Source organism: Bacillus sp. CPT56D-587-MTF (assembly GCF_058792335.1).
Map to the genome: position 1 here is coordinate 5,105,001 of NZ_JBYTEF010000001.1, position 52,500 is coordinate 5,157,500.

The 52,500-nt window shown below is 36.6% G+C and carries 50 protein-coding genes, 2 tRNA genes, 2 rRNA genes and 2 pseudogenes (2 of these 56 running past the window's edge); 1 reads left to right on the top strand and 55 read right to left on the bottom strand.

The annotated features are described in order from the left end of the window. From lysS to metG, 44 genes and pseudogenes are all read right to left on the bottom strand, one after another. A protein-coding gene (gene lysS / locus AC3WVZ_RS26570; RefSeq protein ID WP_000369668.1) for a lysine--tRNA ligase crosses the window boundary here: on the bottom strand, nucleotides 1–1,284 show its 5' portion. Its footprint begins 216 nt before the window's first position; only the first 1,284 of its 1,500 coding nucleotides appear in the window; it begins with the start codon at nucleotides 1,282–1,284; its stop codon lies beyond the left edge, outside the window. 159 nt (nucleotides 1,285–1,443) lie between these two features. Further along, entirely contained in the window at nucleotides 1,444–2,442 is a 999-nt protein-coding gene (gene dusB, locus AC3WVZ_RS26575) for a tRNA dihydrouridine synthase DusB (RefSeq protein WP_000912251.1), read from the bottom strand. Nucleotides 2,443–2,465: 23 nt separating this feature from the next. Then, the gene (locus AC3WVZ_RS26580) at nucleotides 2,466–2,669 is read right to left on the bottom strand and encodes a helix-turn-helix domain-containing protein (protein WP_000387031.1); all 204 of its coding nucleotides are present in this window, start codon (nucleotides 2,667–2,669) and stop codon (nucleotides 2,466–2,468) included. After that, nucleotides 2,621–3,136, bottom strand: coding sequence for a 2-amino-4-hydroxy-6-hydroxymethyldihydropteridine diphosphokinase (folK, locus tag AC3WVZ_RS26585; protein ID WP_001059450.1), 516 nt, complete (start codon nucleotides 3,134–3,136; stop codon nucleotides 2,621–2,623). Before folK ends, AC3WVZ_RS26580 begins: the two co-directional genes overlap by 49 nt. Next, the gene (folB, locus tag AC3WVZ_RS26590; protein WP_000358062.1) at nucleotides 3,133–3,495 is read right to left on the bottom strand and encodes a dihydroneopterin aldolase; all 363 of its coding nucleotides are present in this window, start codon (nucleotides 3,493–3,495) and stop codon (nucleotides 3,133–3,135) included. The genes folK and folB overlap by 4 nt, the downstream gene beginning before the upstream one ends. Next, nucleotides 3,496–4,356 carry a dihydropteroate synthase gene (gene folP / locus AC3WVZ_RS26595; RefSeq protein WP_002183026.1) on the bottom strand — a complete coding sequence of 287 codons (861 nt, stop codon included), beginning with the start codon at nucleotides 4,354–4,356 and terminating at the stop codon, nucleotides 3,496–3,498. It lies immediately after the preceding gene. Next, on the bottom strand, nucleotides 4,331–5,203 hold the full coding sequence (gene pabC, locus AC3WVZ_RS26600) for an aminodeoxychorismate lyase (RefSeq protein WP_000909884.1): 873 nt from the start codon (nucleotides 5,201–5,203) through the stop codon (nucleotides 4,331–4,333). The genes folP and pabC overlap by 26 nt, the downstream gene beginning before the upstream one ends. After that, a complete protein-coding gene (gene pabA, locus AC3WVZ_RS26605; protein WP_000602293.1) occupies nucleotides 5,197–5,784 on the bottom strand; it encodes an aminodeoxychorismate/anthranilate synthase component II in 588 nt (195 codons plus the stop codon). Before pabA ends, pabC begins: the two co-directional genes overlap by 7 nt. A gap of 5 nt (nucleotides 5,785–5,789) precedes the next feature. Next, a complete protein-coding gene (gene pabB, locus AC3WVZ_RS26610; protein WP_001189726.1) occupies nucleotides 5,790–7,187 on the bottom strand; it encodes an aminodeoxychorismate synthase component I in 1,398 nt (465 codons plus the stop codon). A 222-nt stretch (nucleotides 7,188–7,409) separates the two neighbouring features. Continuing rightward, the gene (cysK, locus tag AC3WVZ_RS26615) at nucleotides 7,410–8,333 is read right to left on the bottom strand and encodes a cysteine synthase A (RefSeq protein ID WP_233935654.1); all 924 of its coding nucleotides are present in this window, start codon (nucleotides 8,331–8,333) and stop codon (nucleotides 7,410–7,412) included. 113 nt (nucleotides 8,334–8,446) lie between these two features. Next, nucleotides 8,447–9,322 (bottom strand): redox-regulated molecular chaperone HslO, encoded by an 876-nt coding sequence (gene hslO, locus AC3WVZ_RS26620; RefSeq protein WP_000656372.1) that lies wholly within the window; start codon nucleotides 9,320–9,322, stop codon nucleotides 8,447–8,449. 6 nt (nucleotides 9,323–9,328) lie between these two features. Further along, nucleotides 9,329–10,117, bottom strand: a complete 789-nt coding sequence (locus AC3WVZ_RS26625) for a type III pantothenate kinase (RefSeq protein ID WP_000578368.1) — start codon at nucleotides 10,115–10,117, stop codon at nucleotides 9,329–9,331. Nucleotides 10,118–10,448: 331 nt separating this feature from the next. Next, nucleotides 10,449–11,818 (bottom strand): annotated as a pseudogene (locus AC3WVZ_RS26630) (IS1182-like element ISBth7 family transposase); the annotation flags it as partial. Nucleotides 11,819–11,947: 129 nt separating this feature from the next. Further along, complete coding sequence (ftsH, locus tag AC3WVZ_RS26635; protein ID WP_001079674.1) at nucleotides 11,948–13,849, bottom strand: ATP-dependent zinc metalloprotease FtsH; 1,902 nt, start codon at nucleotides 13,847–13,849, stop codon at nucleotides 11,948–11,950. An 85-nt stretch (nucleotides 13,850–13,934) separates the two neighbouring features. Further along, nucleotides 13,935–14,477 carry a hypoxanthine phosphoribosyltransferase gene (gene hpt, locus AC3WVZ_RS26640; protein ID WP_000981842.1) on the bottom strand — a complete coding sequence of 181 codons (543 nt, stop codon included), beginning with the start codon at nucleotides 14,475–14,477 and terminating at the stop codon, nucleotides 13,935–13,937. After that, complete coding sequence (tilS, locus tag AC3WVZ_RS26645) at nucleotides 14,474–15,904, bottom strand: tRNA lysidine(34) synthetase TilS (RefSeq protein ID WP_000655463.1); 1,431 nt, start codon at nucleotides 15,902–15,904, stop codon at nucleotides 14,474–14,476. The genes hpt and tilS overlap by 4 nt, the downstream gene beginning before the upstream one ends. 288 nt (nucleotides 15,905–16,192) lie before the next feature. Then, a pseudogene (locus AC3WVZ_RS26650) lies at nucleotides 16,193–17,562 on the bottom strand (IS1182-like element ISBth7 family transposase); the annotation flags it as partial. Nucleotides 17,563–17,724: 162 nt separating this feature from the next. Further along, nucleotides 17,725–20,196, bottom strand: coding sequence for a stage II sporulation protein E (spoIIE, locus tag AC3WVZ_RS26655; protein WP_001123541.1), 2,472 nt, complete (start codon nucleotides 20,194–20,196; stop codon nucleotides 17,725–17,727). A 259-nt stretch (nucleotides 20,197–20,455) separates the two neighbouring features. Further along, nucleotides 20,456–20,527: transfer RNA gene (locus AC3WVZ_RS26660), tRNA-Glu, on the bottom strand. 13 nt (nucleotides 20,528–20,540) lie between these two features. Further along, nucleotides 20,541–20,614 (bottom strand) — tRNA-Met (locus tag AC3WVZ_RS26665). A 159-nt stretch (nucleotides 20,615–20,773) separates the two neighbouring features. Beyond that, nucleotides 20,774–21,259, bottom strand: coding sequence for a S1 domain-containing RNA-binding protein (locus AC3WVZ_RS26670; RefSeq protein ID WP_233935656.1), 486 nt, complete (start codon nucleotides 21,257–21,259; stop codon nucleotides 20,774–20,776). Nucleotides 21,260–21,346: 87 nt separating this feature from the next. Beyond that, nucleotides 21,347–21,706, bottom strand: coding sequence for a cell division protein DivIC (gene divIC / locus AC3WVZ_RS26675; protein WP_001208739.1), 360 nt, complete (start codon nucleotides 21,704–21,706; stop codon nucleotides 21,347–21,349). Continuing rightward, a complete protein-coding gene (yabQ, locus tag AC3WVZ_RS26680; RefSeq protein ID WP_000059772.1) occupies nucleotides 21,703–22,356 on the bottom strand; it encodes a spore cortex biosynthesis protein YabQ in 654 nt (217 codons plus the stop codon). Before yabQ ends, divIC begins: the two co-directional genes overlap by 4 nt. Next, a complete protein-coding gene (yabP, locus tag AC3WVZ_RS26685) occupies nucleotides 22,353–22,661 on the bottom strand; it encodes a sporulation protein YabP (RefSeq protein ID WP_001059104.1) in 309 nt (102 codons plus the stop codon). Before yabP ends, yabQ begins: the two co-directional genes overlap by 4 nt. 58 nt (nucleotides 22,662–22,719) lie before the next feature. Next, nucleotides 22,720–22,995, bottom strand: coding sequence for an RNA-binding S4 domain-containing protein (locus tag AC3WVZ_RS26690; RefSeq protein ID WP_001234876.1), 276 nt, complete (start codon nucleotides 22,993–22,995; stop codon nucleotides 22,720–22,722). Between the two features lie 14 nt (nucleotides 22,996–23,009). Beyond that, a complete protein-coding gene (yabN, locus tag AC3WVZ_RS26695) occupies nucleotides 23,010–24,470 on the bottom strand; it encodes a bifunctional methyltransferase/pyrophosphohydrolase YabN (RefSeq protein WP_233935658.1) in 1,461 nt (486 codons plus the stop codon). Nucleotides 24,471–24,482: 12 nt separating this feature from the next. Next, nucleotides 24,483–26,084 carry a putative polysaccharide biosynthesis protein gene (locus tag AC3WVZ_RS26700; RefSeq protein ID WP_000387586.1) on the bottom strand — a complete coding sequence of 534 codons (1,602 nt, stop codon included), beginning with the start codon at nucleotides 26,082–26,084 and terminating at the stop codon, nucleotides 24,483–24,485. Between the two features lie 230 nt (nucleotides 26,085–26,314). After that, entirely contained in the window at nucleotides 26,315–26,851 is a 537-nt protein-coding gene (spoVT, locus tag AC3WVZ_RS26705; RefSeq protein WP_000648302.1) for a stage V sporulation protein T, read from the bottom strand. A 136-nt stretch (nucleotides 26,852–26,987) separates the two neighbouring features. Next, complete coding sequence (mfd, locus tag AC3WVZ_RS26710; RefSeq protein ID WP_233935660.1) at nucleotides 26,988–30,518, bottom strand: transcription-repair coupling factor; 3,531 nt, start codon at nucleotides 30,516–30,518, stop codon at nucleotides 26,988–26,990. A 105-nt stretch (nucleotides 30,519–30,623) separates the two neighbouring features. Next, entirely contained in the window at nucleotides 30,624–30,848 is a 225-nt protein-coding gene (locus AC3WVZ_RS26715) for an anti-sigma-F factor Fin family protein (RefSeq protein ID WP_000399438.1), read from the bottom strand. 70 nt (nucleotides 30,849–30,918) lie between these two features. After that, nucleotides 30,919–31,479, bottom strand: a complete 561-nt coding sequence (pth, locus tag AC3WVZ_RS26720; protein ID WP_000767702.1) for an aminoacyl-tRNA hydrolase — start codon at nucleotides 31,477–31,479, stop codon at nucleotides 30,919–30,921. Nucleotides 31,480–31,551: 72 nt separating this feature from the next. Then, nucleotides 31,552–32,505 carry a ribose-phosphate diphosphokinase gene (locus tag AC3WVZ_RS26725; protein ID WP_233935672.1) on the bottom strand — a complete coding sequence of 318 codons (954 nt, stop codon included), beginning with the start codon at nucleotides 32,503–32,505 and terminating at the stop codon, nucleotides 31,552–31,554. An 18-nt stretch (nucleotides 32,506–32,523) separates the two neighbouring features. Continuing rightward, nucleotides 32,524–33,903 (bottom strand): bifunctional UDP-N-acetylglucosamine diphosphorylase/glucosamine-1-phosphate N-acetyltransferase GlmU, encoded by a 1,380-nt coding sequence (gene glmU / locus AC3WVZ_RS26730; protein WP_233935674.1) that lies wholly within the window; start codon nucleotides 33,901–33,903, stop codon nucleotides 32,524–32,526. Nucleotides 33,904–34,216: 313 nt separating this feature from the next. After that, nucleotides 34,217–34,510 (bottom strand): septation regulator SpoVG, encoded by a 294-nt coding sequence (spoVG, locus tag AC3WVZ_RS26735; RefSeq protein WP_000454041.1) that lies wholly within the window; start codon nucleotides 34,508–34,510, stop codon nucleotides 34,217–34,219. Between the two features lie 152 nt (nucleotides 34,511–34,662). Beyond that, on the bottom strand, nucleotides 34,663–35,037 hold the full coding sequence (locus AC3WVZ_RS26740) for a RidA family protein (RefSeq protein ID WP_000869815.1): 375 nt from the start codon (nucleotides 35,035–35,037) through the stop codon (nucleotides 34,663–34,665). A 120-nt stretch (nucleotides 35,038–35,157) separates the two neighbouring features. Continuing rightward, the gene (purR, locus tag AC3WVZ_RS26745) at nucleotides 35,158–36,006 is read right to left on the bottom strand and encodes a pur operon repressor (RefSeq protein WP_000702466.1); all 849 of its coding nucleotides are present in this window, start codon (nucleotides 36,004–36,006) and stop codon (nucleotides 35,158–35,160) included. A 54-nt stretch (nucleotides 36,007–36,060) separates the two neighbouring features. Next, the gene (ispE, locus tag AC3WVZ_RS26750; RefSeq protein WP_000772104.1) at nucleotides 36,061–36,930 is read right to left on the bottom strand and encodes a 4-(cytidine 5'-diphospho)-2-C-methyl-D-erythritol kinase; all 870 of its coding nucleotides are present in this window, start codon (nucleotides 36,928–36,930) and stop codon (nucleotides 36,061–36,063) included. Between the two features lie 196 nt (nucleotides 36,931–37,126). Continuing rightward, on the bottom strand, nucleotides 37,127–37,306 hold the full coding sequence (gene sspF / locus AC3WVZ_RS26755) for an acid-soluble spore protein SspF (RefSeq protein WP_002094215.1): 180 nt from the start codon (nucleotides 37,304–37,306) through the stop codon (nucleotides 37,127–37,129). Nucleotides 37,307–37,397: 91 nt separating this feature from the next. Next, the gene (gene veg, locus AC3WVZ_RS26760; RefSeq protein ID WP_000044347.1) at nucleotides 37,398–37,658 is read right to left on the bottom strand and encodes a biofilm formation stimulator Veg; all 261 of its coding nucleotides are present in this window, start codon (nucleotides 37,656–37,658) and stop codon (nucleotides 37,398–37,400) included. Nucleotides 37,659–37,884: 226 nt separating this feature from the next. Further along, the gene (gene yabG / locus AC3WVZ_RS26765) at nucleotides 37,885–38,748 is read right to left on the bottom strand and encodes a sporulation peptidase YabG (RefSeq protein WP_000242868.1); all 864 of its coding nucleotides are present in this window, start codon (nucleotides 38,746–38,748) and stop codon (nucleotides 37,885–37,887) included. Nucleotides 38,749–38,858: 110 nt separating this feature from the next. Then, nucleotides 38,859–39,737, bottom strand: coding sequence for a 16S rRNA (adenine(1518)-N(6)/adenine(1519)-N(6))-dimethyltransferase RsmA (gene rsmA / locus AC3WVZ_RS26770; protein ID WP_000651548.1), 879 nt, complete (start codon nucleotides 39,735–39,737; stop codon nucleotides 38,859–38,861). Further along, nucleotides 39,734–40,291 carry a ribonuclease M5 gene (rnmV, locus tag AC3WVZ_RS26775; protein ID WP_000692835.1) on the bottom strand — a complete coding sequence of 186 codons (558 nt, stop codon included), beginning with the start codon at nucleotides 40,289–40,291 and terminating at the stop codon, nucleotides 39,734–39,736. The genes rsmA and rnmV overlap by 4 nt, the downstream gene beginning before the upstream one ends. Nucleotides 40,292–40,505: 214 nt before the next feature. After that, complete coding sequence (locus AC3WVZ_RS26780) at nucleotides 40,506–41,273, bottom strand: TatD family hydrolase (RefSeq protein ID WP_000895851.1); 768 nt, start codon at nucleotides 41,271–41,273, stop codon at nucleotides 40,506–40,508. A 166-nt stretch (nucleotides 41,274–41,439) separates the two neighbouring features. Beyond that, nucleotides 41,440–43,422: a methionine--tRNA ligase gene (metG, locus tag AC3WVZ_RS26785; protein WP_233935675.1), complete on the bottom strand. Its 1,983-nt coding sequence runs from the start codon at nucleotides 43,420–43,422 to the stop codon at nucleotides 41,440–41,442. A gap of 485 nt (nucleotides 43,423–43,907) precedes the next feature. Here metG and abrB point away from each other — a divergent pair, with 485 nt between their 5' ends. Continuing rightward, a complete protein-coding gene (gene abrB, locus AC3WVZ_RS26790) occupies nucleotides 43,908–44,192 on the top strand; it encodes a transition state genes transcriptional regulator AbrB (protein ID WP_000843036.1) in 285 nt (94 codons plus the stop codon). Nucleotides 44,193–44,212: 20 nt separating this feature from the next. On the opposite strand, the gene rsmI is transcribed toward abrB, so the two are convergent. From rsmI to AC3WVZ_RS26845, 11 genes are all read right to left on the bottom strand, one after another. Continuing rightward, nucleotides 44,213–45,088, bottom strand: a complete 876-nt coding sequence (gene rsmI, locus AC3WVZ_RS26795; RefSeq protein WP_000267821.1) for a 16S rRNA (cytidine(1402)-2'-O)-methyltransferase — start codon at nucleotides 45,086–45,088, stop codon at nucleotides 44,213–44,215. Then, the gene (locus tag AC3WVZ_RS26800; RefSeq protein WP_000414350.1) at nucleotides 45,057–45,347 is read right to left on the bottom strand and encodes a GIY-YIG nuclease family protein; all 291 of its coding nucleotides are present in this window, start codon (nucleotides 45,345–45,347) and stop codon (nucleotides 45,057–45,059) included. The genes rsmI and AC3WVZ_RS26800 overlap by 32 nt, the downstream gene beginning before the upstream one ends. After that, nucleotides 45,334–46,074 carry a tRNA1(Val) (adenine(37)-N6)-methyltransferase gene (locus tag AC3WVZ_RS26805; protein ID WP_001055366.1) on the bottom strand — a complete coding sequence of 247 codons (741 nt, stop codon included), beginning with the start codon at nucleotides 46,072–46,074 and terminating at the stop codon, nucleotides 45,334–45,336. Before AC3WVZ_RS26805 ends, AC3WVZ_RS26800 begins: the two co-directional genes overlap by 14 nt. Before the next feature lie 82 nt (nucleotides 46,075–46,156). After that, nucleotides 46,157–46,507 carry a DNA replication initiation control protein YabA gene (gene yabA, locus AC3WVZ_RS26810; RefSeq protein ID WP_000412063.1) on the bottom strand — a complete coding sequence of 117 codons (351 nt, stop codon included), beginning with the start codon at nucleotides 46,505–46,507 and terminating at the stop codon, nucleotides 46,157–46,159. 14 nt (nucleotides 46,508–46,521) lie between these two features. Continuing rightward, complete coding sequence (locus tag AC3WVZ_RS26815) at nucleotides 46,522–47,349, bottom strand: PSP1 domain-containing protein (RefSeq protein ID WP_000272429.1); 828 nt, start codon at nucleotides 47,347–47,349, stop codon at nucleotides 46,522–46,524. A 5-nt stretch (nucleotides 47,350–47,354) separates the two neighbouring features. Next, the gene (holB, locus tag AC3WVZ_RS26820; RefSeq protein ID WP_000169561.1) at nucleotides 47,355–48,338 is read right to left on the bottom strand and encodes a DNA polymerase III subunit delta'; all 984 of its coding nucleotides are present in this window, start codon (nucleotides 48,336–48,338) and stop codon (nucleotides 47,355–47,357) included. A gap of 35 nt (nucleotides 48,339–48,373) precedes the next feature. Then, nucleotides 48,374–49,000 carry a dTMP kinase gene (gene tmk, locus AC3WVZ_RS26825; RefSeq protein WP_000677216.1) on the bottom strand — a complete coding sequence of 209 codons (627 nt, stop codon included), beginning with the start codon at nucleotides 48,998–49,000 and terminating at the stop codon, nucleotides 48,374–48,376. A 1-nt stretch (nucleotide 49,001) separates the two neighbouring features. After that, a complete protein-coding gene (locus tag AC3WVZ_RS26830; protein ID WP_001075300.1) occupies nucleotides 49,002–50,423 on the bottom strand; it encodes an aminotransferase class I/II-fold pyridoxal phosphate-dependent enzyme in 1,422 nt (473 codons plus the stop codon). 71 nt (nucleotides 50,424–50,494) lie between these two features. Next, complete coding sequence (locus AC3WVZ_RS26835) at nucleotides 50,495–50,674, bottom strand: sigma factor G inhibitor Gin (protein ID WP_000776278.1); 180 nt, start codon at nucleotides 50,672–50,674, stop codon at nucleotides 50,495–50,497. A gap of 190 nt (nucleotides 50,675–50,864) precedes the next feature. Beyond that, nucleotides 50,865–50,980: ribosomal RNA gene (rrf, locus tag AC3WVZ_RS26840) — 5S ribosomal RNA — on the bottom strand. 49 nt (nucleotides 50,981–51,029) lie between these two features. After that, a 23S ribosomal RNA gene (locus tag AC3WVZ_RS26845) occupies nucleotides 51,030–52,500 on the bottom strand; it runs 1,451 nt beyond the window's last position.

The window sequence follows — 52,500 nt, forward strand, 5'->3', positions numbered from 1 at the left end:
ATCGATTGGATCATTTAACTCAGTGAATGCATTTGCATGTTCACGTGCAACGATAAATAATTCGAAACGATCTGTAAATCTTGGATCTTCATCATTCTTTTTCGCAAGCGGTGAGATTTCTACCGGATGACCGTAAATAAATGTTGGTTGGATTAATTTATCTTCTACTTTTTGTTCGAAGAATTCATTTATAATATGACCAACTTCCATTGTATCTTTAATTTCTACATTATGTTCTTTTGCAAGCTCACGCGCTTCTTCTACACTCATCGGATTCCAGAAATCAGCTCCAGAGTATTGCTTAATCGCATCTACCATATGAAGACGTGTCCATTCTGGTTCTAGATTAATTTCATAATCACCATACTGGATTGTTGTTGTACCCAGTACTTTTTTCGCGATATGAGCAACCATATCTTCTGTTAACTTCATAATATCTTTATAATCAGCGTATGCTTCATATAATTCAATCATCGTAAACTCAGGGTTATGACGAGTTGATACACCCTCATTACGGAATACACGGCCGATCTCATATACTTTTTCCAAACCACCCACAATAAGACGCTTTAAATGTAGCTCAATTGCGATACGCATATATAATTCCATATCTAACGCATTATGATGTGTAGTGAAAGGACGCGCAGAAGCTCCACCTGCAATTGCATGCATCATAGGTGTTTCCACTTCAAGATAACCGTTGTCATCTAGGTATCTTCTCATCTCACGAATGATTTTACTACGAGTAACGAACGTTTCACGACTTTCCATACTTGTAATTAAGTCTAAGTAACGTTGACGGTATCGTTGTTCAACATCTTTTAATCCATGGTATTTATCTGGTAATGGACGAAGAGATTTCGTTAATAGCGTAAAGCCTGTTGCTTTTACTGAAAGTTCTCCAACATTTGTTTTGAACACTTTACCTTCAATACCTACTAAATCACCTAAATCTGCTGTTTTAAATAATTCGTACTCGTCATCTCCAACAGCATCTTTACGAACATAAATTTGAACTTGTCCATGTAAATCTTGAACGTGTGCAAATCCAGCTTTCCCTTTTCCGCGTTTTGTCATAATACGACCAGCGATAGAAACAGCGATTTCCTTCTCCTCTAATTCTTCCTTAGAGAACTCTCCATATAGACTCACTAAATCAGTTGTTGAATTTGTGCGTTCAAATCTTTTACCGAACGGGTCAATTCCTTGTTCACGTAAATTATGTAGCTTTTCACGACGAACAATCAATTGGTCGTTTAATTCTTCGTGGTTCATGTTATCCATGATATTGATATCACTCCAGCTCTATTTAATTTTACAATATATACAGTATAGCATTTTCTACTCAACTAGAAAAACTGCCAGCAACTAACTGGCAGCTCTTCTTTCTTTCACGTAATTATAGGAAGTGTATAGAAGAATGTCAATCTCCTATGTCCATTATTAACCAACGTAAATTGTTTGTTGTTTCGCTTCCACTTCTTCTACAAATGTACCTAACACATTCGCAAGGTCTTCCCGTGTGTTACAAGCATTAATACCATTACGTACACTCGCATTACCACGAACACCTTTTAAATACCAAGCTGCATGTTTTCTCATCTCTCTTACAGCGACACTTTCGTTCTTTAAGTCAATAAGACGATCTAGATGTAACATACATACATCAATTTTCTCGCGCACTGTTGGTTCCGGCATTAATTCACCTGTCTCCAAATACTTTACCGTACGATAAATCATCCACGGATCTCCAAGAGCCGCACGACCAATCATAACACCATCTACACCAATTTCATCAAGCATACGCTTTGCATCTTGCGGCGTTGCGACATCACCATTTCCGATAACCGGGATATTTACAGATTGTTTTACTTGTTTAATAATATCCCAATCCGCTTTTCCTTCATACATTTGCACTCGTGTACGTCCGTGAACCGCCACAGCTTGGCCACCAGCACGCTCAACAGCCCTAGCATTTTCTATTGCGAAAATATGTTCTTCATCCCAACCGATACGCATTTTAACTGTAACCGGCTTTTCTACAGCATCTACAACCGCTGCTACCATTTCATATATTTTATTCGGATCTAAAAGCCACCTTGCCCCCGCATCACATTTAACGATTTTCGGCACTGGACAACCCATATTAATATCAATTATGTCTGCTGTCGTATATTTATCTACATATTTCGCAGCATCTACAAGAGTTTCTTTCTCTCCACCAAAAATTTGTAAACTTAATGGCTTTTCTCTCTCGTCGATATATAACATATCTAATGTTCTTTTATTATTAAGTAATATTGCCTTATCACTTACCATTTCAGCACAAACTAAGCCGGCACCAAATTCTTTTACTGTTAAACGGAATGCAGAGTTACACACTCCCGCCATCGGTGCTAGTACAACCGGATTTTTCATCTCGATATTTGCAATCTTTAACAATCAACCTACTCCTTCCTGTACAATCACTTTGGCATTAATTCCTCTATCGAAACATTTAATGCCTTAGCAACTTCTACTACAAAATCTTGAGAAGGCGATCTATTCCCTCTCTCAACCTCACCTAAAACAGATACAGATACCCCTAGTTCTTTAGCAAAACCTTCTTGTGTATAGCCTTTTAGCTTTCGAAAAGCACGAATGCGTCTTCCCCATTTTTCTGCTTCCATACCGTTACTCCCTCTCGCCTTTTCATTTCTTCTACTTGTGAACGTGAAATATTTTGTTTTATGTCTTGATTAATCTCTAACAACGGAACGATAACAAAAGCTCTTTCAAACATCCGCGGATGCGGAACAATAAGATTCTCTGCTTCAATATTCTCTTGATTATAAAGTAAAATGTCAAGGTCGATAGTCCTCGGCCCCCACCTAATTTCCCTTTTTCTTCCTAGGTCATTTTCTACTTTTTGTGTTACTTTCAATAACTCTTGTGGTGATAAATTGGTAGAAATTTTTATAACTAAATTTAAAAAGCAACTTTGGTCAGTATAGCCAACTGGCTCAGTTTCATATACAGATGAAATATCATCAACCTGAATATAAGGATTTTTATTTAAAAACTGAATCGCTTCAGTTAGATACGTATAACGCTCTCCAATATTTGACCCTAATGCAATGTAAGCTATATTGTTCATGGACGTTCTCTCGTAATTTCTACTGCTACAGCACGATAATGACCCGGTATCGGTGGATCCGGCTTAATTACCTTAATTGTACAGCGTGAAATACTTTCATATTGTTTTAATATATCTGCAGCAATATTTTCAGCGATACTCTCCACAAGCTTATACTTTCTATCCTCAACAACTTTTCTACATAATTCGAAAAGCTCTCCATAATTGACCGAATGCTCTAAGTCATCACTTTCCCCTGCACGCTTTAAATCCAACTCCACCGTTAAGTCAACTTTAAATCTCTGACCTAATTTATTCTCCTCTGGGAACACACCATGATAACCATAAAACTCCATATCATGGATATAAATTTTATCCAATTACCTTACCCCCTTACCAATCATCGCATCCATCATTTTAGCCATACGCGCCATTTCTTTCACATCATGGACACGAACAAACTCACAGCCCTTTTCAATACCAAGACAAACGGTAGCTCCTGTCCCCTCAAGGCGTTCCTCCACTGGCAAATCTAATACGTGCCCAATAAAGGACTTTCTCGAAGTACCTAAGAGAACTGGATAACCTAGCACATTTAACTGTTCTAAATTACGCATCGCCTCTAAGTTCTGCTCAGGTGTTTTAGCAAAACCGATACCTGGATCTAAAATAATATTCTCATCTGGCACACCAGCATTTTTAGCAATTTTAATACTGTCATACAAATCAGCAATCATATCCGCCATTAAATTACGATAATTCATATTATCGCGGTTATGCATTAAAATGATGGGTACATCATAATGAGCTGCGACTTCAGCAATTTTTGGCTCCGCCTTCGCTCCCCAAATATCATTAATAATATGAGCACCAGCCTCAATTGCTTGCTTTGCAACTTCAGCTTTATATGTATCGATAGATATAGGCAATTTTACTTCTTTTGAAACTGCTTGAATTATCGGGACAACTCGCTTTATTTCTTCTTCTACTGATACTTTAGCAAAACCTGGGCGAGTAGATTCGCCACCAATATCAATAATATGAGCACCTTGACCTTGCATTTCTTTTGCGTGACGTACCGCAGCATCTACCTCGTTGTAACTCCCACCATCAGAAAACGAATCTGGTGTTACATTTAAAATCCCCATAATTAATGTTTTTTCATTTAAATTCAATGTATATTCGCCGCAGCGCAAATCATAATCCCACTTCAAACTACACATCTCCTCTTCGTAATTCATTTCTGCTCCATAATTTCTCTCTTTGCATTCCATAAAGGTACATTAAACTTTTTGTAACCACTCCTACTTTACCCGGGAAATCCTGCGCTTCTATACGATAAAGCGGAACAATTTCTTGAATGGAGTTTGTTACGAAGACTTCATCCGCTGAAAGTAGCTCATCTTTTGTAAAGAAACCTTCCTTTACTTCTATATTTAATTCTTCAGCACTCTTTATAATAAACGCACGAGTGATACCATTTAAAATCCCTGTCTCTAACGAAGGTGTATATAAAACATCACCTTTCACAAAAAATAGATTCGAAACAATGCCCTCTGCAACATAACCTGCTTCAGTGAGGAAAATACCTTCCTTACTCACAACATTTCCAATTTCACGCTTCCCTAAAATATTATTTAAATAGTGATGAGACTTCAGGCGAAATGTCCCTTCCGGTGTATTTCGCACTTGTTTTAGAATAACACCTTCTTTTTCCACTACATCCCCTGGAGCTGTTAAAGGTTTTATAAAAACAATAACAGAAGGCTCTTCATACATTTCCGTTTGTAATCCTATTTCATCTATACCCGCCGATACATTAAAACGTACATATGCATGCTTCAATTCATTCTTAGCGAGTAAATCTTTCAAAATAAGCATCACATCATTTTTTGTCATTGTCCATTTAATTTGCAATGTATCCAGCGCCTCTATTAAACGGTTATAATGATCATCCAATAAGAAAGGATGACCATTATAAATACGAAACGTTTCAAAAACTCCAAGACCATATAAATAACCATGATCATAAGGAGAAATTCTCGCTTCACTTGCTTCTACATACTGACCATTTACGTAAATTAACATAATGTCGCACTTGGACTGTATTTACGAATGAAATTCTGCAACAGCTCTTTCCCATGAGAAGTCATAATAGATTCTGGATGGAATTGCACACCCTCTATCGGTAATGTCTTATGACGAAGTGCCATAATTTCCCCTTCCTCTGTCCAAGATGTTACCTCTAAGCAATCGGGTAACGTCTCTTTCTTAACAATAAGGGAATGATAGCGCGTCGCAGTAAACGGATTAGGAATATCCGAAAAAATCGTCTTTCCATCATGATGCATAAGCGACGTTTTTCCATGCATTAATCGGTCTGCACGGACAACCTCTCCACCAAACACTTGTGCAATGGATTGATGCCCTAGACAAACACCAAAAATCGGAATCTTTCCAGCAAAGTATTTAATAACTTCCATACTAATCCCAGCTTCATTAGGACTACATGGGCCTGGAGAAATCATTAGAAAATCTGGTTTCATATTCTCAATATCTGAAATAGTCACTTCATCGTTACGTTTAACAACGAGCTCTTGTCCAAGTTCTCCAAGAAACTGCACTAAATTAAATGTAAAAGAATCATAATTATCAATCATTAATATCATTTCTCTCACCTAACCGTTTCTTCACTACGTTCTTTTGCACGCCATAAAGCAATCGCCTTTTTTAACGACTCTTTATATTCATTTTCCGGATTTGAATCAATTACAATTCCCGCCCCTGCTTGTACATGAGCTTTTCCATCTTTAGCAAGAAGTGTTCTAATTACAATATTCAATTCTGTATCTCCAGAATAACCAATCCAACCGATTGAACCTGTATAAATCCCTCTTCGAACAGGTTCTAATTCCTCAATAATTTCCATCGTACGTATTTTTGGGGCACCAGTAATTGTTCCCCCAGGGAATACAGCCTTCACTAAATCAAAAGCATCTTTATCTTCTTCCACCTCACCACGCACATTAGAAACAATATGCATAACATGTGAGTATTTCTCAATTACCATAAATTCATCTACTTCTACAGTGCCATATTTACAAACACGTCCTAAATCATTTCTTTCTAAATCCACAAGCATTACATGCTCTGCTCTTTCTTTTTCGTTCTCAATTAATTCTCTTGCTAATTCTTCATCCTCTTGCTCATCCGCGCCTCTAGATCTCGTTCCAGCAATTGGTCTTGTACTTACTTCAGTTCCTTGTTTCTTAATTAACAACTCTGGCGATCCACTAACGATTTGAAAATCCCCAAGCTCCAGGTAACCCATATATGGAGATGGATTAATTTCACGAAGACTTGTATAAATTTCTAGTGGGTGTGTCTGTAACGTTCTTTCTTGTCTCGTCGACAAGTTTACTTGGAACACATCACCCGCTCCAATATATTCTTGAATACATTCAACTGCCTTCATAAAGCCAGCTTCAGTAAAAGCAACTGCTTCACTTTTCTTTTCAGGACTTTCAAAGGGCACGGTCACTTCAGGCGCTTCTGTCATCCAAAGACTCTTCCACTCATTTAGCCGTTCTTTCGCCTCTTCATATTTATCTACATAATGCGTAATAACCCATAACACTTGTTCTTTTTGATCATAGACAAATACGTCATCAAATAATAAAAAGAAGATGTCAGGTATATCAATATCATCTTCCGCAAGAGAAGGCAGCTTTTCAATATAACGGATACAGTCATAACTGAAATAGCCAATTGCACCACCTTGAAAAGGCGGATACTCTGGGTTATAGTCCGTCTTCCATTGTTCCATATATTCTTGCATTAAATCTAACGGATTCCCTCGTTTTATTGTTTCCTTACCACTTTCACTTATATGTAACATTTCACCCTTCCCTCGGATTACCGCTACTGGGTTCAGCCCTACAATGTTATAACGACCGCCACGGCCGCTTTCTAACAAAATATGTTGCGATTTACCCTGAGAAAGAAATTTATATTGCTTAAAGAAATCTAACTGATATGGAATAGAAAGCGCTAAAGATTTTCTTCGTTGCATATCAACACCCCGTCTTCTTTTATCCCACCCTCTTAGATAAACCAGCTCAAACTACATAAGTTATTTATATAGAGATTGATTATACTCGAAGGCTAGTGAAAATAATTTAATTATACTACCTCTTATTTTACATGAAGTTTTCTAGTCATTCACTCTTTTCCTATTTCCAATCCCAAAAGAAAAAGCACCCTTTTTCAAGGATGCTTTTTCAATCGCGTTTAATTAGGATTCAAATTGATAAAGTGGTGTACTTAAATAACGTTCACCGTTACTCGGGATAATAACAAGTACCTTTTTCCCTTTACCTAACTTTTTCGCAACCTCTGTTGCTGCATAAATAACTGCGCCTGAAGAGATACCAACTAAAATACCTTCCTCTTTAGCCACTCTTCTCGCATATTCAAATGCTTGCTCTGTTTTCACTTGAATAATTTCATCATATACTTCTACATCCAACGTCTCCGGAACAAATCCCGCCCCAATTCCTTGGATTTTATGTGGACCTGGCTTCCCACCAGATAATACTGGTGAATCTGTAGGTTCTACTGCATAAATTTTAATATCTTTATACGCTTCCTTCAGTACTTCACCAGCACCAGTAATCGTTCCACCTGTACCAATACCTGCAATAAACGCATCTAATTGGTCGCCCATTTGTTCAATAATTTCTGGACCTGTTGTTAAACGGTGAATTTCTGGATTCGATTGGTTTTTGAACTGTTGTGGTATAAAGTAGCCATGTTCTTTTGCTAATTCAGTCGCTTTACGAATTGCTCCACCCATTCCTTCAGGCCCTGGAGTCAATACTAATTCCGCACCGTAAGCACGTAATAAATTACGACGCTCAATACTCATTGTTTCTGGCATTACTAAGATTGCATTATATCCTTTAGCAGCCGCTACCATCGCTAAACCAATTCCTGTGTTACCACTTGTCGGCTCAATGATTGTATCGCCCTCTTTTAATAATCCCTTTTTTTCAGCATCTTCAATCATAGCTAATGCGATACGATCTTTAACACTACTCCCCGGATTCATAAATTCTAATTTTAAGTATATATCTGCGCTGTCTGATTCTACGATGCGGTTCAACTTAACGATCGGCGTTTTCCCGATTAATTCTGAAACTGATTGTGCCACTCGCATTCCTGTCACTCCTAACACCGAGTATTTTTATTGGTTTTATCTATATTTAGATTTTGTCAGAAAATTCCCTGTTTGTCAATTCATTTGGAGGATTGCTCCTCTTAATTCCCTTATTACAAATTCTCGATTAAATTTGTAATATCTTCTTTAGAGAACTTGTATCGTTCATTACAGAAATGACAGTGAACTTCTGTCTCTTCCTCTTCTTCACGAACTTGCTCTAACTCTGTTTTACCTAAACTAATTAATACACTCTCAATACGCTCGCGTGAGCATGTGCAATTAAATTGAACATCCATTGTTTCTAATACTTTTACTTTATCTTCTCCAAGAACTGCATATAGTAGCTCTTCCGGGGAAAGACCTTGTTCAATCAACGTTGATACAGGTGGAATCTTTTGTAAACGGTCTTCAATAAATGAAATCGTTTCATCTTGCGCACCCGGCATAATTTGAAGGATGAATCCACCTGCCGCTAATATGCTATCATCTCCATTTACAAGAACACCAACACCTACGGAAGAAGGCGTTTGTTCAGAAACTGCAAAATAATACGTAAAGTCTTCTCCTAATTCTCCTGAAACGATTGGAGATTGACCAATAAACGGCTCACGCATTCCAATATCTTTAATTACAGTTACAAACCCCTCTGTACCTACTGCTTGATATACACGTAACTTCCCTTGTTCTGTTCCTTCAAAATCAACATGCGGATTCGTTACATAACCACGTACATCTCCATTTGCATGAGCATCTACTAAGATAGGGCCAATTGGACCATTACCTTCTACCTTAATCGTTAACTTTTGCTCACCCTTTAACATTGCGCCCATCATTGTACCCGCAGTCAAAGAACGCCCTAGTGCCGCTGAAGCTGTTCTCCATGTATCATGACGTCTTTGCGCCTCACTTACTGTATTTGTTGTACGCACACTATACGCACGCACTTCTCCATCAAATGCTAACGCTTTTACTAAATAATCTTTCATACGTATTTATTCACCTTTCTCATGCTGTAAATTTGCATTACGTTCATATAACATATACAAACCTTTTAACGTTAAAAACGGATCTACAATATCAATTACATTCGATTCTTCGGAAATTAATTTTGCCAATCCACCTGTTGCAATAACTTTAGGTTCTTGTCTAGCTTCTTCTTTCATACGCTTAACAATACCTTCCACTTGTCCAACATAACCATAAAGAATACCAGATTGCATCGCACTTACTGTATTTTTCCCAACAACACTGCTTGGTTTTGTAATTTCGATACGAGGAAGTTTTGCTGCTCTGCTATATAAAGCCTCTGCTGAAATCATAATTCCTGGCGTAATAACTCCACCCATATAATGTTTTTCTTCGTTAATATAACAATATGTAGTAGCCGTACCAAAATCAACAATAATGAGCGGACTTCCATATAAGTGGATTCCTGCTACTGCATTTACAATTCGGTCTGCGCCTACTTCACGCGGATTTTCATATTTAATATTTAGTCCTGTTTTTATCCCAGGCCCTACTACAAGCGGTTTAATTTTAAAATATTTTTCACACATGCGCTCTAAAGCAAACATAATTGGTGGTACGACTGAAGACACAATAATACCTTTCACATCTTCAAACGAAAGACCCTCATGCTCAAGCAATTGCTTTACAAGCATTCCATATTCATCTTCTGTCTTATGACGATCTGTTTCCATGCGCCAATGCTGACGAAGTTCCCCCTCTTCAAACACACCTAGTACAGCATTTGTGTTCCCTACATCCAATACAAAAATCATATTCTCACCACTTATCTTATTTAATCTATATTTGTGCAGTATGTATAAAACTTATAAAAACATCATATCACACATACTTATATAATCAGCTTTCCTATCCTCATCATTTTACAAAAAGATTGCTCTCTATTTCAATTTTTAATACTAGTTTTACTTAAATTACTTTATCCACTAAGTTCTCAATAGTAATTAACAAAGATTTTAACAAACAAAAAAGGAGTGACGATAGTCACTCCTTCCAGAGTGTTGGGAAACCCTTTAGGGTTCCCAACACTCTGGAATCTTTTTTGATTTTAGCGAATAAAAACAACATAAAATAATAGAATTTTAAAAAATAGCCCTCCACCTGACCCTTTTTGGTCAGGTGGAGGGCTATTTTTTTCATGTTTTGACAAGCTGCGGTGAGATAAGCTTGCATTTGGACAGACTTCAGCCCTCGAAACCGGGCATAGCGGTAGCCATGTAGTTCTTTGGCGTCTGCAAAGCTTCGCTCTATAGTGGAACAGCGTACTTTATACAACCTTTTCCCTGTAGCTGTTAGCTTGTTTTTTCTAGCAATATCCTTATATTTCTCCCACACATGATGAGTGATAACTTTTTGTTTTTGTTTCTTTGAAAAGCACACCTCACGTAACGGACAAACAGCGCAGTCTTCTGGATTCGATTTGTATTGACGGTATCCTTCACGATCAGTTGTTACATATTCTAGAATACATCCCATCGGACAAGCGAAAACATTCATTTCTTCTACATATTTAAATTGGCTTTTCGGTACTTCTTTATTCCGTTTTCCAAATCGGCGATACCCCATCACCATAAATATATTCCGTTCTGATAGTTTCTTACAGATATATCCTGTAAAATAGCCAGCATCAAGGGCAACAGCTTCTACTTTGAAGTCGAATTTATCAATCTGAGCTTGGAGGCGTGCTAAATACGGCTCGGAATCTGCCATATTTCCAGCCGTTACATAGGTATCTGTAATAATATTGTACTTCGCATCAGTCGTACGATGATCCAAGAAATGAAAACCATTTGGTTTTCCATCTCTCATTAAAAATCCACTATCTGGATCCGTTGTACTTATACGAGTTTTTTTGGTAGGGGTATCACTTTCCTTTCTAGGTTTTAATTCTTTTTTCCATGTACCTCACGATCTTCGATTACCGCAGCTTCTAGCTCGTCTATATAAAACTTTGCTTTTTCTTTTTTATATTTATGTACAAATTTATTTTTATTGGCATTGGCCTTAATATGTGTAGAATCTGTCATCAGTGCACGTCCTCCTACCATCCGGTGCTCCGTCGCTTGTCTCACAATCTCATCAAAAATTTCTTCGAAAATATTTGTATGAATAAAACGAGTACGACGATTCCAACTGATTGTAGAGTGATCCGGAATAGTATCCGATAGAGAAAACCCTAAAAACCAACGGTAGGCAATATTCGTTTTAATTTCCTTTTCCAATTGACGCTCAGAACGAATACCGTAAAAATATCCAATAAACATCATCTTAAATAAAACAATAGGATGAATGGACGGGCGTCCATTGTTTTCACAGTAATAAGGGCGTAACTTCTCTTCAATAAAATCAAAACTAATTGTCGCTTCAATTGCACGAAGGAAATGATCTTGTGGAACCAACTCTTCTACAGAAACAGATACACGCTCATCACGATGATTTTTTAAAGCACCCATCATAAAAAATCTCTCCTTTTCCTCTTTTTTATCAGTGTTGACACATAAAAAGAGGTTCAGACACAAAAACAGGCTGTGGAGAAGACTTTCTCCACAGCCTGAAAGGAGTGACGATAGTCACTCCTTCACTTCTTACTTATCTTCTTTATCTTCATCGTCTTTCTTCATGTTGATGTTTACTTTCACATCATCTGAAGATGTTGGACGTTCTGGCAATCTGCCGTAATCACATAAATGATTGATTTGCTCTGCATCTAACGTTTCTACTTCAAGTAACGTTTGTGCGATAATATCTAGTTTATCACGGTTTTCAGTAAGAATTTGTTTTGCACGAGCATAACATTCTTTCATAATTGATTGCATTTCCATATCGATTTCATGTGCAATCGCATCACTATAGTTTTGTTCTGAGTGGAAGTCTCTTCCTAAGAACACTTGACCACCTTGCGAGCTACCAAATTGCATCGGTCCAAGTTTGTCACTCATACCAAATTCCGTAACCATACGTCTTGCAATACCAGTCGCACGTTGGAAGTCATTATGAGCACCTGTACTCACTTCACCAAATACAATCTCCTCAGCTACTCGGCCACCAAGTAAACCAGTGATTTTATCAAGTAACTCTGGTTTCGTCATGAAGTAACGATCTTCTTTCGGAAGCATTACCGCATATCCACCAGCCTGACCACGAGGGACAATTGTTACTTTATGAACGACATCTGCTTCATCAAGAACAACACCAATTACAGTATGACCTGCTTCATGGAAAGCAACGATATTACGTTCTTTTTCAGAGATAACACGACTTTTCTTAGCTGGACCTGCAATAACACGATCCGTCGCTTCATCGATATCACTCATATCAATTTTCTTCTTATCTTGACGTGCAGCTACTAAAGCAGCTTCGTTTAATAAGTTTTCAAGATCCGCACCAGAGAATCCTGGTGTACGAGTCGCAATTGCTCTTAAATTAATATGCTCATCAAGTGGTTTATTACGCGCATGTACTTTCAGTACAGCTTCACGGCCATTTACATCTGGACGATCTACTGTAATTTGACGGTCAAAACGACCTGGACGTAATAACGCTGGGTCAAGAATGTCTGGACGGTTTGTCGCAGCAACGATAATAATACCTTCGTTTGCACCGAATCCATCCATTTCAACAAGTAATTGGTTCAATGTTTGCTCACGCTCATCATGACCACCACCAAGACCTGCGCCACGTTGACGACCTACTGCATCAATTTCATCAATGAAAATGATACAAGGAGCATTTTTCTTTGCATTTTCAAATAAATCACGTACACGTGATGCACCGACACCGACAAACATCTCTACGAAGTCAGAACCACTGATAGAGAAGAATGGAACGCCAGCCTCACCTGCAACAGCACGTGCTAATAAAGTTTTACCTGTACCTGGAGGTCCAACTAATAGGACACCCTTTGGAATACGAGCACCAACTTCAGAGAACTTACGAGGGTCTTTCAAGAATTCAACTACCTCAACAAGTTCTTGTTTCTCTTCATCCGCACCAGCAACATCTCTGAAACGAACTTTTTTCTTTTCATCATTATATAACTTCGCCTTACTTTTCCCGAAGTTCATAACACGGCTACCGCCGCCTTGAGCTTGGTTTAATAAGAAGAAGAATAAAATGAAGATGATGACAAATGGAATGATTGAAGTAAAGAATGTTACCCAAGCACTTGTTTCTTCTGCTGGTTGATACTTAACTTCAGCACCTTTCGCTTTATCATTAATTTTCTTTTGTAATTCCTCAGTATTTGGTGCATAAGTAACAAATTGTTCTCCTTGGCTAGAGTTATTAAATTGTCCTTTTACCTCAAATACACCATTTTTCGGTTGAAGTTGCACATTACGCACTTCACCGCTTTCTAGTTTAGTAATGAATTTGTCGTAGCTAACTGATGTCGTTTTTTGTGTCGAACCATTAAAATAGCTCACGATTCCAATTACTACTAAGAATATCAGTAAATAAAAGATGGTATTACGGAAGATACGATTCATTCCTAACCTCCTCTCACGGCATAAACACTATAGTAAATCGTAACATAGAAAAACTTTCCTATACAATTGTGAAGCCTATATTTAATTAATTTGAGTAAACGCTTGGTTTTAATACGCCTACATAAGGAAGATTACGGTATTGCTCTTTATAATCTAATCCATATCCTACTACAAATTCATGTGGAACAGTAAATCCAACATAATCCGCTTTCAGATCAACCTTACGGCCTGTTGGCTTATCTAATAATGTAACAATTTTTACAGACTTCGCTTTACGATATTTGAATAAGTCTACTAAGTAGCTTAGTGTAAGACCACTATCAATAATATCTTCGACGATTAAAATATCGCGACCTTCTACAGAAGTATCAAGATCTTTTAAAATTTTCACTTCGCCTGTTGAAACTGTAGAGTGACCGTAACTAGATACAGCCATAAAATCCATTTCAAGATATGTATCTGTTCTCTTTAATAAATCTGCCATGAATGGCATTGCGCCTTTTAATACACCAATTGCAAGAGGTACTGTGTTTTTATAATCCTCTGCAATAATTGCACCTAGTTCGCGCACCTTTTCTTGTATTTGCTCTTCAGAAATTAATACTTTTTCGATATCTTGATTCATCATTTCATTATCCTCCCGGAAGACTCCTTGCTTTTGTAGTGAATAATCATATATTTATCCTTCTTTGCCATCTCTTTCGAAATTGCAAATGCAGATCGTTTCAACAAGGGTACCCAAATAATAGTCCCACTTGCATCACAAACGACCGGCCATTCTTCTCTTTTTTCTTTCGGTACTTTCGCTTCGATAAAAATAGCTTTTATCTTTTTCGTGCCATTCATACCTTGTATTGACATGCGATCTCCATTTTCTCTAGAACGAATACGAAGTGGATATGATATATCATTATACTTAGCAACAAATACTGTTTCATTCATGTTACTTGGTATATCTTCGCTCACCTCTGTTACAAATTCATCCCCGTTCAATAGCGTAATGGTCCCGGGTACTAATAAATCTTGTGAAAAAGGAGAGACAATTTCTTGTTTAAATCTAAAGCTACACTCCTCGTATGAACGAACAATTTTCAAATCACCCGGAAAATCAAGTGAACCTGAAGGTTGTGTCCGCTTAAAAAACTCAATCAACTTGTCAATATGTATAGAAGAAAGAGAAGATGGAATCTTATATTCATAAAGATAGTTTAATATTAGTTGAATCCCTCTTCTTTGTAAAGGCATAGACATGGATTCAAAGGCAGGAATTGATAAGCTAATTTGTTTATCACTTTTTTTTGTAATTACTTTATTCATTTTCTCAAAAGCTAATTCCTGCAAATAAGCCTCATCCTCTTGCATCTGCACGCTAAATTTTTGGAATTTCTCATGCATTTGTGGATTTTCTTCTTTCAAATGAGGAAGGACATATTTACGTAATCGATTCCTTGTATATACTTCCTTTTTATTACTCGGATCTATACGTGGCATTAAATTTAGCTTATTACAGTAATCAACAATTTCTTCCTTCGTTACGCCAAGTAACGGCCTAATTAAATATCCATTATGAAAAGGACGCTTCACTGCAATTCCTGCATATCCTTTCGGAGTACTCCCTCTTACAAGACGCATTAAAATTGTCTCGACTTGATCATCTCCATGATGTCCAAGAGCAACATATCTCGCATCATATTTCTTCATTATTCTTTCCAAAAATGCATATCTGCATTCTCTCGCAGCAACCTGTGCATTCATTCCGTATTGCTGTTGATATTGTGATACATTAATCCTTATCGTTTCACAAATAATTCCCAGTTCTTCACAAAGGCCCTGCACAAACTGTAAATCCTCATAAGATTCATCACCTCTAAACATATGATCCACATGAGCAACTACAATTTCCAACTGTTTTTCCGCTCTTTTTTCTAATAAATAATATAAAAGCGCTAACGAGTCAGGACCACCAGAAACTCCCACAACAATTGTTGAATCATTCTTTAATACATCATGCTGCTTTACAAAGTCATCTACTTTTTCAACAAATGTATCTTTCAACTTCGCAATCACCTTTCATTAAACAAGAACAGCAACCTTAGTCACCTTGTCTACAATGGTACAACTTTTACAAACATTGTGCAAAAAAAAGATATACAAAAATTACATTTTTATCTTACATCCTCCGTGTATATTCACAAAATTAATAACATTACCTTTTCCCACAAAAAAACCTAGGTATTCACCTAGGTTTTTACAGAGTGTTGGGAAACCCTTTAGGGTTCCCAACACTCTGGAATCTTTTTTGATTTTAGCGAATAAAAACAACATAAAATAATAGAATTTTAAAAAATAGCCCTCCACCTGACCCTTTTTGGTCAGGTGGAGGGCTATTTTTTTCATGTTTTGACAAGCTGCGGTGAGATAAGCTTGCATTTGGACAGACTTCAGCCCTCGAAACCGGGCATAGCGGTAGCCATGTAGTTCTTTGGCGTCTGCAAAGCTTCGCTCTATAGTGGAACAGCGTACTTTATACAACCTTTTCCCTGTAGCTGTTAGCTTGTTTTTTCTAGCAATATCCTTATATTTCTCCCACACATGATGAGTGATAACTTTTTGTTTTTGTTTCTTTGAAAAGCACACCTCACGTAACGGACAAACAGCGCAGTCTTCTGGATTCGATTTGTATTGACGGTATCCTTCACGATCAGTTGTTACATATTCTAGAATACATCCCATCGGACAAGCGAAAACATTCATTTCTTCTACATATTTAAATTGGCTTTTCGGTACTTCTTTATTCCGTTTTCCAAATCGGCGATACCCCATCACCATAAATATATTCCGTTCTGATAGTTTCTTACAGATATATCCTGTAAAATAGCCAGCATCAAGGGCAACAGCTTCTACTTTGAAGTCGAATTTATCAATCTGAGCTTGGAGGCGTGCTAAATACGGCTCGGAATCTGCCATATTTCCAGCCGTTACATAGGTATCTGTAATAATATTGTACTTCGCATCAGTCGTACGATGATCCAAGAAATGAAAACCATTTGGTTTTCCATCTCTCATTAAAAATCCACTATCTGGATCCGTTGTACTTATACGAGTTTTTTTGGTAGGGGTATCACTTTCCTTTCTAGGTTTTAATTCTTTTTTCCATGTACCTCACGATCTTCGATTACCGCAGCTTCTAGCTCGTCTATATAAAACTTTGCTTTTTCTTTTTTATATTTATGTACAAATTTATTTTTATTGGCATTGGCCTTAATATGTGTAGAATCTGTCATCAGTGCACGTCCTCCTACCATCCGGTGCTCCGTCGCTTGTCTCACAATCTCATCAAAAATTTCTTCGAAAATATTTGTATGAATAAAACGAGTACGACGATTCCAACTGATTGTAGAGTGATCCGGAATAGTATCCGATAGAGAAAACCCTAAAAACCAACGGTAGGCAATATTCGTTTTAATTTCCTTTTCCAATTGACGCTCAGAACGAATACCGTAAAAATATCCAATAAACATCATCTTAAATAAAACAATAGGATGAATGGACGGGCGTCCATTGTTTTCACAGTAATAAGGGCGTAACTTCTCTTCAATAAAATCAAAACTAATTGTCGCTTCAATTGCACGAAGGAAATGATCTTGTGGAACCAACTCTTCTACAGAAACAGATACACGCTCATCACGATGATTTTTTAAAGCACCCATCATAAAAAATCTCTCCTTTTCCTCTTTTTTATCAGTGTTGACACATAAAAAGAGGTTCAGACACAAAAACAGGCTGTGGAGAAGACTTTCTCCACAGCCTGAAAAAACCTAGGTATTCACCTAGGTTTTTAAAATCAAATTATAGATAAACATTCCACTTATATTTTACTGCGCCTGCATTCCTACAATCGGAATCGTAGCCCACTTCGGCATATTTTTCTTCACTTTTGCCACTACAATAGTCATATCATCATTTATATAACCATCACAAGAGCGAATCACTTCTTCCATAATGATATCAGCAATTTCTTGCGGGTCTTCGGTTTGCAATTCTTTAATTTTTCGTTTCATCCACAATTCATGATTCTCCACATGCTGTGCTCCTTCAAAAATCCCATCACTCATCATAATAAGAATATCGCCCGTTTTTAATTGTTCACCCACCACATCAACTTCAACATCTTCGATGATTCCCATCGGCAAATTACTTGCTTCAATTTTCAAAATATTATTTGCGCGTTTAACAAAACTCGGCGTTGATCCAATCTTTAAAAACCTTGCACTCGCATCCCGCAAATCTACCATAGCTAAATCTAATGTCGTAAACATTTCTTCTGTCGTTCTCAAAGAAAGAATTGAATTGATAGACTTAATTGCTATTTCTTCATCAATGCCTGATTGGAGTATTTTTTGTAATAATTTCACCGTTTCCTTACTTTCCATATGAGCTCTTTGTCCATTACCCATACCATCACTAATCGCAAGTGCATATTTACCAACACTTAAATCCATCATCGCATAAGAGTCACCCGAAACAAATCCACCGCCTTTTGCAGCTGTAGCCAATCCTGTATCAAGAGAATACGTCTTCGCCGAACCAAATGATATTAAACTATGGCCATTTGGATAAGAAGACTTTTCTTCATGTTTAACGACAATATTTTCTTTAAGGATATCTGAAAGCATCGGTGCAACTAACTTTTCACACTCACCATGTTCATTAGATGCAACTGGAATTAACATTTCAATATCAATACTTCCTCTATCTAAACAATAAATATCAACATGCTCTACTTCGACACCAAAATCTCGGAACGCTTGCATAATCTGTTCTTCCTGCACTTGATGATTTTCACGCTCTCGTTGTATCTCCTTAGCAAAATCCTCCATAACCTTTGATACACCTAATAGTTGCTCCGCTACTATTCTACGATTTTCCTTCATTTGTTTTCGTAATTTTTGTCCCTCATAGAAGTGATCTAATTCACCGGCTACTAAATCCGTCACTTTTTTCCCTCTCACACAATGCTTGTCCCACTCACGAACTAATTTACGATTATGCTGCAGGGTTCCTTCTTCCGTTTCATTCATTATTTGTTTCATATAATCGTACGTTTTATCAAAATTCACTACCCAGCATTGATCCTTTTTAAAGCATGTTTGACATGTTTTCGCAGTAATTGTACTCAAAAACAAATCTGCTTCTGTCTCTTTATCTTCTTCCTCTACATACCCATATACAGAAAAGCTATTAGATAAAGCAGCAAATACATTTGCAAATTGGTTGATTTTATTTGCTGTAACATCACGCATCCTTCTTAAATATTGTTGTTGATCTTGCGAATGCTCTTGTGTACCTGGCATAAATTTAGCAATACGATCCAAAACAAGCTTCGGTGTTAATAAGAAGATAACAATCGCTACACCTGACTCAATTAAAGTTGTTACAATATTTGTCTGTTTGTCTACATATAATGTAATTAAGCTTGTCCCAATTAATAAACCTAAACTAACACCTAAACGCTTTCCTTCTTTTAACAATCCACCAAGCAATCCAGAAAAAGCAAGAAGGCTAAGCTGAGACAAGCTAGACACATTTGCTAAACTTAATATTAGTCCTGTTACAACCCCCACTGTAGACCCTGTGGCAGCACCCGCAATAAATGCAAATACTAGCACTAAATACCTTGTAAAAATATGTTGAATAGAAGCATCATATACAAACCAATCTGTTGTACCCGTTAAAACAGATGCTAGTAATATAATCAAACAAACAATTTCTTCCGTCTCTAATGCCTGTTGTTTTCCTTTCCTTTCCACTAAAAGTGGGACACTTTGTAAAAATATCATAGTTAATACAAAACTAAGCCCAGCCTCAATGGTACTAACGAGTAAATCGTACATGGTGACAGTTTGTTGTGCAAAATATACAACAACTAAGTGTGCGGTTAATGCGGAGATAAATACTTGAAATGGAACAAGTCCAACAGTTTTACGTGTAAATCGACTAAAGAAGATATTATAAATGAAGAAGGTAAAGATAGATGCAAAGGTAAAAAACAAATTATCTATCGATACTGAAAGAGCTCCTCCCATTAGAGCTAAAAATGCTAGCGGCATCTTATCCCGCTTCATAACATAAACAGCAGCAAAAAATGGCAGTGCAAACGGTAAAATATTTGTTAATATATATGCTCGTCCCAAAAGAAAACCAATAACAACAATAATAAATCCCCATCTAAAGAAAACTTGCTCAAATTTCATTCGCAACTTACTCGTCCACTTTATTCCATCAAGCTGACTCTCATTCATTGCCAATGCACTTGTATTCATAGTATTCCTTCCTGCTTTAGGCATATTTTTAACACCACCTGCATAGTTTAATTACTGTCATTATAAAAGATGATTGTTGGTTTTTTTGTCAAAACAACAGTTTTCACTTTTATAATCGTTCGACTTTTTATTCGAAATAACTCTACAGATATACAGGGTATGTAAGTTATTTTCGAAATTTTAATTAAACATTCAGAAAATATAGGGTGATTTTGTAGAAGTGTTGTATATCTTAATTTATTTAACAAAAAAAGATCATGCAAATTTGCATGATCTTTTTAGATGACCCGTACGGGATTCGAACCCGTGTTACCGCCGTGAAAGGGCGGTGTCTTAACCACTTGACCAACGGGCCGTTAAATTAAATATAGCGGCGGAGGGGATCGAACCCCCGACCTCACGGGTATGAACCGTACGCTCTAGCCAGCTGAGCTACACCGCCATGTCGTCTTATTTAACGGACAATTAGTATCTTACATCAGATACTAATTAAAGTCAACACATCTCAAAAACTTTTTTGAAAATATTTTTTACATATAAAAAAGCACCCTGAGACATTACTCTGGGTACCTCTCTATATGTTAAAAACTAAACGTCCTTATTATCCGCGACGCGCGCCACGGCCACCACGTTTAGACTCTGTGTTACGCTTTAAAGAAGTTAAACGATCTTCGCTATCTTTTAAGAAGCGTGCCATCTTTTGCTCAAATGTTTCTTTCGGAGCTCGGTCGTTACCGCCACCGCGATTATCTCTGTTGAAAGAGCGATTATTACGTTGTGGACGTCCAGAACGTTGTTGATCACCACCGCGTTGGTATTCACCACGTGGACAATCTCCTTCTGTTTTTTCACGTTCTTTCGCTTTTTTGATAGATAAACCAATCTTTCCATCTTTTTCAACATTAATAACTTTTACTTCTACTTGGTCGCCCACTTTTAAGTGATCGTTAATATCTTTTACATAGTTATCAGCAACTTCACTAATATGAACAAGACCCGTTAAGCCCTCTGGCAGCTCCACAAAAGCCCCAAAATTTGTAATACCTGTTACTTTACCCTGTAACTTGCTGCCTACCTCGATTGACATAAAAAAAATGCTCCTCCTTAGTGGTTAAAAAGTCAAATTTTACTTTATTATATATAATCCTAAAATATAGTGTCAATAAGACATACTCTACTTAGAAACAGGAAAAATTATCTCCCCTTTACCAGAGAAGAAATAATCCCTTCTAGCAATCTTTAATACGTACTCTTCATCATTTAACTTTTGAACTTCGTCTTTTAGACTTTTTTCTTTATTCGTTAATGAATCCAGTTCTTTTTTCATGTCCTTAACTTTTGCTTCTTTTGCTTTAATGGAACTGTTTTGTTGATAAAACGTTACACTAATACTCGCAATAATTGTAAAAGTAAAGACAAGAAAAACCGCTAAACGGCGATAAAGTCGCTTCCTGTTCTCATCCGTTTGTATTATATGCTCTTTAACAGGATTTGGACTCTGTTTTTCGATTGTTCTTTGTCTCAGTTCCCTCATTTCCGAGGTCCCCCTAACTTCTTTTTTATATGCTCCCATAGTTGGAAGATATGTCCCTTCAATTTTGCTATATATTGCAGGAACCCTATATGTTTCACTATAAAAAGTTTAACACGATTAGGGAGAAGTTTCCATATGAGCGAAGCAATAAATCGAACAGGCCAGAAAAAAACTTTCCATATGAAAAGTAATATCCAAATCACCATTTTCCATAACACATGTCCAATTGAAAGCAGTATACGAAATAAGAATAATATAAATGCAATAAATAGCTGCGCTATAATAATAACAGGTTTTATCATGAGTAGCTGTATAATTCGAACAAAAAAATATGTTGTTTGCATAAAAATATAGATGAGAAAATTTAACAGCTTCATGTATAGTGCCTTCAATAAGCTTTGATATGCCGCAAAACCACATAATAATGCCAAAAACACATATATACGTAGCTCAGCTTCATTTACGAGAAGCAATACATAAAAGACGAATAATGCTTGGACAATCCAAAATAATATATCATGTATAAATACAAGCCAACGTTTACGTTCTTGGCGCTTTAAAAAACGTTGATATGTATCTAAAGACGCTCCAATCCAAGCACCCATCCCAATCATTGAAAGCATTGTATACAACTGAATTGTTAAGCTCATTTAAACAACTTACTAAAGAAACCTTTAGTTTTTTCCCCTTGATTTTCATCAATATACAGCATCTCATTAACTTTCCCTTTAATCGACACAATACCTTTTTCCACATCTAAATTTTTCATTTGTAAATTTTGACCACGAATCGTTAAAAAACCCATTACGGTCTCTAGTAAAAACTCTTCGCTATCAAAACTCTCTACCTGCTTCACACCGGTAATATCGATTATACGCCTGCCACGCATAATAATGTCATGCTCTACAGAAACATTTTGTTGATTAGAAGACGTAGGTGAGTAACCATTATTCACGTAAATCCCCCCATAGGTTTTTACTAGCTAATAGTAATGTATGAGGGGATACATGATTTTAGAACAAGCCTTCTTCCGCTTTTACTTTTTCTTCACGAACTAAGCTATACATATTTGCTGCATCTTCTTTTTTAGTTGTTTCTTTTAATTCATTTATTTTCACAGTCACTATTTTTTGACCAAAACGAATTGTTAATTCATCAGCTACTTTCACATCAGAACTCGCTTTTGCCACTTGACCATTAATAGATATTCTTCCTTGATCAGCTACTTCTTTCGCTAATGTTCTTCTTTTAATTAAACGTGATACTTTTAAAAACTTATCTAGACGCATATCAAATCCCCCTATTAACGCTCTGTTTGTTTCGCTTCTTCCCATAAAACATCTAACTGTTCTAATGATAAATCTTTCATCTCTTTATTCATTTCAGCTACTTTTGCCTCCATGTATAAAAAACGACCAGTAAATTTCTCGTTAGTTGAACGTAACGCCTCTTCTGGATCTATTTTGTAATGACGAGCTATATTAACAAATGCAAATAGTAAATCACCAAACTCACCCAGCATCTTTTCCTCATCCATATTTGTAACCTCTTGTTGGAACTCTTGCCATTCTTCCAAAGCTTTCTCTATCATCGGTTGCACATCAACCCAATCAAATCCAACCTTACCAGCTTTCTTCTGAATTTCATAGGCGCGTAGTAACTGCGGCAAACTTTTTGGAACGCCATTTAAAACAGATTCTTTCACGAATCCTTTTTCTTGTTTTTTAATTTCTTCCCAATTTGCAATCACTTCATCAGCGCTGTTTACATCCGTATTTCCAAACACATGCGGATGGCGACGAACCATTTTCTCAGATAGAGTTCGAATGATCTCATCTATAGAGAACCAACCTTCATCTTCTCCGATTTGAGCATGAAGCATAACTTGTAATAATATATCACCTAATTCTTCTACTAAGTGATCATCATCCTCTTCATCGATTGCTTCCAACACTTCATAAGCTTCCTCAATTAAATATTTTTTTAATGATTGATGTGTTTGCTTTTTATCCCACGGACAACCATTTGGACCACGAAGTTCCGCAATAATTTCTCTAAGAACATCAAACTGTTGATACAAGGACGCACGCTCCTGAACTGGCGGCACGTACACACTCGTTAAATTATTCAATTCCGTTTCATGATCTAACATGTACAACGGTACCTTCTTTACTTGTTCAAATGAAGTTCCTGCAGCTGTTACGATATACACTTCATAATCATCTGGTAACATCTCCATTAATGTTAATTTCACATCAGATGCAACGAATGCATCATATACTTGGCAAAAGATTAAATGTTGACGCAGTTCTAATTGCCCTCTTTCAAATGATGTAGCATCAAGTAATTGGAATCCTTCAATCGGATCAATCTTTAGACTTGCAAACATAGGATCAAGGAAACTTTGTCCACCCTCAATTCGCACTTCAACATTTGAAACTTCTCCTTTTTCTAACAGTAGCTGAACTGTTCTTTCTGCTACAAGTGGATGCCCGGGAACAGCATAGATAATTTCTGTACCTTCAGCTTGTTCTAGCAATTTATTCGCAATTGTTTCATATACAATTTCAAACGTATCATGCGCTTCATATACAGCATCAAAAGACGTATATTGTACGCCTTCTTTCTCCAAATCTTCTATAACTGGATGTTCCTTCGTTCTAACAAACAGATGGTCTGCTTCTTTTATTTTTCGATATACACCCATCGTTAGCTGATCTAATTCACCAGCTCCTAAACCTAAAATAGTAATGATTCCACTCACAACCAGTCACCTCTATCCACTCTTCTTCAATGAACCTTCTTTTTTCTCTTGTTTCATAACGGTTCCTAATTCTTTTTTTGTAAATACACGTAATTTCAAAATAAAAAACATATATGTCAATCCGCCGATGGCTACACCTAACAACGCTTCAAGCGTCGCGCTCCCTCTATGTTCCGTATTAATTACTAATCCAGACATCTGTAACACACGTGTGAACATCATTAATACAAACCCCATACAGATACCACTAATTACTATCCCTAACATATTTCGCTTATTGATAAGTGACCCTGATACAGCTCTCGTAAGCAACAAACTATTTAATCCAGAGATTATAATTAACGCACATAAAGTCGCAAAAGCTGCACCTTTCACACCAAAATAAGGCATGAATATATAATTTAACGCTAACTTTAAGCAACCTCCAAATACAACAAATAACGCTGGCTTAAACGTTTGCCCTAATCCTTGTAAAATAGAAGCTGTCGTAATTGACAATGAACTAAATAAAATAGATAACGATAAAATAGATAAAACATCTGATCCATCACTGTTTTCAAACAACATAATATTGGTAGGTTGAATAATACAAGTTAGTCCAATAGCTGCTGCAAGTCCAATAACAAATGTTATTTTCATTGCTAACTTTACCTTTTCTTGAATAAAGGAAAGATCTCCTCTTTCCTTCGCCGCTGTAATAATCGGAATAAGTGACAACGAGAAAGAAGTCGTCACAACAGTACCTAATTGCATTAGCGGAATACTTCTATCATAAACACCCTTTAATACCTTTGCATTTTCAGCCTGTTCTCCCGCACCAATAAGTAAGCTGTAAAAGGACACTGAATCAGCCATCTGTATAAAAATAAGCACTAAATTACTAACACAAATCGCTAACCCCTGCCAAAAAAGGATTTTAACTATCTTCCTTTTACCCTTAATTCTCGCTGCACTTTTGAAGAATATAGAACGAAAATCTTGACGCATATACAATATAAGTACAATAATCCCAATAAGTCCACCCGCAATTGAGCCTAACATAGCCCCTGCACCAACTGTATATAAATCAAATCCGTGAGCAATTAGGAATAGCGATAAAAATACAATAATAGAAACTCGAATTGTTTGTTCTATTACTTGCGAAACAGCCGTTGGCATCATATTATTGAATCCTTGAAAATACCCTCTTGCTACAGACAAAAATGGCATCAATAAGAATGAAAATGAAATAACACGTAGTAACTTATCTAAGTGTATATCGCCCATAGCTACCGCAATTGTTTCGGCCCCAAAAAACAGTGTAAAGAAGCCTATAAAACCAATCCCTAATAAGAACCAAAAAGATACACAAATAATTTCTTCTGCTTCTTTTTGTTTTCCCCGCTCTAGTCGTTCTGCAACCATTTTCGAAATGATAACAGGAAATCCATAAGTAGCTAAAATTAAACAAAATCCATAAAACGGGTAAATTTGTTGGTAAATATAAAACCCAATATCCCCCGCTATATTTTGATATGGAATACGGTAAAAAGCGCTTAATACTTTTGTAACGAAACTTGCAATCGTTAATATAATAGCCCCACGCCAAAAGGCTTGATACTTCTTCGCTTCCATACAAGAAAACTCCTTTTTCTATTCTCACCTCTCGTATTATATCATAAAGAAAAGAACAAACTCCCTTACCAACACGGGTAATAATGAGTTCCTAAATGTTAAAAATATTCAACGAAAAAAGGTAGCAAAGTGCTACCTTCATTCAATATACATATATCTCCAAATAATTGATTTCTCAAAAAGAAAGATCATAATTAGGAAAGATTGCTACTTCTAAAATCAATATACCCTTACTGTTCCATTTGTTTCGCTAAGAAACTGGCAGCAGTATTAACCGCTTTATGCTCGATCTCGCTTATAATGGCTTCTTTTGAAAAAATAATGACGGCTCCAATCGGATCTCCGTTTGCAACAATCGGTCCAACTGTATAAGAATGAACCTTTTCTGTTACACCATCAATAATGGAAATATCACTTTCATCCGTCATAATAACAGACTTTCGTTCTTCCATCGTTTTTTCAATTAGATCGCCAACACTTTTATTTAAGTATTCTTTTTTCGATACGCCTGATACTGCGATGATAGAATCTCGATCACACACAAGCACATTATGTCCTAAGCTGTCATATAAAGCATCAGCATATTCTTTCGCAAAATCACCTAGCTCACTAATTGGAGAATATTTCTTTAAAATTACCTCTCCATCGCGATCAACAAATATTTCTAGTGGGTCTCCTTCTCGAATACGTAAAGTTCTACGAATTTCCTTCGGGATTACTACCCTGCCTAAATCATCAATTCGACGTACGATTCCAGTTGCTTTCATTCTAATGCTGCCTCACTTTCTACTGATGATCAAAGTGGTGAATTTACCTGTTCATGTAAAAATCACCAACTGTTAGACATAGTATTTTACACATTAGTTCTTCTATGCACGTCGAATTGTATTTTTTTATCTTATTTTAGGCATTTATTACTTCTTTTTTTACATCTGGTAAGCCTTTTAATAAATTTTCAGCAATTGTTAACCACTTCGATGTCTCTAAGCCATTTGTTTTCATAACAATTTTCAATTGTGATCCTTCCATTCCTAAACCGATCATACGTCCAAAACTATTTCCGAGCATGAATAATTTTCCACCATCAATATTTTGACTTGCTTGTTCAGAAAATAGGAATGTTACTTCAAATTTATTCTGCTTAATTAATTCAATTTGTTCTTTCATTGCCAACACTTTAATATTTGCAATTTGTAATAAATAACCAACTTCTTGTGGATAATCGCCAAATCTATCGATCATTTCTTCCTGCAATTCTTCAATATCCTCAATTGCAGAAACACCTCTAAATTGTTTATACATCATAATTTTTTGCTTACTATCTGAAATATAAGCATCTGGTAAATATGCATCTACCTCTAAGTCAATTTCAACATTAACTATATTTTCAGCCCCATCTGTTCCTCTACGCTGTTCAATTGCATCTTTTAACATTTGCGAATATAGATCAAATCCGACAGAATCAATAAATCCATGCTGTTCTGCCCCTAACAAATTACCTGCTCCACGAATAGATAAATCTCTCATCGCAATTTTGAAACCAGATCCAAGTTCCGTGAACTCTTTAATTGCTTGTAGACGCTTCTCTGCAACCTCTGACAGCACTTTGTCACGTTTATATGCAAAGTATGCATACGCAACACGATTAGAACGTCCAACACGCCCACGAAGCTGATACAACTGTGATAATCCCATACGATCTGCATCAAATACAATTAACGTATTTACATTCGGAATATCTACACCCGTCTCAATAATTGTTGTACTTACAAGAACATCATGCTGTCCTTCTAAAAATGATAGCATAACAGACTCTAATTCGCTTTCGTTCATTTTCCCATGTGCGTACGTTACGCGGGCATCTGGAACTAACATCGAAATTTCATCTGCTTTTCTTTCAATATCCTCTACACGGTTATATAGGAAGTAAACTTGACCACCTCTTGCAAGCTCTCGCTCTATTGCCTCTCGCATTAACGCTGGATTATACTCTACTACATACGTTTGGACTGGGAAACGATTTTCTGGTGGTGTCTCAATAACAGATAAGTCGCGCACACCAAGCATAGACATATGAAGCGTCCGCGGAATCGGAGTTGCCGTTAATGTTAATACGTCAACATTTGCCTTCAATTGTTTAATTTTTTCTTTATGTGTTACACCAAATCTTTGTTCTTCATCAATAATAAGAAGCCCTAAATCTTTATACGTAACATCTTTAGATAAAATACGATGTGTTCCGATTACGATATCTACTGTTCCATCCTTTAAGCCCTTAATTGTTTCATTTTGTTGTTTTCTCGTACGGAATCTACTTAATAAGCCTATATTGATCGGATAATCTTGAAAACGCTCTCGAATTGTTTCATAGTGTTGCTGCGCAAGAATCGTTGTCGGTACTAAAATTGCAACTTGTTTTTCATCCATAATTGCCTTAAATGCCGCACGAATAGCCACTTCAGTCTTTCCATACCCTACGTCACCACAAAGGAGCCTATCCATCGGGCGTCCGCGTTCCATATCTTTTTTAATCTCGTCAATAGAACGTAACTGATCCTCTGTCTCTTGATATGGGAAAGAGGATTCGAACTCTTGTTGTTCTGCGGTATCTGGCGTATATGCATAGCCTTTTGAAGCTTCGCGCTCAGCATATAGTTTAATTAGGTCATCCGCAATGTCTTGTACAGATTTTTCAACTTTCGTTTTAACCTTTTTCCAATCATTACCGCCTAATTTATAAACTTTCGGATCCTTACCTTCAGATCCTACATATTTTTGGACTTGATCAATTTGTTCAATTGGAACGTATAGCTTATCATTACCTTGATATTTAATATTTAAATAATCTTTGTGAACACCATTAATCTCTAATGTCTCAATACCTAAAAATTTACCTATACCATGATTTACGTGAACTACATAATCTCCAACTTTTAATTCCGAATAACTTTTAATACGTTCAGCATTCGATAACTTTTGTTTACGTTGTGATTTTTTAACTTTCTTATGAAAAAGCTCCTTTTCAGTAATGACAACAAGCTTTTGCATCGGCATTTCAAATCCTGCATGTAAATCACCTACAGCAATTTGTAACCTTCCAGGCAATAAGATATCTGTACCTTCTACAATATCTGCCTCAATATCATAATCACTTAAAATATGTTGTAATTTTTTCACACGTTCATCATCTGTTCCAAGTACAACAGTCGTAAAATGCCCTTCATTCCATCTATCAATTTCTGTTTTTAACAAATTCATCTGTCCATGGAAATCTTGCATTGTTTTACATGTTACATTAACAATATTTTGCGGATGTGTGTGTGCGATATGACGCAAGAATAACGTTAAATATACAAAACTTCTTTTTTTATGATGAAGAAACCCCTCGAATGGGTGAGAGAAAGATAAATCTTGAATAATTGTTCCTTCACCAAGAAGTGATATATACCATTCCGCCTCTTCTGTTTCAAGATGCGATGCTGTTTCTTGAATACGGGAAATCTCGTCTAAAATTACAACACCGTCTTCTGGTAAATAATCTATCAGACTAGCAGGTTCTTTATAGAAAATAGATAAGTATTTAAACATCTGTTCTATACTTTGCCCGTTTTTCAACATCTCAATTTCATGACTTACCGTCTCAAGCACTGTAGTCTTTAGTTTATCATCAGAAAGTTTTTGCATCGCCTTAGTTAAACCTTCTTCAAGATGCTGAATTCCTGATTTTAATTCTTCCTGTGAAAATAAAAACTCTGTTGCCGGACCAAACCTAACGCTTTCTTTTTTACCTTGAGAACGCTGTTCATCCACATCAAATAATCGAATAGAATCGACTTCTGTATCAAAGAATTCAATACGAAATGGTAGTTCTTCAGTTAAAGGATAAATATCTAATATTCCCCCACGCAAACTGAACTCCCCTGGAGCTTCTACCATCGACTTACGTTCATAGCCAATATGATGTAAAGTATGCAAGAGCGCATCTAAATCAATCTCTTGCCCTAGATTGATTTCAACTTGCTTTTGCTTCCACAATTCTTTTATTGGTAAAAATCTACGCAATCCTGCCACTGGCGCTACAATGATTCCATTCTCTCCCGCAGCCAAGCGATTTAACACTTCTATACGTTGCGCCTTCAATTCTGGACTTGCAACCCCAATTTCCGATGCTATCAGTTCATTCACTGGATATAGCCACACATCTTTTTCACCAAGTAACGCCACTAAATCTTCATGTACTTTTTGTGCTTGGTATAAGTTATGTGTCACGATTAATTGTGATTTTTTTGTTTTTTTATATAAAGCCGCCATTAATAACGAACGAGAAGACGTTGCCATCCCTGATATAAGTTGTTCTTTTAACCCATCTTCTAATCCATTAATAACCGATTGTATCTCTTCATTTTTATAAAATTGCTCTAATAAACCTATCATTTTTAAAACTCCTCTCAACATAAAGAGCAAGTCATTCTATTTTATGCAAATATTTTGGAAAAGGAAAACAGAAAAATGCTTTGGACATGCCAAAGCGACAACATTTTATTGCAGAAATTTTTCATACTCATAATACTCAGGATAAGATGCGAGCGTTTCTTGACACGATTCACAAATCGTTTTTATATATATATTTCCATTCTCATGAAAATGAATCATTTCTACTACTTCTTGCTCTGTTAGTTGAAATAAAACGTCGCTATATACTTTTTCTGCGTTAATGGAGCCTACATTACCTCCGCAGTGTCTGCAATAATAATACCCTTCCATACTAGCCTCCTAAAAATTCAATTACTACTAGTATGGGTAAAACAAAAGAGAAATATTCCCAATCTCATTTTTAACTATTGAAAGTATTCATGATTTGGAGAAAAGGCTTATTTAGCCACTCTTCACATGCATCCGCTGCTTTTTCAATAGAATGGTTAACATCCGGAATCTCTTCAGATGTAAAGCGTCCTAATACATAATCGACTACCTTCATTCCATTTTTCGGGCGATCGATTCCCATACGGATACGTTGAAATTCTTGTGTTCCTAGGTGCGAAATCGTTGACTTTACACCATTATGTCCACCAGCACTACCTTTCATGCGAAGACGCAATTTACCTACAGGAATGTCCAAATCGTCGTACATAACAACGAAGTCCTCAACATCAATTTTATAATAATCCATGAGTGGACGAATACTTTCCCCAGATAAGTTCATGTATGTTAGCGGCTTTAATAAGATTACCTTTTCTCCATTAACAAACCCTGCACCAAATACACCTTTAAATTTTTGTTCATTCAAAGAAATGTTCCAACGCTTCGCAAGTTCATCAATGGCCATAAATCCAATATTATGCCTTGTTAATTCATATTCTCTACCTGGGTTCCCAAGTCCTACTATCAATTTCATTCTTGTACCACTACTTTCTTTTTTCGATACGAAAAGACGTAACCAATTTTGGTTACGTCTCATTCTATCCAATTAATTGAATAATACACTCACAGATTCTTCTTCGTATACACGAATGATTGCTTCTCCGATTAATGGAGCAACTGACAGTTCATGTACTTTGTCGATTTTCTTCTCTTCTGGTAATACGATAGAGTTCGTTACAACTAACTCTTTAATATTTGAATTTTGAATACGCTCAATTGCTGGACCAGATAATACTGGGTGTGTACAGCAAGCATATACTTCAGAAGCACCGTTCTCAACAAGAGCGTTTGCTGCTAATGTAATTGTACCAGCTGTATCAATGATGTCATCAATTAAAATCGCTGTTTTACCTTCAATATTACCGATAATGTTCATTACCTCTGATACGTTCGGGCGAGGACGACGCTTATCAATAATAGCGATTGGCGCTTTTAGACGATCTGCCATTTTTCTTGCACGAGTTACACCACCATGGTCAGGAGACACGATTACGATATCTTTAAGACCTTTTGTTTCAAAGTAATCTGAAAGAATCGGTACACCCATTAAGTGGTCGATTGGGATATCAAAGAACCCTTGAATTTGTGGAGCATGTAAATCTAGAGTGATTACACGAGTTGCACCTGCTGTTTCAAGCAAGTTTGCTACAAGTTTCGATGTAATTGGTTCACGAGAACGCGCTTTACGGTCTTGACGCGCATAACCATAGTAAGGAATAACAATATTAATTGTTTTCGCAGATGCACGTTTTAATGCATCAATCATAATAAGTAATTCCATGATATGTTCGTTTACTGGGAAGCTTGTAGATTGAATAATGAATACATCGCAACCACGGATACTTTCTTCAATGTTAATTTGAACTTCTCCATCACTAAAACGATCAACAGAACATTTTCCTAGCCCTACTCCAATATGCTTTGCAATCTGCTCAGCAAGTTCCTCATTAGAGTTTAAAGAGAATACTTTCAAATTAGAATTTAGATATTGAGTCGACATCTAGATTAACCCTCCACATTATGATTTTTTCTTATTCAGCAATTGATCAACATAGTCTTCTTTGTTAACTTGACGTGCACGTGCTACCGATAATGCTTTTGATGGAACATTCTCTGTAATTGTAGAGCCTGCTGCCACATAAGCACCATCTTCAACTGTTACTGGAGCAACAAGGTTTGAATTACATCCAATAAATACCCCATTACCAATCACAGTTTTGAATTTATTCTTACCGTCATAGTTCACCGTAATTGAACCACAACCAAGATTCACGTCTTCTCCAACTTGTGCATCCCCGATATAACTCAAGTGTGAAGCTTTACTTCTATTACCAAAGACAGTTTTTTTGATTTCCACGAAGTTTCCAACGCGTACTTCGTCTCCAATAACTGAATCTGGGCGAATATGTGCAAATGGACCAACCGATACTTCTGTACCAAGCTTACTATCATGTACAGTAGATTGTCGAATTGTCGTACGATCTCCAATTTCACTATCGCGAATTACTGTATGCGGTCCAATTTCACAATCAGAGCCAATTACAGTGTTCCCCTCAATAATTGTTCCTGGATGAAGAACTGTATCACTACCGATAACTGCATCAGCAGAAATATAAGTGTTACTTGGATCAATAATTGTAACACCGTTTACCATGTTCTTTCGGTTGATACGGTTTTTCATAATAATTTCCGCTTGCGATAGAGCGACTCTGTCGTTAACACCTAACGTTTCGTCGAACTGCTCTGTTTGATAAGCTGATACGATATGACCTTCATTTTTTAAAATCTCAATAACATCTGGAAGGTAATATTCACCTTGCACGTTATCATTTGAAACTTTAGAAAGTGAAGCAAATAAAGCCTTATTATCAAAACAATACGTACCTGTATTGATTTCTTTAATAGCTAATTCTTTCTCATTTGCATCTTTATGCTCAACAATCTTTTCAACATGACCATTCTCATTACGAACAATACGGCCATATCCAGCAGGCTCTTCTATGTATGCTGTTAGCACCGTCGCCATTGCTCCTGCTTCTTTATGTTGCTGAAGTAATGCTTCCATTGTTTCAGCAGTTATTAGAGGAGTATCACCACAAATAACTAAAGTTGTTCCTTCTTCATTTGCAAGTACACTTGCAGCTTGATCTACAGCATGTGCTGTACCAAGTTGTTCTGCTTGTAATGCAAATTCACTTATGTTCCCTAGCTGTTCTTGTACCATTTCAGCACCATGTCCAACAACCGTTACAAGTTTCTGCAATCCTAATTGAGATACTTGATCGACTACGTGTTGTACCATAGGTTTTCCACATACAGGATGCAGCACTTTGTATAGCTTAGACTTCATACGTGTGCCTTTACCTGCAGCTAGAATCACTGCAAATCTGTTTGACATATAGACCCTCCATCGCAACCTATTTATCCATTAAAGATATTATCCTAAATCATCATATATTTCAAGAAACACATTTTAACTATTAAATTTTACCATAATTCTTATAAGATGTTTTACTCTTTAGTATCTTTTTTAAGAAATAAGCTATACTATTTAAAATGATTTTGAAAAAATTAGTAGTTTCTTCTTTTTATGTTAATAAATTATGCAGTTTCCAAATATAAAGCAAAAAAAAACAAACCCCTGTAAATGCTTACAGGAGTTTGCTACAAAATTATAAGGCTTTTTGTCAAAAGCCCTTTTCATTCGAATTTTACGAAGCACCCGCTTCTTCAAACTCAACCTCTTCTAACTCGCCTAAACGATGATACTCTGTTAAAACCGCATCTTGAATTTTAGAGCGTGTACCAGAATTAATTGGATGTGCAATGTCACGGAACTCTCCATCTGGAGTACGTTTACTTGGCATTGCTACAAATAATCCATTATTACCATCAATTACACGAATATCATGAACAACAAATTCATGGTCTAGAGTAATAGAGGCAATTGCTCTCATGCGGCCTTCTGTGTTTACGCGGCGTAATCTTACGTCAGTCACTTCCATCTTGTGTTCACCACCCTTTTCTAAATAAGCGATATATTTGTATAAATTCCACAAATTTTCTATTTTCCCTTTAATTTTTTAAAAATTTTTAAGATAAAAATTTTTAAAGTAGTTGAATATAGAGATTAGTGGAGGTTATCGCTTACAAAAGGTTACTTAACTAGGGCGATTACTTCAATTTCAACGGAAACATCTTTCGGTAATTTTGCTACTTGCACACAAGATCGAGCTGGTTTATGAGTAGAGAAATAAGAGCTATACACTTCATTCACAGCATTAAAATCATCCATGTCCTTTAAAAATACTGTTGTTTTTACGACTGTATCAAATGAAGCACCTGCTTCCTCTAATACCGCTTGTAAATTTTGAAATACTTGTTCTGTTTGTACTGTTACATCTCCTGTTACAAGCTCCCCATTTGCCGTCAATGGAATTTGTCCTGAGCTATAGAACATGTTATTTACAATAATCCCCTGTGAATAAGGTCCAATTGCTTGTGGTGCCTTGCTTGTTTGAACAACTTTCATACTTTTCACCCTTTTATTATTTATTTTACTCTTTAAAAATAGTGTACGAAAGGCAGTTTGTCCATCTATTTTATAATCTATAAATAAAATAAAAAAAGATAGAGCTATCTGCTCTATCTTTTATTCCGCCTCTACAAGCCCTTCATCAAATGGCGCAAGAGAATAATTCCCTTTTTCCACTTGAATCGTTTTTTCTTTCACATCAACTTCCGATAGACGAATTAATGATACAAAATTATTAATTAGTCGTTCTTCAATATCTGTGGATTCTACTAATACACCAATACCAACAACATTAGCCTTGAACTCTTCTAACATACTCATCATACCTTGAATTGTTCCGCCAGCTTTCATGAAGTCATCAATAATTAAAACATTCGACCCTTCTGGAAGACTGCGTTTTGCTAACGTCATTGTTTGAATTCGTTTAGAAGAACCCGACACATAGTTAATACTAACAGTCGGACCTTCTGTTACCTTATTATCTTTCCTTGCAATTACAACTGGTACATCTAAGTAATTTGCCACTGCATAAGCAAGTGGAATCCCCTTCGTTGCCACCGTCATAACTGCATCAATTGGTTGCCTAGCAAAAACAGAAGCAAACAAACGACCTGCGCCATTAATATGGCGAGGATTACTCAATAAATCTGTCATGTATAAGTAACCGCCAGGCAAAATACGATCTGGGTTTTCAAATAAGCCACAAAGCTCATCAATAATTAGATCTGCCTCTTCTTCACTTATATACGGTATATATTTCACTCCTCCTGCTGCTCCTGGTATCGTTTGCAATGTGCCGACCCCTTGTTGTTCAAACGTTTGCTTAATAATAACTAAATCTTCACTAATGGAAGACTTAGCCGATTGATACCTTTCAGCAAAAAAAGTGAGAGATACTAGCTGACGAGGGTTTTGTAGCAAGTAATAAGTCATATCGACTAATCTTGTACTTCTTCTAATTTTCATACTCTCACCTCAAATCACGAATATTCTAAACAAATCATAACGTATTATACGTCTTTATTCAAGCGTTTCTCGCTCTCCTAATAAACGTACCGCATAGACTTGTTCACAAAATCCTTTTAATCCGTTATAAATGCGATGCATTCGTGAATCGTGGTGTACAAGTCCAAATACAGTTGGACCACTTCCACTCATTAATACAGCATCCGCTCCAAATCGCTTCATCTGTGATTTAATACGGGCAACTTCAGGATGCATTCCAAATGTTACATCTTCTAAAACGTTACCAACAGTATCACAAATTCCTTTATAATCACCAGAATTTATGACATCAACCATTTTATCTACATTCGGATGTGTAACTCGATTTAACTTTAAATTTCCATACACATCAGCAGTAGATACACCTATATGTGGTTTCGCTAAAATAACCCAACAAGAAGGCGGAGTCTTTATATGCTCAATTTTCTCTCCTCTTCCAGTGGCAATTGCTGTGCCTCCGTATACACAGAACGATACATCTGATCCAATTTCTGCGCCAAGCTCTGCTAACTCATCAATTGTAAGCCCTAAATTCCATAATTTATTAAGACCACGTAATGTCGCTGCTGCATCACTACTTCCACCTGCTAATCCAGCTGCTACTGGAATCGTTTTTTCAATAGTAATAGATACACCTTTTTTTACATTAAACTTCTCTTTTAATAATTTCGCTGCCTGATAAGCTAAATTTCGTTGGTCGTCTGGGACATACCGATTATGGGATAAAATTTCAATACGGTCTTCTGCTAATTCCGTTAGTTCTAGACGATCTGCTAAATCAATGGTTGTCATAATCATTTTCACTTCATGATATCCGTCTTGTCTTTTTCCCAGTACATCTAACGACAGATTAATCTTTGCTGGTGCTTTCACTAGTAGCTTCAATCTATTCACCCACTCTATGTACTCAATCTTTTATCGTTTATTTTACCATAAATTTATAGTAAGACGATGACACTTCCCTAATTATAACGAAAAGCATTCAGAATGAAACTACTTATGTAAAATGATGGCACCTTTTAGAGTACAAAAAGCCGAGGAATGTCTCCTCGGCTACCGTAGCATAGAAAGTATCTTACAACTACTGGTTTCGTTTCATTAATTGCTGTTCTGCAATTTCTATAGCACGTTTCACCATGTTACCAGCATCTTTCGCACGAATTCCGCCCCATCCTTCTTTCTGAACAACATCATAAAAGCCAAGCTCTTTTGCTAGCTCTTCTTTAAATTGGTTTGACATGACACCTCTTCGTCTACTCAATGCAGAGTCCCTCCTTATTTTGCTACGGTATAGTTAGTATGCAAAATAATATAGCTTTTCATTTATGGGAATATATGTAATGATATACGGATTATAAAATGACCTCATTATGAGGGTCTCCATAAAATGTTAACTCTACTGTCTCTGTTAAAACATCTGCATAACTATAAGATACACGTTGCAACGCATCTTCTTGTTGATCTAATTGTACAACAAAAACGGAACGGTATGTTTCTGCTAGTACACCTGATTGCTCCACAGTTTTTCTTCTTCCACTATTTGCTTTTAACATAAGTCGCTGTCCAAGATGGTGATCTAATTCGCTTTTAATTTCATCTAAACGTTTTGACATATACTTCGCTACACCTCGCTGTAATTTAGATTGAACACTTAAAGCACGATATATCTATCCTAATTATTAACCGCGATTCACAGCTAATATCATCCTGCGTTTGAATAGATAGAAGAAATACTATATTGTAAAAGTATCATTACGTAGTCTGCACGTTCTTACCTCTTTTTATCCAAATTCATTTAAATCCTTCCATACAAAAAAGCAAGATACATATGTATCCTGCTTACTCTTCGTAATGTTGAAAAGGTAATCCCGTTCGTAAAATCCCTCTCGTTTCAATTCCACCTAGTCCCTTTTCACCAGTAATTGTATTACGTACGACATCCCATACATTGACTCTCTCCATAAATGAAGTAAAACTAATTTTACCAACTACATATACAGGATCTAGTGCATGAATATTAATTCTAGATGGTGAACTAGCGAAATTGGCCCCTGCACGAATTAGTGCCTCAAAATGTGATTGACATGCCCCAGCAAAAATAACAAGTTGATCCAATGATGGATATTTTTTTCGCACTTCACGAACAGCCTGTACAAAATGTCTTGAATGCCTATATGCCGCTAAATCTCCCTTCACTCCTTTTGATTTTGTATATGCATCATGCCCTGTAATAACGAGAATGTCTGGGCGAAAGTGATCTATTAAGTCTACTACTTTTTCATGCATCTCCGTTTCTTTACAATGAATACCTTGAACAGGAACGCCAATTTTATTATATAAATCTAAGCACTTGCGCAAATATAAAGGGTCTCCATCTATATGCAATACACGTCCCGGCATTTGAAAATAATTCACCTCACTTGTGTATCCACCAGTTGAAGTATGTTCATGCCTTTGTTTCATCAGTACATAATCTTGTTGAAACAAACGATACGTGCGCTCCATTGTTTCTTTCTCACGCTTCACCCTTTTTTTATGTTCTCTTTGATCTATACTAATTAAATCTTCAAGTGGCGCATCCGCCACCAGTCTAATTTCCTCTCCAAACAATATAGCTATCTCGCCTTTTATTTCTATAATACGAAAAAGAATATCCCTCTTATGAGAATATCGTTCCACTAATTCTCCAACATGTAAAACCATTCTCCTACCTCCAAACTCATTAGGCCATCTTACCTGTTTTTAAAGTATGAATTTAAAGAGAGAAAGGTGACAAAAGGGACAGTTCAACTTGAACTGTCCCTTTCATATTCTTATGATAATTTATGAAGAACTAATGCATTACTTAATGTTGCAAACTCTTCAATAGATAGCGTTTCGCCTCTTCGCTTTGGATCAATTCCTACTTCTGTTAAAATTCGATCCAATAATTCCTTATCTTTCGGGAAACCATTTAAATTATTTGATAAATTATTCATCAAAGTTTTACGGCGCTGTGCGAAACTTGCTCGTACTACTTCAAAGAAGAATGTTTCATCTGTCACCTCTACAACCGGTTTCGGACGCTTTAGAAGGCGAATAATTGCAGAATCAACATTTGGCTGTGGTACAAACACTGTACGCGGTACAGTCATAACTGTTTCAACTTCTGTATAATACTGAATAGCAATCGATAAAGAACCATACTCTTTCGTTCCAGGTTTAGCAGCTAAACGATCTCCAACTTCTTTTTGCATCATAACAACAAATCCACGAACTGGTAACTTTTCTTCAAGCAATTTAAATAAAATTGGCGTTGTAATATAGTATGGTAAGTTAGCTACTACCATTACATCTTGCCCTTCTTCAAATTGCTCATTAAATACTTCATGTACATCTGCTTTTAGTACGTCTTTATTAATAACTGTAACGTTACCATATGGCGCTAACGTCTCATCTAAAATTGGTAATAGTCTTTGATCAATTTCAAAAGCCACTACTTTTTTAGCACGCTTTGCTAATTGCTCTGTTAATGCACCAATACCTGGTCCAATTTCAATTGCACCACTTTCTGAACCAATTTCTGCATGATCGACAATACGATTTAATACATTTGTATCAATTAAAAAGTTTTGTCCTAAACTTTTTTTGAATGAAAATCCATACTTTTCAACAATGTCTTTTGTACGATTTGGCGTTGCGATATCCTTCATTTTTTTTCCTCCTGTATTACTTGCTTATAAGCTTCTGCAAATGATTCCTTTGAAACTTGAAACATCTGTAATCGTTTATGTAACTGTTTTGCATTTGTATAACCAATCTTTAATAGCTTACCCATTCTTTCTCTGCGGCTCTTTGCCATTTCTCCGCCCACTAAGCCTGCATCGACTAAATCACTCCAACTAATTTCACTTGTGTAAGCTTCCATTTCTTCATGTATATTCTCTAGAGCGCGGCGAATCGACTCATTAGAAGCGTGTTCGATCCCAACACCCTTTTTCCTTTTAGCAAGCGCTTCTTCCTTCGGTAAAAAGGCATGCTTACAGCCAGGAACCTTGTCAGAAATAATTTTTCGAATACGCTCTCCAGGATAATCCGGATCTGTGAAAATAATAACGCCCCTTTTTTGCTGCGCTAATTTAACTTGCTCAATAACATGATCACCGATTGCTGAACCGTTCGTTTCAATTGTATCCGCATCAACAGCACGCTTAATCGCAACTGTATCATCTTTACCTTCTACAACGATAATCTCTTTTATTTTCATGCTTGCCTCCACACTCATTTCGTCTCTACTTAGTAAAACAAAAAAATGACGACTTTTCCATTATTATTTTCCCCATTCTTATATTTTAAAAAATAGAATAGAAAAATCTTTGTTCTCTGTCCTTATTGTAACACTTCATCATTCACATTTATTTTCTTCATCACTTCTACTAGTTTTTCTCAAAATAAAAAAGAACAGGTTTCCCCATTCTTTTTTATTCAACACCAAATAAAACTTTTGCATTTTTAGTTGTCATTTCTGCTACTTCCTCATAAGAAATTCCTTTTAAATTCGCAATTTCTTCTGCCACGAGTTTTACATAACTCGGTTCATTTCGTTTCCCTCGAAATGGATGCGGTGTTAAATACGGACAATCCGTCTCTATTAACAATTTCTCTAATGGAATCTCCGTAGCAACCTCTTTCGGCTTCTTAGCGTTTTTAAATGTAACTGGTCCACCTAACGAAATTAAAAAGTTCATATCAACACATCGCTCTGCTACCTCTACACTGCCGCTAAAGCAATGCATAATGCCTCCTACTTCAGCTGCATTCTCTTCTTCTAGAATATCAACAATATCTTGAGTCGCATCGCGGTTATGTATAATAATCGGCAATTTTACTTTTTTCGCTAATGCAATTTGTTTACGGAATACTTCTTTCTGTATTTCTTTTGGAGACTTATCCCAGTGATAATCTAAGCCCATTTCTCCAAGTGCAACGACTTTAGGATGAGAAGCAAGTTCTTCTAACCAAGCTAAATGTTCTTCTGTCATGTCGATCGCATCAACTGGGTGCCACCCAACCGCAGCGTAAATAAAATCATAGGCTTCAGCTAATTCCATCGCCTTTTTTATCGTTACTTCATCAAAACCAACAACAACTGTATAAGTAACTCCCGCTTCTTTCATTCGGGCAATAACCTCTTGCAAATCTCCTTCGAATTGCTCTGCATTCAAATGTGAATGTGTATCAAACAACATAATACATAACTCCTTTTATATTGAAATCAAGTTTATTCTACAAAAATAAGTTCTTTAATAACTTAACGATAACAATACTACAATCTTAATGCAAAAATAGAGAGTGTAAAAAGAAAAAAGACGCTTCACACATGTTACACGTGAAACATCTCTTTTCTTGTCTTAATTACTTGATTTTTGTACCATTTGGTAGATTTTGGTCAATTGATGCTAATGACAATACGCCATTCTCTTCACCCGCTAAAATCATACCTTGCGATAATTCACCGCGTAATTTTACAGGTTTTAAGTTTGTTACACAAATAACCTTTTTACCTTTTAAGTCTTCCGGCGAATAGAATTTTGCAATTCCAGAAACAACTTGACGCTTTTCTGTACCTAAGTCTAGTTGAATTTTTAACAGCTTGTCTGCTTTTTTCACAGGTTCAGCAGATAGTACTTCAGCTACGCGTAATTCTACTTTAAAGAAATCATCAATTGTAATTTCTTCTGCCTTCGGTTCTTCTTCTTTTTGCTCTTCTACTTTAGGAGCAGAGCTTTTCATTTGTTCTTTAATGTACTCTACTTCCACTTCCATTTCTAAACGAGGGAAAATTGGGTTTCCTTTTTCTACTTTTGTTCCAGCTGGAATGCAGCCAATTGTAGATAGACTTTCCCAAGATTTATGAGCTTCATCAGTAAGGCCAAGCTGAGCAAACATCTTGCTTGGTGCTACTGTTAAGAATGGCATAAGCATAATACCTGTTTGACGAAGTACTTCTGCTAAATGAGCCATTACAGAGGCTAACTTTTCACGATCATTCTCATCTTTTGCTAATACCCATGGTTGTGTTTCATCAATATATTTATTCGTACGACTAACTAGTTGCCAAATAGATCCTAACGCTACAGAGAACTCCATATTCTCCATTGCTTCTTCTACTTTTTTCAAAGTATCTTGTGCAAACGCTACTAACGTTTCATCAAATTCCGTCACATTTGCTTTAAATGCAGGGATTTCTCCGTTAAAGTACTTATCAATCATAGCTACTGTACGATTTAATAAATTACCTAAGTCATTTGCTAAGTCGAAATTAATACGCTCCACAAATCCTTCTGGTGTAAATACGCCATCAGATCCAAATGGAACTTCACGAAGTAGGTAATAACGTAATGCATCTAATCCGTAACGATCGATTAATGTAACTGGATCTACTACGTTTCCTTTTGACTTACTCATCTTTCCATCCTTCATTAAAATCCAGCCATGAGCAAAGACTTTCTTCGGAAGAGGTAAATCTAATGCCATTAAAATTATCGGCCAATAAATTGTATGGAAACGAACAATTTCTTTCCCAACTAAATGCACATCTGCAGGCCAGAATTTTTTATATTTCTCTTCATTTGCTGTTCCATAACCTAACGCCGTAATATAGTTAGATAATGCGTCAACCCATACGTAAATAACGTGTTTTGGGTTACCAGGAACACGAACTCCCCAGTCAAATGAAGTACGAGAAACTGCTAAATCTTCTAATCCCGGTTTAATAAAATTATTAATCATTTCATTTTTACGAGACTCCGGCTGAATGAAATGTGGATTATCTTCATAGAACTTTAATAGTCTGTCGACATATTTACCCATTCTAAAGAAATAAGATTCTTCACGAACAAGTTCTACATCATGACCACTATCTGGGCTTTTTCCTCCAACTACTTTGTCGCCTTCCATAATTGGATCTACTAATTGATGCTCTGTATAGAACGTCTCATCTTGTACAGAATACCAACCTTCATATTCATCAAGATAAATGTCACCTTGATCTACTAATTGTTTAAAGATTTTTTCGACAACATCTTTATGACGATCTTCAGTTGTACGAATAAAATCATCATAAGAAATATCCATCTTCTCCCAAAGCTCTTTAATTCCTGCAACAATGTTATCAACATATGCCTGTGGCGTAATATTTAACTCTTCTGCTTTCTTTTGGATCTTCTGTCCATGTTCATCAGTTCCTGTTAAATAATGCACATTATAACCTTGCATACGCTTATATCGTGCCATCGCATCTCCTGCTACTGTCGTATAAGCATGTCCAATGTGTAATTTTCCACTTGGATAATAAATTGGGGTAGTAATATAAAAGGACTTGTTTTCCTCTGTCATTGTTTTGGACCTCCCGAATAACCTCATATGTATTTATAAACAGTATATCAAAAACTCATATATAAAGTGAAACTTTAATCAGTAGGGTTTTTGTTCCTCCCCACTAATTATTAGCCCACGTTAATTGGGCTTTTACGAGCAGCCCAAATCTAACTTATCTTCTTTACGCCAACCTAATTTTCAATTTAGTTCTTAATGCTCAATATCTTTATCATCTATTGCTCATATTTCAAAAAAATATACAATATCCACTTTTAATTTATTATTTTTTCAGAAAATAATGTAAATAATTGTGGAATTTCCTCTCAATCTATTATATATAAGAAATAAGAAATCTATAAATCTTTTTAAAAAATATAGAATTTAAGAATTGACGGAAATGTAAATGATTGGTATCATATGTCCATAGGGTATTTTGTCGAAAAATGACGAATCTAAAAATAGACTCGAAACTTATAAACTATTTATTTAGGAGGAAAAAAATTATGAAATCTACTGGTATTGTTCGTAAAGTTGATGAATTAGGTCGTGTAGTAATTCCAATCGAATTACGCCGTACTTTAGGTATTGCAGAAAAGGACGCTCTTGAAATCTATGTTGATGACGAAAAAATCATCTTAAAGAAATATAAACCAAACATGACTTGCCAAGTAACTGGTGAAGTATCTGACGGTAACCTTTCTTTAGCTGAAGGTAAAATCATCTTAAGCAAAGAAGGCGCTGAGCAAATCTTAAACGAACTTCAAGATTATATCGAAACAGCAAAATAAGCTTCTCAATTATGAGAAGCTTATTTTTTATCGACATGATAGATTTGATATACATCTCTTTTCGACAAATCTCGATCTTTAGCGACTGTTTTAATCGCTTCTTTTGAATTCATACTTTTTTCATTTATATAATATTCAATATGATCATATACCGAAAGAGATTCCCACCATTGTTCTTCTGGAGCAGGTTCTTCTGTTGAACCAGCTACTAAAATACAAAACTCACCACGTACTTCATTTTGCTTCGTCCACTCAATTGCTTCTTCGATTGTTCCTCGAATAAATTCCTCAAATTTTTTCGTTAACTCTCGACATAATACAATCTCTCTATTTCCCAACACTTCCTGCATCGAAATTAAAGTATCATCTAAACGATGAGGTGCTTCATAAAACATCATTGTAGTTTGTACATAACGAAGCTTTTCTAACTCCATCTTCCGTTCCTTTTTGTTTCTCTGCAAGAAACCATAGAAATAAAACTGCTTTGTTTCAAGACCGGATGCAATTAATGCTGTAAGGGCTGCATTTGCTCCAGGAAGCGGAATTACATGATATTGCTCAGCTACTGCCTCAACGACAATATCGTAACCTGGATCAGAAATACACGGCATACCAGCGTCACTAACAAGTGCTACATTCTTTCCATCCTCTAATTTCTCTAATAGTTTCTTCCCACTTACTTCTTTATTGTGCTCATGATAACTCGTGACAGGTGTTTCAATTTCAAAATAATTACAAAGTTTTTTCGTTTGTCTCGTATCTTCAGCAGCAATTAAATCAACTTCTTTTAAAATTCGGATTGCACGAAATGTCATATCTTCTAGATTTCCAATAGGAGTTGGTACTAAATATAAAACTCCCTTTTCATTTTGTTGAAAGCTTTTTTGTTGCCACATAGCGTTCTCCTTTTTGCATATATGCCTCTTTTTGTTTTCTCGTTAATTGCTTAAAGTAATACTCCGCTTGCATAGCTGTACGCTTATCATCGTGGGTCTCTACATATTTTAAAACGACAGGAAGCCTGACGCGTGTATACTTAGCCCCTTTGCCGCTATTATGAGTCTGAATTCTCTTTTCTATATGGTTTGTATATCCAGCATAATAACTTCCATCAGAGCACTCTACCACATAAAAAAAGTGCTTATTCTTCTCCATATAAAATTGAACGTAGCTCCTTTGTATATTCGTTATTGTTCTCATATACAACGAGAGGCGGTAAAATTTTCAAATCTGCATTTCCATCCTTAATTCCTTCAATTAACAATGTATTTGCTTCTTTTCCAACCTTAGGATAAACAAATTGCACACGCTTTGGTTCAATTTTATATTTACGCATTAATGTGACAATGTCTAGTAATCGCCCTGGACGATGTACAAACGCTACTTTCCCACCTTGTTTTACTAACTGACTACTTGCAGATACAACATCTTCTAATGTACACATAATTTCATGACGAGCTATCGCTAAATGTTCATTCATATTTTTCTCTGAAGTTTGAGGTGTTTGAAAATATGGTGGATTACATGTAACAACATCATATTGATGACGTCCAAGTTTCTCTGGCATATCTTTCAAATCTCCATGTATGAGGTGAATTCTTTCTTCCAACCCATTGTATTGAACACTTCTTACTCCCATATCATATAAGCGTTCTTGAATTTCCACACCAGTAATATTTCCTTTTGTTCTTGTACTTAATAGAAGGGGAACAACCGCATTACCTGTACACAAATCAAGTAAATTCCCCTTTTGAATTGGTACCCATGCAAAATCTGCAAGTAAAACGGCATCTAAAGAAAAATTAAATACTGATGGGCTTTGTATAATCTTCATGTCTTGTGCTAATAAGTAATCTAAACGTTCATCTTCATATAAATTCATATACTGCTCCTTTTCTTACCCTTAACCTACCCTATTTCATGTATAAAAAATTACCTTTCCAATTATAATTGGAAAGGTAATTTCACTTTTTATTTAAGAATGAAAGACAGAACAAACAATCTCCCTCTTTACGTACACTTCCATAATGTAGATTGCAAATATGAAAACCTTCTTGATACAGTCTCGCTAAATTGTCATAGCCTTCACCAATATCTGTTTTCGGCTTCACTTCTTTACGTTTTTGAGTTTTTTGTTTTTCTTTATTCTGCACTTCTTCAAAACGGTGTCGCAAATTGTTATTTTCCATTTTTATATGCTGGTTTTCTTCCAACAACTCTGCAAGATGCTGTTTTAACTCTCCCAACTGTTTATATAAATGTCCAATTTGCTCTTCCATACTAGAAACCGATTCAAAAATATCTTTTTTCTCCACAAGCACCCACCTCATTAATCTGTGGTTTGACTCGAAACGACCCCTTTATTCACTAACTCATCTAACGTATATTCTACTATCCGTTCCTTGTCTACTAGTTCCACTTGAATTAATCTTTCTAAAATATTTAATCCGATAACACGGCCAGTACCATGCGGGGTTTGTATACGTTGATCTAAATCAGGAAGTTGTTCCTTTGCTGCCTCATATTCATCATTCTCATATTTTAAGCAACACATTAAGCGACCACATAAACCAGAGATTTTTGCAGGATTTAATGATAAATTTTGATCCTTTGCCATTTTAATGGATACAGGTTCAAAATCCCCTAAAAAAGTAGAACAACAAAGCATACGACCACATGGACCAATACCACCTAGCATCTTCGCTTCATCACGAACACCAATTTGTCTTAGTTCAATTCTTGTTCTAAAAATTGCGGCTAAGTCCTTCACTAGTTCGCGGAAATCGATCCGACCATCCGCAGTAAAATAGAAAATAATCTTATTACGATCGAATGTATACTCTACATCTACAAGTTTCATATCAAGATTATGCTCTACTACCTTTTGTTGACAGACTTGATATGCTTCTTTGGCAGCATGTTTGTTCTCTTCAACAATGGTACGATCATTTTCATTTGCAATACGAATAACCTTTTTTAGCGGTAATACAACGTCGTTTTCATCAACTTGTTTTTTGGTAATAACTACTTTTCCGTATTCAATACCTCTTACCGTTTCTACAATGACAAACTCATTTTCAGAGATATCGAACTGGTTTGGATCAAAGTAATATACCTTTCCGGCCTTCTTAAAGCGAACACCTACTACATCATACAAAACGGTCATCCCTCCTGCAACCGCAACACTAACTGTTCGAACACAAGCTGCGCATTTACATTAGCGTTGATTCTATTTTTTGCCTCTAATATATTAAAGAGAGCTGATACAATGCGCTTCTGAGCATAGGAAAACGATTCAAACATCTCTTTCTGCTCATGAAAAACAAGACGATCTTCTTCTCCAAGTTGAACATATAATAAATCCTTATAAATAAGGAGTAACATATCTAAACCTTGCTGTAATTGTTCTTTCTCTCCAAAGTGTTTTCCCCATTTTTCTTGTACAAAAAAAATAGAGGTTTTATCTTTTTCGAGCGCTTCACATAATTTTATCACTAAAGCTCGTGCTTGTGCAAACCATTCATCACTACATAAAGCTAAAGCTTCATCAAAACTATTTGTAAGTTGAGCAGCAAGTGTCGATAAAGATGCTGTAATCCCTTCATCCTGTAATCTTCTAATTAAAGATTCCGTAGGTAACGGTCTAAACGTAACAACTTGGCAGCGAGATAAAATCGTATTTAAAATTTGATGACTTTGTTCAGTAAGTAAAATAGCAGTTGTATCACTACTTGGTTCTTCTAAAAATTTCAAAAGTGTATTTGCCGCATTTGCTGTCATACGATCTGCGTGCTCAATAATATATATTTTTTTATTTGCCTCTAATCCTGTTTTGGAAAACTCTTCTTGTAAATCATGAATTTGCTGCTTCTTAATAGATAATCCGTCTGGTTTTACAATATGTAAGTTAGGGTGGTTACCTGAATCAATTCGCTTACAGTTTGTACATACATGGCAGGGCTCTACTCCATTCCGCTCAGAACAGAGGAAACTCTTTGCCATTTGAATTGCTGTCGCAAACTTTCCTGTCCCTTTCCCTCCCTCTAACAAGTAAGCGTGGGATATACGCTCTTTTGCAATGCTATTCATCAACATTTTTACACCGATGGGTTGTATAGCAGAAAGCTGCTCCCACGTCTTCGTCATAATGCATACCTCACTTATTTCATTCTTTCCTTCTATTATAACAATTTATCTTCTATAATCTGAACAACTTCTTCTATAAGTTTTTCCATCGGTTGATCAGCATTTACCAATACAATACGATCCGAGAAACGTTCTACGACTTGTAAATACCCTTCGCGCACACGTTTATGGAAAGAGATATCTTCCATATCTAGTCGATTTACTTCACGTCCTGCATCTTTTTCAATCCGAGCCAAACCAACCTCAGGCTCAATGTCTAGATAAATTGTTAAACTAGGCATACAGTCCTCTGTTGCGAAACGATTTATTTCAAATATCTTATCCATACCCAATCCTCTTGCATAGCCTTGGTATGCTAAAGAGCTATCTATAAAACGATCACATAACACGAGGTAGTCCTCATTAAGTGCTGGCATAACTTTTTCTACTAAATGTTGTCTGCGCGCAGCAGCATAAAGAAGCGCTTCTGTACGTGCTTCCATCATCGTATATTCTTGTTTATGTAAAATCGTCCTAATGTCCTCAGAAATTGCAATACCGCCTGGTTCCCTTGTCGCCATTACCTTCTGTGCTTTTTGTTCAAAATATGGCAATAAGCTTTTAATTAACGTTGTTTTACCTGAACCTTCTGGGCCCTCAATTGTTACAAATAATCCCTTCATCCTAAAACCTACTTTCTATATCATACACTTTCATATATTTCGTATTACCTTGAAAACGAGCTCCTGCTCTTTCTAAATACATAATTTGCTCTTTATGCTCTGAAGTAATTCTCTCTCCATACATAATTAATGGAATTCCAGGTGGATACGGAATCACCATTTCCGCCGCTATCATTCCAACAGCCTCTTCTATAGATACTATCTTTGTTTCATATCCGTCTAGTTGTTTATACGTATACGGTAAAAGAGAGAATTCACCATTATAAGTATAACGAATAGATTCCCTCTTGTCTTTCACCTCATAATGTTGCAATGCTACTCGGATCATCTCTATAACCTTCATATATCCCTCATTTACTTGTAAGGGTAAAATAAATAGGACATTGTACGGATCAGCCATCTCTGTATATATACCGACCTTTTCAAATACAGACTGTAATTCGTACCCTGATAACTGACAACGAGTTTGTACGGTGACCTTTAACTCATCTTGCAACGGATATTCTAAAATGGCGATTTGGGGAATAGAACGTAATTGTTCCTTAAATCTTCGTAAAAACTCAACAATTTCACTGTGACCTTCTTCTTTTATACGCGCCATTGTAAAGCGTGCTATATCCAAGGAAGCCATAATTGGATACGATGGACTACTAGATTGTAGCATACTTAAATAAGTAGTAACCTTATCTTCGTCTACTAAATGACTATTTATATGTAAATAGGAACCCATTGTCATTGCGGGTAATGTTTTATGTGCAGAATGAACTACAATATCTGCACCATATGTTAATGCTGACTTCGGAAATGGTTCTCCCAAACATAGATGTGCCCCATGTGCCTCATCTACCAAAACAGGGATTTTATGTGCATGTGCAAAAGCGATGCTTGCCTCTAAATCCATCCCCATACCATAATAATTAGGATGCGTTAAAATAAGTGCTTTCGCATTTGGATACTTTCCAATTGCGTTCTTAATAATTTCATTACGAACTCCCACTGGTACGTTATAAGCTTCATCAATCCATGGATCTAAAAAAATGGGATTTGCTCCCGCAAGTTTTAAACCATTAATAATTGATTTATGACAATTTCTTTGTACAAGAACAATATCATGTTCCCCGCAACAAGACAAAATCATTGCTAAGTTCCCGACTGTTGAACCATTAATTAAAAAATAACTTCTCTTTGTATTATAAACTTCAGCCAATAATTGTTGTGCCTCATCTATACATTCAAACGGACTATGCAAATCATCTAGTCCTGCTAATTCAGTTACATCAATAGATAGAATACCTTTAAACTCTCTTATTGCCTCCTGAGGGAAGTTTAAACCATTCTTATGACCAGGAACATGAAAGGATAACGGCCCTCTTTCTTTAAACTCTATTAACGCCTCATATAAAGGCATACGATTTTGATTCATCTACATCTCTTCCTTATTATTCATTCTCTATCTATTATACAGAACAAAAAAAATAATAGGCATATGCCTATTTAAAAATATGATACTTCTAATTTTCGAAGCTGCTTTAAATAATATATATATTTCGGATCATCTGTCTCTGTATTCACCATATCCTTTTCACATTCATGGCATATTAAATTATTATAAACATATATACCTTCTTTTCTTTTTGTCTCACAAACAATACAAACTTCACTTTGTAATTTCATAATCTTCCCTCCCTATTTAAGTGAACCTATTTTATACTTCTAATCCTTAACAATTTACAGAAAAATATACACCCATCTTTTATATAATATGATTAACTCTTGGGCAACGTGTTTGTATTTCCATTACTTCTTTCCCATTCTTTTTAACAATATAAAAAAAACACAAGTCAAATGACTTGTGTTTTTAGTTGCTTGGCGACGTCCTACTCTCACAGGGACAAGGTCCCAACTACCATCGGCGCTAGAGAGCTTAACTTCCGTGTTCGGTATGGGAACGGGTGTGACCTCTCTGCCATCATCACCAAACTATGAAGGCATATTCCTTCAAAACTAGATAACATTTGCTACATATTATATGGTTAAGTCCTCGATCTATTAGTATTCGTCAGCTCCACATGTCACCATGCTTCCACCTCGAACCTATCAACCTGATCATCTTTCAGGGATCTTACTAGCTTACGCTATGGGAAATCTCATCTTGAGGGGGGCTTCATGCTTAGATGCTTTCAGCACTTATCCCTTCCGCACATAGCTACCCAGCTATGCCCTTGGCAGAACAACTGGTACACCAGCGGTGCGTCCATCCCGGTCCTCTCGTACTAAGGACAGCTCCTCTCAAATTTCCTACGCCCACGACGGATAGGGACCGAACTGTCTCACGACGTTCTGAACCCAGCTCGCGTACCGCTTTAATGGGCGAACAGCCCAACCCTTGGGACCGACTACAGCCCCAGGATGCGATGAGCCGACATCGAGGTGCCAAACCTCCCCGTCGATGTGGACTCTTGGGGGAGATAAGCCTGTTATCCCCGGGGTAGCTTTTATCCGTTGAGCGATGGCCCTTCCATGCGGAACCACCGGATCACTAAGCCCGACTTTCGTCCCTGCTCGACTTGTAGGTCTCGCAGTCAAGCTCCCTTATGCCTTTGCACTCTACGAATGATTTCCAACCATTCTGAGGGAACCTTTGGGCGCCTCCGTTACACTTTAGGAGGCGACCGCCCCAGTCAAACTGCCCACCTGACACTGTCTCCCGGGTCGATAAGACCCGTAGGTTAGAATTTCAATACAGTCAGGGCGGTATCCCACCAGCGCCTCCACCGAAGCTAGCGCTCCGGTTTCAATGGCTCCCGCCTATCCTGTACAAACTGTACCAAAATTCAATATCAGGCTACAGTAAAGCTCCACGGGGTCTTTCCGTCCTGTCGCGGGTAACCTGCATCTTCACAGGTACTATAATTTCACCGAGTCTCTGGTTGAGACAGTGCCCAAATCGTTACACCTTTCGTGCGGGTCGGAACTTACCCGACAAGGAATTTCGCTACCTTAGGACCGTTATAGTTACGGCCGCCGTTTACTGGGGCTTCAGTTCAGAGCTTCGCTTACGCTAACCCCTCTCCTTAACCTTCCAGCACCGGGCAGGTGTCACCCCCTATACTTCGCCTTACGGCTTCGCAGAGAGCTGTGTTTTTGCTAAACAGTCGCTTGGGCCTATTCACTGCGGCTTTCCGTTAAGAAAGCACCCCTTCTCCCGAAGTTACGGGGTCATTTTGCCGAGTTCCTTAACCAGAGTTCTCTCGCACACCTTAGGATTCTCTCCTCGCCTACCTGTGTCGGTTTGCGGTACAGGCACCTTTTATCTCGCTAGAAGCTTTTCTTGGCAGCGGGGAATCAAAGACTTCGCTCCATAAGGAGCTTCCCCATCACAGCTCAGCCTTTACGATAAGCGGATTTGCCTACTTATCAGCCTAACTGCTTGGACGTGCACAACCAATCGCACGCTTCTTCTATCCTTCTGCGTCCCTCCATTGCTCAAACGATAAAGA

Excerpts from the sequence above, each read along its gene's own strand:
- AC3WVZ_RS26805 (WP_001055366.1), bottom strand. The coding sequence starts at position 46,074 with ATGAATTTATATGAAGATGAACGTTTAGATTACTTATTAGCACAAGAC.
- folK (WP_001059450.1), bottom strand. The coding sequence starts at position 3,136 with ATGAACAATATAGCTTACATTGCATTAGGGTCAAATATTGGAGAGCGT.
- spoVG (WP_000454041.1), bottom strand. The coding sequence starts at position 34,510 with ATGGAAGTGACTGACGTAAGATTACGCCGCGTAAACACAGAAGGCCGC.
- AC3WVZ_RS26670 (WP_233935656.1), bottom strand. The coding sequence starts at position 21,259 with ATGTCAATCGAGGTAGGCAGCAAGTTACAGGGTAAAGTAACAGGTATT.
- AC3WVZ_RS26740 (WP_000869815.1), bottom strand. The coding sequence starts at position 35,037 with ATGAAAGTTGTTCAAACAAGCAAGGCACCACAAGCAATTGGACCTTAT.
- glmU (WP_233935674.1), bottom strand. The coding sequence starts at position 33,903 with ATGTCAAACAGATTTGCAGTGATTCTAGCTGCAGGTAAAGGCACACGT.
- AC3WVZ_RS26690 (WP_001234876.1), bottom strand. The coding sequence starts at position 22,995 with ATGCGTCTAGATAAGTTTTTAAAAGTATCACGTTTAATTAAAAGAAGA.
- metG (WP_233935675.1), bottom strand. The coding sequence starts at position 43,422 with ATGACAGAGGAAAACAAGTCCTTTTATATTACTACCCCAATTTATTAT.
- folP (WP_002183026.1), bottom strand. The coding sequence starts at position 4,356 with ATGAATTACGAAGAGGAGATGTGTAGTTTGAAGTGGGATTATGATTTG.
- pabC (WP_000909884.1), bottom strand. The coding sequence starts at position 5,203 with ATGTTAATTTACGTAAATGGTCAGTATGTAGAAGCAAGTGAAGCGAGA.
- yabQ (WP_000059772.1), bottom strand. The coding sequence starts at position 22,356 with ATGAGCTTAACAATTCAGTTGTATACAATGCTTTCAATGATTGGGATG.
- AC3WVZ_RS26580 (WP_000387031.1), bottom strand. The coding sequence starts at position 2,669 with ATGGAAGCAGAAAAATGGGGAAGACGCATTCGTGCTTTTCGAAAGCTA.
- rnmV (WP_000692835.1), bottom strand. The coding sequence starts at position 40,291 with ATGAAAATAAAAGAGATTATCGTTGTAGAAGGTAAAGATGATACAGTT.
- abrB (WP_000843036.1), top strand. The coding sequence starts at position 43,908 with ATGAAATCTACTGGTATTGTTCGTAAAGTTGATGAATTAGGTCGTGTA.
- holB (WP_000169561.1), bottom strand. The coding sequence starts at position 48,338 with ATGACGAAGACGTGGGAGCAGCTTTCTGCTATACAACCCATCGGTGTA.
- AC3WVZ_RS26830 (WP_001075300.1), bottom strand. The coding sequence starts at position 50,423 with ATGAATCAAAATCGTATGCCTTTATATGAGGCGTTAATAGAGTTTAAA.
- AC3WVZ_RS26715 (WP_000399438.1), bottom strand. The coding sequence starts at position 30,848 with ATGGAAGGGTATTATTATTGCAGACACTGCGGAGGTAATGTAGGCTCC.
- ftsH (WP_001079674.1), bottom strand. The coding sequence starts at position 13,849 with ATGAATCGTATCTTCCGTAATACCATCTTTTATTTACTGATATTCTTA.
- pabA (WP_000602293.1), bottom strand. The coding sequence starts at position 5,784 with ATGATATTAATGATTGATAATTATGATTCTTTTACATTTAATTTAGTG.
- yabG (WP_000242868.1), bottom strand. The coding sequence starts at position 38,748 with ATGGTTTTACATGTTGGAGAATTAGTGGAACGATATTCTCATAAGAGG.
- divIC (WP_001208739.1), bottom strand. The coding sequence starts at position 21,706 with ATGAGGGAACTGAGACAAAGAACAATCGAAAAACAGAGTCCAAATCCT.
- AC3WVZ_RS26725 (WP_233935672.1), bottom strand. The coding sequence starts at position 32,505 with ATGTCGACTCAATATCTAAATTCTAATTTGAAAGTATTCTCTTTAAAC.
- AC3WVZ_RS26700 (WP_000387586.1), bottom strand. The coding sequence starts at position 26,084 with ATGGAAGCGAAGAAGTATCAAGCCTTTTGGCGTGGGGCTATTATATTA.
- rsmA (WP_000651548.1), bottom strand. The coding sequence starts at position 39,737 with ATGAAGGATATCGCAACGCCAAATCGTACAAAAGACATTGTTGAAAAG.
- pabB (WP_001189726.1), bottom strand. The coding sequence starts at position 7,187 with ATGCAACGAAGAAAATCTTTAGCGCTTTCTATTCCATATCAGTTAGAT.
- hslO (WP_000656372.1), bottom strand. The coding sequence starts at position 9,322 with ATGAAAGATTATTTAGTAAAAGCGTTAGCATTTGATGGAGAAGTGCGT.
- hpt (WP_000981842.1), bottom strand. The coding sequence starts at position 14,477 with ATGATGAATCAAGATATCGAAAAAGTATTAATTTCTGAAGAGCAAATA.
- purR (WP_000702466.1), bottom strand. The coding sequence starts at position 36,006 with ATGAAAATTAGAAGAAGTACAAGATTAGTCGATATGACTTATTACTTG.
- tmk (WP_000677216.1), bottom strand. The coding sequence starts at position 49,000 with ATGAAGGGATTATTTGTAACAATTGAGGGCCCAGAAGGTTCAGGTAAA.
- cysK (WP_233935654.1), bottom strand. The coding sequence starts at position 8,333 with ATGCGAGTGGCACAATCAGTTTCAGAATTAATCGGGAAAACGCCGATC.
- rsmI (WP_000267821.1), bottom strand. The coding sequence starts at position 45,088 with ATGTGGCAACAAAAAAGCTTTCAACAAAATGAAAAGGGAGTTTTATAT.
- AC3WVZ_RS26625 (WP_000578368.1), bottom strand. The coding sequence starts at position 10,117 with ATGATTTTTGTATTGGATGTAGGGAACACAAATGCTGTACTAGGTGTG.
- mfd (WP_233935660.1), bottom strand. The coding sequence starts at position 30,518 with ATGATAGGTTTATTAGAGCAATTTTATAAAAATGAAGAGATACAATCG.
- AC3WVZ_RS26835 (WP_000776278.1), bottom strand. The coding sequence starts at position 50,674 with ATGAAATTACAAAGTGAAGTTTGTATTGTTTGTGAGACAAAAAGAAAA.
- pth (WP_000767702.1), bottom strand. The coding sequence starts at position 31,479 with ATGAAATTGATAGTAGGACTTGGGAACCCAGGTAGAGAATATGAATTA.
- veg (WP_000044347.1), bottom strand. The coding sequence starts at position 37,658 with ATGTCAAAACGTTTAGATGAAATTAAAAGCGAATTAGATCACCATCTT.
- AC3WVZ_RS26800 (WP_000414350.1), bottom strand. The coding sequence starts at position 45,347 with ATGGAGAAGAATAAGCACTTTTTTTATGTGGTAGAGTGCTCTGATGGA.
- spoVT (WP_000648302.1), bottom strand. The coding sequence starts at position 26,851 with ATGAAAGCAACTGGAATCGTACGTCGAATTGATGATTTAGGCAGGGTA.
- spoIIE (WP_001123541.1), bottom strand. The coding sequence starts at position 20,196 with ATGCCTAAAGCAGGAAGGAATACTATGAATACAAGTGCATTGGCAATG.
- AC3WVZ_RS26780 (WP_000895851.1), bottom strand. The coding sequence starts at position 41,273 with ATGTTGTTTGATACACATTCACATTTGAATGCAGAGCAATTCGAAGGA.